This is a genomic window from Leptospira fainei serovar Hurstbridge str. BUT 6, assembly GCF_000306235.2.
Classification (GTDB): domain Bacteria; phylum Spirochaetota; class Leptospiria; order Leptospirales; family Leptospiraceae; genus Leptospira_B; species Leptospira_B fainei.
This window is the reverse complement of the sequence record NZ_AKWZ02000002.1, coordinates 115,343-172,132: the sequence shown is the minus strand read 5'-3', so window position 1 is coordinate 172,132 and position 56,790 is coordinate 115,343. Positions and strand designations below refer to the sequence as shown.

At 44.0% G+C, this 56,790-nt stretch carries 60 protein-coding genes and 1 tRNA gene (2 of these 61 only partly in view); 10 read left to right on the top strand and 51 right to left on the bottom strand.

The window, feature by feature from the left end:
• The 4 genes from xerA to LEP1GSC058_RS02185 all read right to left on the bottom strand — a co-directional run.
• Window positions 1-804, bottom strand: the 5' portion of a protein-coding gene (xerA, locus tag LEP1GSC058_RS02200; protein WP_016548165.1) for a site-specific tyrosine recombinase/integron integrase. It extends 147 nt beyond the left edge of the window; only the first 804 of its 951 coding nucleotides appear in the window; the start codon lies at window positions 802-804; the stop codon falls past the left edge of the window.
• Window positions 805-895: 91 nt separating this feature from the next.
• Window positions 896-1,465, bottom strand: coding sequence for an aminoacyl-tRNA hydrolase (gene pth / locus LEP1GSC058_RS02195; protein ID WP_016547895.1), 570 nt, complete (start codon window positions 1,463-1,465; stop codon window positions 896-898).
• Window positions 1,453-3,003 (bottom strand): (R)-citramalate synthase CimA, encoded by a 1,551-nt coding sequence (cimA, locus tag LEP1GSC058_RS02190; protein WP_016547841.1) that lies wholly within the window; start codon window positions 3,001-3,003, stop codon window positions 1,453-1,455. The genes pth and cimA overlap by 13 nt, the downstream gene beginning before the upstream one ends.
• Window positions 3,000-3,317, bottom strand: a complete 318-nt coding sequence (locus LEP1GSC058_RS02185; protein WP_016548251.1) for a Smr/MutS family protein — start codon at window positions 3,315-3,317, stop codon at window positions 3,000-3,002. The genes cimA and LEP1GSC058_RS02185 overlap by 4 nt, the downstream gene beginning before the upstream one ends.
• 123 nt (window positions 3,318-3,440) lie before the next feature.
• On the opposite strand from LEP1GSC058_RS02185, the gene LEP1GSC058_RS02180 reads away from it, so the two are divergent.
• Window positions 3,441-4,982, top strand: coding sequence for a phosphatase domain-containing protein (locus LEP1GSC058_RS02180; RefSeq protein ID WP_016548209.1), 1,542 nt, complete (start codon window positions 3,441-3,443; stop codon window positions 4,980-4,982).
• Here LEP1GSC058_RS02180 and LEP1GSC058_RS02175 read toward each other — a convergent pair whose 3' ends face one another.
• Complete coding sequence (locus LEP1GSC058_RS02175) at window positions 4,983-5,627, bottom strand: DedA family protein (protein ID WP_016548141.1); 645 nt, start codon at window positions 5,625-5,627, stop codon at window positions 4,983-4,985. It abuts the gene before it with no gap.
• 143 nt (window positions 5,628-5,770) lie between these two features.
• Between LEP1GSC058_RS02175 and LEP1GSC058_RS02170 the strand changes: the two genes are divergently transcribed.
• The 6 genes from LEP1GSC058_RS02170 to LEP1GSC058_RS02145 all read left to right on the top strand — a co-directional run bounded on the left by LEP1GSC058_RS02170 (window position 5,771) and on the right by LEP1GSC058_RS02145 (window position 9,842).
• Complete coding sequence (locus LEP1GSC058_RS02170; protein ID WP_016547805.1) at window positions 5,771-6,196, top strand: hypothetical protein; 426 nt, start codon at window positions 5,771-5,773, stop codon at window positions 6,194-6,196.
• Window positions 6,196-7,311, top strand: a complete 1,116-nt coding sequence (locus tag LEP1GSC058_RS02165) for an AI-2E family transporter (protein WP_016547996.1) — start codon at window positions 6,196-6,198, stop codon at window positions 7,309-7,311. The genes LEP1GSC058_RS02170 and LEP1GSC058_RS02165 overlap by 1 nt, the downstream gene beginning before the upstream one ends.
• Before the next feature lie 21 nt (window positions 7,312-7,332).
• Window positions 7,333-8,622, top strand: a complete 1,290-nt coding sequence (gene xseA / locus LEP1GSC058_RS02160) for an exodeoxyribonuclease VII large subunit (RefSeq protein WP_039947962.1) — start codon at window positions 7,333-7,335, stop codon at window positions 8,620-8,622.
• On the top strand, window positions 8,606-8,893 hold the full coding sequence (locus tag LEP1GSC058_RS02155; protein ID WP_016548092.1) for an exodeoxyribonuclease VII small subunit: 288 nt from the start codon (window positions 8,606-8,608) through the stop codon (window positions 8,891-8,893). Before xseA ends, LEP1GSC058_RS02155 begins: the two co-directional genes overlap by 17 nt.
• A gap of 150 nt (window positions 8,894-9,043) precedes the next feature.
• Complete coding sequence (locus LEP1GSC058_RS02150) at window positions 9,044-9,403, top strand: DUF5684 domain-containing protein (protein WP_016548009.1); 360 nt, start codon at window positions 9,044-9,046, stop codon at window positions 9,401-9,403.
• On the top strand, window positions 9,369-9,842 hold the full coding sequence (locus tag LEP1GSC058_RS02145) for a DUF2752 domain-containing protein (protein WP_016548140.1): 474 nt from the start codon (window positions 9,369-9,371) through the stop codon (window positions 9,840-9,842). Before LEP1GSC058_RS02150 ends, LEP1GSC058_RS02145 begins: the two co-directional genes overlap by 35 nt.
• A 10-nt stretch (window positions 9,843-9,852) precedes the next feature.
• On the opposite strand, the gene LEP1GSC058_RS02140 is transcribed toward LEP1GSC058_RS02145, so the two are convergent.
• Both LEP1GSC058_RS02140 and LEP1GSC058_RS02135 read right to left on the bottom strand, forming a co-directional pair.
• The gene (locus LEP1GSC058_RS02140) at window positions 9,853-10,338 is read right to left on the bottom strand and encodes a hypothetical protein (protein WP_016547915.1); all 486 of its coding nucleotides are present in this window, start codon (window positions 10,336-10,338) and stop codon (window positions 9,853-9,855) included.
• A gap of 329 nt (window positions 10,339-10,667) precedes the next feature.
• Window positions 10,668-10,740: transfer RNA gene (locus LEP1GSC058_RS02135), tRNA-Asn, on the bottom strand.
• A 219-nt stretch (window positions 10,741-10,959) separates the two neighbouring features.
• Between LEP1GSC058_RS02135 and LEP1GSC058_RS02130 the strand changes: the two genes are divergently transcribed.
• Complete coding sequence (locus LEP1GSC058_RS02130; protein ID WP_016548289.1) at window positions 10,960-14,544, top strand: vitamin B12-dependent ribonucleotide reductase; 3,585 nt, start codon at window positions 10,960-10,962, stop codon at window positions 14,542-14,544.
• A 341-nt stretch (window positions 14,545-14,885) separates the two neighbouring features.
• On the opposite strand, the gene gspN is transcribed toward LEP1GSC058_RS02130, so the two are convergent.
• From gspN to LEP1GSC058_RS02060, 14 genes are all read right to left on the bottom strand, one after another.
• Window positions 14,886-15,827, bottom strand: a complete 942-nt coding sequence (gene gspN / locus LEP1GSC058_RS02125) for a type II secretion system protein GspN (RefSeq protein WP_016548057.1) — start codon at window positions 15,825-15,827, stop codon at window positions 14,886-14,888.
• A gap of 5 nt (window positions 15,828-15,832) precedes the next feature.
• Window positions 15,833-16,357 carry a hypothetical protein gene (locus LEP1GSC058_RS02120; RefSeq protein WP_016547879.1) on the bottom strand — a complete coding sequence of 175 codons (525 nt, stop codon included), beginning with the start codon at window positions 16,355-16,357 and terminating at the stop codon, window positions 15,833-15,835.
• Window positions 16,358-16,372: 15 nt separating this feature from the next.
• On the bottom strand, window positions 16,373-17,992 hold the full coding sequence (gene pilM / locus LEP1GSC058_RS02115; RefSeq protein ID WP_016547844.1) for a pilus assembly protein PilM: 1,620 nt from the start codon (window positions 17,990-17,992) through the stop codon (window positions 16,373-16,375).
• Window positions 17,992-19,128: a type II secretion system minor pseudopilin gene (locus LEP1GSC058_RS02110; protein ID WP_016548017.1), complete on the bottom strand. Its 1,137-nt coding sequence runs from the start codon at window positions 19,126-19,128 to the stop codon at window positions 17,992-17,994. The genes pilM and LEP1GSC058_RS02110 overlap by 1 nt, the downstream gene beginning before the upstream one ends.
• Complete coding sequence (locus tag LEP1GSC058_RS02105; protein WP_039947921.1) at window positions 19,125-19,826, bottom strand: type II secretion system protein GspJ; 702 nt, start codon at window positions 19,824-19,826, stop codon at window positions 19,125-19,127. The genes LEP1GSC058_RS02110 and LEP1GSC058_RS02105 overlap by 4 nt, the downstream gene beginning before the upstream one ends.
• Window positions 19,826-20,386 (bottom strand): type IV pilus modification PilV family protein, encoded by a 561-nt coding sequence (locus tag LEP1GSC058_RS02100; protein ID WP_016548002.1) that lies wholly within the window; start codon window positions 20,384-20,386, stop codon window positions 19,826-19,828. Before LEP1GSC058_RS02100 ends, LEP1GSC058_RS02105 begins: the two co-directional genes overlap by 1 nt.
• Entirely contained in the window at window positions 20,358-20,924 is a 567-nt protein-coding gene (locus tag LEP1GSC058_RS02095) for a type II secretion system protein (RefSeq protein WP_016547784.1), read from the bottom strand. Before LEP1GSC058_RS02095 ends, LEP1GSC058_RS02100 begins: the two co-directional genes overlap by 29 nt.
• A gap of 5 nt (window positions 20,925-20,929) precedes the next feature.
• On the bottom strand, window positions 20,930-21,397 hold the full coding sequence (locus LEP1GSC058_RS02090; RefSeq protein ID WP_010419359.1) for a type II secretion system protein GspG: 468 nt from the start codon (window positions 21,395-21,397) through the stop codon (window positions 20,930-20,932).
• Between the two features lie 28 nt (window positions 21,398-21,425).
• Entirely contained in the window at window positions 21,426-22,652 is a 1,227-nt protein-coding gene (locus tag LEP1GSC058_RS02085; protein ID WP_016547989.1) for a type II secretion system F family protein, read from the bottom strand.
• Window positions 22,653-22,662: 10 nt separating this feature from the next.
• Window positions 22,663-24,336: a type II secretion system ATPase GspE gene (gene gspE, locus LEP1GSC058_RS02080; protein WP_016547947.1), complete on the bottom strand. Its 1,674-nt coding sequence runs from the start codon at window positions 24,334-24,336 to the stop codon at window positions 22,663-22,665.
• Window positions 24,337-24,340: 4 nt separating this feature from the next.
• A complete protein-coding gene (gene gspD / locus LEP1GSC058_RS02075; RefSeq protein ID WP_039947961.1) occupies window positions 24,341-26,131 on the bottom strand; it encodes a type II secretion system secretin GspD in 1,791 nt (596 codons plus the stop codon).
• 7 nt (window positions 26,132-26,138) lie between these two features.
• On the bottom strand, window positions 26,139-27,041 hold the full coding sequence (locus LEP1GSC058_RS02070; RefSeq protein ID WP_016548054.1) for a type IV pilus biogenesis: 903 nt from the start codon (window positions 27,039-27,041) through the stop codon (window positions 26,139-26,141).
• Window positions 27,042-27,140: 99 nt separating this feature from the next.
• Window positions 27,141-28,154, bottom strand: a complete 1,014-nt coding sequence (locus tag LEP1GSC058_RS02065; protein WP_084680328.1) for a M23 family metallopeptidase — start codon at window positions 28,152-28,154, stop codon at window positions 27,141-27,143.
• The gene (locus LEP1GSC058_RS02060; RefSeq protein WP_039947919.1) at window positions 28,123-28,488 is read right to left on the bottom strand and encodes a type II secretion system-associated lipoprotein; all 366 of its coding nucleotides are present in this window, start codon (window positions 28,486-28,488) and stop codon (window positions 28,123-28,125) included. Before LEP1GSC058_RS02060 ends, LEP1GSC058_RS02065 begins: the two co-directional genes overlap by 32 nt.
• A gap of 91 nt (window positions 28,489-28,579) precedes the next feature.
• Here LEP1GSC058_RS02060 and LEP1GSC058_RS02055 point away from each other — a divergent pair, with 91 nt between their 5' ends.
• Window positions 28,580-30,115 (top strand): YifB family Mg chelatase-like AAA ATPase, encoded by a 1,536-nt coding sequence (locus LEP1GSC058_RS02055; protein WP_016547850.1) that lies wholly within the window; start codon window positions 28,580-28,582, stop codon window positions 30,113-30,115.
• Window positions 30,116-30,144: 29 nt separating this feature from the next.
• Here the strand turns inward: LEP1GSC058_RS02055 and LEP1GSC058_RS02050 are convergent, their stop codons facing one another.
• The 28 genes from LEP1GSC058_RS02050 to rfaE1 all read right to left on the bottom strand — a co-directional run bounded on the left by LEP1GSC058_RS02050 (window position 30,145) and on the right by rfaE1 (window position 54,003).
• The gene (locus LEP1GSC058_RS02050; protein WP_010419372.1) at window positions 30,145-30,342 is read right to left on the bottom strand and encodes a hypothetical protein; all 198 of its coding nucleotides are present in this window, start codon (window positions 30,340-30,342) and stop codon (window positions 30,145-30,147) included.
• Window positions 30,343-30,437: 95 nt separating this feature from the next.
• Window positions 30,438-30,794 carry a YraN family protein gene (locus LEP1GSC058_RS02045; RefSeq protein ID WP_016548229.1) on the bottom strand — a complete coding sequence of 119 codons (357 nt, stop codon included), beginning with the start codon at window positions 30,792-30,794 and terminating at the stop codon, window positions 30,438-30,440.
• A 64-nt stretch (window positions 30,795-30,858) separates the two neighbouring features.
• Window positions 30,859-32,043 carry an HD-GYP domain-containing protein gene (locus LEP1GSC058_RS02040; RefSeq protein ID WP_016548039.1) on the bottom strand — a complete coding sequence of 395 codons (1,185 nt, stop codon included), beginning with the start codon at window positions 32,041-32,043 and terminating at the stop codon, window positions 30,859-30,861.
• 15 nt (window positions 32,044-32,058) lie between these two features.
• Window positions 32,059-32,316 (bottom strand): EscU/YscU/HrcU family type III secretion system export apparatus switch protein, encoded by a 258-nt coding sequence (locus tag LEP1GSC058_RS02035; protein ID WP_016548254.1) that lies wholly within the window; start codon window positions 32,314-32,316, stop codon window positions 32,059-32,061.
• A complete protein-coding gene (locus LEP1GSC058_RS02030) occupies window positions 32,313-33,122 on the bottom strand; it encodes a hypothetical protein (protein WP_016548260.1) in 810 nt (269 codons plus the stop codon). The genes LEP1GSC058_RS02035 and LEP1GSC058_RS02030 overlap by 4 nt, the downstream gene beginning before the upstream one ends.
• Complete coding sequence (locus LEP1GSC058_RS02025) at window positions 33,119-33,784, bottom strand: ribonuclease HII (RefSeq protein WP_016547791.1); 666 nt, start codon at window positions 33,782-33,784, stop codon at window positions 33,119-33,121. The genes LEP1GSC058_RS02030 and LEP1GSC058_RS02025 overlap by 4 nt, the downstream gene beginning before the upstream one ends.
• Window positions 33,785-33,790: 6 nt before the next feature.
• Window positions 33,791-34,219, bottom strand: a complete 429-nt coding sequence (gene rplS, locus LEP1GSC058_RS02020; RefSeq protein ID WP_016547792.1) for a 50S ribosomal protein L19 — start codon at window positions 34,217-34,219, stop codon at window positions 33,791-33,793.
• The gene (gene trmD, locus LEP1GSC058_RS02015; RefSeq protein ID WP_016547958.1) at window positions 34,216-34,884 is read right to left on the bottom strand and encodes a tRNA (guanosine(37)-N1)-methyltransferase TrmD; all 669 of its coding nucleotides are present in this window, start codon (window positions 34,882-34,884) and stop codon (window positions 34,216-34,218) included. The genes rplS and trmD overlap by 4 nt, the downstream gene beginning before the upstream one ends.
• Window positions 34,874-35,392, bottom strand: coding sequence for a ribosome maturation factor RimM (gene rimM / locus LEP1GSC058_RS02010; RefSeq protein WP_016548027.1), 519 nt, complete (start codon window positions 35,390-35,392; stop codon window positions 34,874-34,876). Before rimM ends, trmD begins: the two co-directional genes overlap by 11 nt.
• A complete protein-coding gene (locus LEP1GSC058_RS02005; protein WP_016547940.1) occupies window positions 35,385-35,615 on the bottom strand; it encodes a KH domain-containing protein in 231 nt (76 codons plus the stop codon). Before LEP1GSC058_RS02005 ends, rimM begins: the two co-directional genes overlap by 8 nt.
• Window positions 35,615-35,881: a 30S ribosomal protein S16 gene (gene rpsP, locus LEP1GSC058_RS02000; RefSeq protein ID WP_010569700.1), complete on the bottom strand. Its 267-nt coding sequence runs from the start codon at window positions 35,879-35,881 to the stop codon at window positions 35,615-35,617. The genes LEP1GSC058_RS02005 and rpsP overlap by 1 nt, the downstream gene beginning before the upstream one ends.
• A gap of 163 nt (window positions 35,882-36,044) precedes the next feature.
• The gene (rpe, locus tag LEP1GSC058_RS01995; protein ID WP_016547828.1) at window positions 36,045-36,695 is read right to left on the bottom strand and encodes a ribulose-phosphate 3-epimerase; all 651 of its coding nucleotides are present in this window, start codon (window positions 36,693-36,695) and stop codon (window positions 36,045-36,047) included.
• A complete protein-coding gene (locus LEP1GSC058_RS01990; protein ID WP_016548276.1) occupies window positions 36,692-37,693 on the bottom strand; it encodes a PASTA domain-containing protein in 1,002 nt (333 codons plus the stop codon). Before LEP1GSC058_RS01990 ends, rpe begins: the two co-directional genes overlap by 4 nt.
• Entirely contained in the window at window positions 37,690-38,634 is a 945-nt protein-coding gene (gene fmt / locus LEP1GSC058_RS01985; RefSeq protein WP_016548067.1) for a methionyl-tRNA formyltransferase, read from the bottom strand. The genes LEP1GSC058_RS01990 and fmt overlap by 4 nt, the downstream gene beginning before the upstream one ends.
• A complete protein-coding gene (gene priA / locus LEP1GSC058_RS01980; RefSeq protein WP_016547898.1) occupies window positions 38,634-40,577 on the bottom strand; it encodes a replication restart helicase PriA in 1,944 nt (647 codons plus the stop codon). Before priA ends, fmt begins: the two co-directional genes overlap by 1 nt.
• Window positions 40,574-41,422: a hypothetical protein gene (locus tag LEP1GSC058_RS01975; RefSeq protein WP_016548207.1), complete on the bottom strand. Its 849-nt coding sequence runs from the start codon at window positions 41,420-41,422 to the stop codon at window positions 40,574-40,576. Before LEP1GSC058_RS01975 ends, priA begins: the two co-directional genes overlap by 4 nt.
• Complete coding sequence (locus LEP1GSC058_RS01970) at window positions 41,415-42,758, bottom strand: sigma-54-dependent transcriptional regulator (RefSeq protein ID WP_016548022.1); 1,344 nt, start codon at window positions 42,756-42,758, stop codon at window positions 41,415-41,417. The genes LEP1GSC058_RS01975 and LEP1GSC058_RS01970 overlap by 8 nt, the downstream gene beginning before the upstream one ends.
• 6 nt (window positions 42,759-42,764) lie before the next feature.
• Window positions 42,765-44,558: an LIC_11548 family sensor histidine kinase gene (locus LEP1GSC058_RS01965; RefSeq protein WP_016547845.1), complete on the bottom strand. Its 1,794-nt coding sequence runs from the start codon at window positions 44,556-44,558 to the stop codon at window positions 42,765-42,767.
• Complete coding sequence (locus tag LEP1GSC058_RS01960; protein ID WP_198014372.1) at window positions 44,555-44,821, bottom strand: HPr family phosphocarrier protein; 267 nt, start codon at window positions 44,819-44,821, stop codon at window positions 44,555-44,557. Before LEP1GSC058_RS01960 ends, LEP1GSC058_RS01965 begins: the two co-directional genes overlap by 4 nt.
• Window positions 44,796-45,758, bottom strand: coding sequence for an HPr(Ser) kinase/phosphatase (hprK, locus tag LEP1GSC058_RS01955; protein WP_016547959.1), 963 nt, complete (start codon window positions 45,756-45,758; stop codon window positions 44,796-44,798). The genes LEP1GSC058_RS01960 and hprK overlap by 26 nt, the downstream gene beginning before the upstream one ends.
• A gap of 4 nt (window positions 45,759-45,762) precedes the next feature.
• Window positions 45,763-47,193, bottom strand: a complete 1,431-nt coding sequence (gene rpoN / locus LEP1GSC058_RS01950; RefSeq protein ID WP_016547926.1) for an RNA polymerase factor sigma-54 — start codon at window positions 47,191-47,193, stop codon at window positions 45,763-45,765.
• Entirely contained in the window at window positions 47,190-47,915 is a 726-nt protein-coding gene (gene lptB / locus LEP1GSC058_RS01945) for an LPS export ABC transporter ATP-binding protein (protein WP_016547887.1), read from the bottom strand. The genes rpoN and lptB overlap by 4 nt, the downstream gene beginning before the upstream one ends.
• A gap of 7 nt (window positions 47,916-47,922) precedes the next feature.
• A complete protein-coding gene (locus tag LEP1GSC058_RS01940; RefSeq protein ID WP_016548019.1) occupies window positions 47,923-49,260 on the bottom strand; it encodes an LptA/OstA family protein in 1,338 nt (445 codons plus the stop codon).
• A gap of 6 nt (window positions 49,261-49,266) precedes the next feature.
• Entirely contained in the window at window positions 49,267-49,827 is a 561-nt protein-coding gene (lptC, locus tag LEP1GSC058_RS01935; protein WP_039947960.1) for an LPS export ABC transporter periplasmic protein LptC, read from the bottom strand.
• Between the two features lie 86 nt (window positions 49,828-49,913).
• Window positions 49,914-50,768, bottom strand: a complete 855-nt coding sequence (kdsA, locus tag LEP1GSC058_RS01930) for a 3-deoxy-8-phosphooctulonate synthase (RefSeq protein WP_016548137.1) — start codon at window positions 50,766-50,768, stop codon at window positions 49,914-49,916.
• Window positions 50,765-52,384, bottom strand: a complete 1,620-nt coding sequence (locus LEP1GSC058_RS01925; protein ID WP_016548212.1) for a CTP synthase — start codon at window positions 52,382-52,384, stop codon at window positions 50,765-50,767. The genes kdsA and LEP1GSC058_RS01925 overlap by 4 nt, the downstream gene beginning before the upstream one ends.
• Window positions 52,385-52,507: 123 nt before the next feature.
• A complete protein-coding gene (gene rfaE2 / locus LEP1GSC058_RS01920) occupies window positions 52,508-52,996 on the bottom strand; it encodes a D-glycero-beta-D-manno-heptose 1-phosphate adenylyltransferase (protein WP_156860631.1) in 489 nt (162 codons plus the stop codon).
• Window positions 52,993-54,003, bottom strand: coding sequence for a D-glycero-beta-D-manno-heptose-7-phosphate kinase (rfaE1, locus tag LEP1GSC058_RS01915; protein WP_016548249.1), 1,011 nt, complete (start codon window positions 54,001-54,003; stop codon window positions 52,993-52,995). The genes rfaE2 and rfaE1 overlap by 4 nt, the downstream gene beginning before the upstream one ends.
• A gap of 54 nt (window positions 54,004-54,057) precedes the next feature.
• On the opposite strand from rfaE1, the gene LEP1GSC058_RS01910 reads away from it, so the two are divergent.
• On the top strand, window positions 54,058-54,681 hold the full coding sequence (locus LEP1GSC058_RS01910) for an LON peptidase substrate-binding domain-containing protein (protein WP_198014375.1): 624 nt from the start codon (window positions 54,058-54,060) through the stop codon (window positions 54,679-54,681).
• Window positions 54,682-54,733: 52 nt separating this feature from the next.
• Here the strand turns inward: LEP1GSC058_RS01910 and LEP1GSC058_RS01905 are convergent, their stop codons facing one another.
• Both LEP1GSC058_RS01905 and LEP1GSC058_RS01900 read right to left on the bottom strand, forming a co-directional pair.
• On the bottom strand, window positions 54,734-55,987 hold the full coding sequence (locus LEP1GSC058_RS01905) for a C40 family peptidase (protein ID WP_016547948.1): 1,254 nt from the start codon (window positions 55,985-55,987) through the stop codon (window positions 54,734-54,736).
• Window positions 55,984-56,790, bottom strand: partial view of a peptide MFS transporter gene (locus LEP1GSC058_RS01900; RefSeq protein ID WP_016548117.1) — the 3' portion only. The gene runs 510 nt beyond the window's last position; only the last 807 of its 1,317 coding nucleotides appear in the window; the start codon falls outside the window, past its right edge — the gene reads right to left on this strand; its stop codon occupies window positions 55,984-55,986. The genes LEP1GSC058_RS01905 and LEP1GSC058_RS01900 overlap by 4 nt, the downstream gene beginning before the upstream one ends.

The following is a 56,790-nucleotide window of genomic DNA, read 5'->3' as shown; positions in this document are numbered from 1 at the left end:
CGCATCAAGCAAGTCCGTAGCAAAGGTGTGTCGGAATTTGTGGGGGGTGATGGGTTTGTCCCATCCCATCCGTTTCCTTCTTTCGTTCAGAATATAACGGACCCCCCTGGTCGTCAGTTTCTTTCCCTTTTGGTTTAGAAAAATTTCATCGCACTGGGGACGAAATCTCGGTCGGACTTCCAAGTATGCGGTAAGACTTTCGATTGCTTCTTTTCCGAGATACGCATATCTTTCTTTGCGTCGCTTTCCCAACACTTTTAAAATCGCGTTATCTCTCGAAAGCTGGGTTAAAGAAGCATCGACAAGCTCGAAAACCCGGAGTCCCGTCGAATATAAAACTTCTATTATAGCCTTATCCCGCAAGTTCAAAATTTCGGAAGCTTTTCCGTCCTCGTATTCGAGGATTTCTTCGGTCTCTTCGATTCTGAAATTTTTAGGAACTTGTTTTCGAGTCTTTGGAAAATGAACGGAAAGAATCGGATTGCCCGGAACTAGGTCGTCTTTTTGTAATACTTTGTAAAATGTGCGAAGACTAGAAAGCTTTCTACTTTGCGTCTTTCTATCTAAGCCTTGATTTTTGGAAAGATAGGCAAAATAAGATCGAACGTCGACCGCTTCGAGTTGGTAGATATCGATCTGTTCACGCTCGGTAAATTCGAAGAATGATTTTAGATCCAGAAGATATGCATTCAAGGTATTTTGGGAATAATTCTTTTCGACACGGAGATATTCATGAAATCGTCGAGCGGCTTGGTTCAGGGTTTCTGAAGAAAACTCGGGCACTTTAATAGTGTATTCGCTCACATGGATCTCCGTTGGATTGTTCGCGCTCTCGAACGGTTGCCTCTTCGGTGGATTAAGTCCTTTCCGAAGAGGATTTGTTCGCAGCGCTAATCTATTTATCGGTGACTTTGCGAAAAAGAGTCTCTCTTTCCCGGATCCAGTCCGTGATTTTTTGTTTGGATTGCTGGAAAAGATTCGGAAGTTGATCCAGTTCTTCCTTGTTAAAATTCGAAAGAACGTGGTCTGCCGTTAAAGAGCTGTCTCCCGGTTTGCCCACTCCGAATCGGAGTCGGAAGAAATCGGACGAACCTAGTTTCTCGATAACGTCACGAAGACCGTTATGGCCACCGTGTCCTCCTCCTTGTTTGAATTTGATTTTTGAAAACGGGAAATCGACTTCGTCATGGAGGATCAAAATATTCTCGGCAGAAATCCCGTTTTTTCGGGCCAAGTCTGCAATAGCTCTCCCGGAAAGATTCATAAACTCCAAAGGTTTTAGAAGAAAGAAGGCGATCCCGTTTCGATCGATTTTGGCCTTCTCCTCTTTATTGGATTTTTGGAAATCGACTCCCCATTCTTCCGCGAGATCGTTTATCAGCAGAAATCCAATATTATGCCGGTTTCGTTCGTATTTAGCGCCGGGATTTCCCAGTCCTACGATTAAAAGTTTTAACTGTGCCATGCTTGAAGGATTAGGTTCAGCATTTTTTCCGTTGCAAGTACGGCGGCGATCGTTTGATCGCAATGAACTCCGATCGTTTTGAAATTATCTTCCTCGTGATTTTCAGGGGCTCGATTCCAAGTGATCATCGTTTCAACTAGCGCGTCCGTTTTCCCTCCGGGAGGAATTCGAACTTCATAATCGACGAGTCTTGGCATCGTTACTCCGGCCTTGTTCAGGATTCCGGTGAGAGCCGTCATAAACGCGTCATAACCTCCATCGCCTTCTCCCGCGCCCGAAAATTTCTTTCCATTTAATTCCAAATCCACTTGTGCAGTCGGTCTAGTCCCCAAGCCGGAATTGAGTTTACAGCCTGTAATTTTCAGAGCCTGGTTACTGGTACTTCCTGATACGTCGGCTATTAAGAACGGTAAATCTTCCGGGGTGACAGTCTTATTTTGATCTCCCAATTCGATTACCTTTTCCAAAACTTTACGTTCGATGTCTGGAGAAAGCACCATTCCTAACTGTTTTAAATTTTCCGAGATACTTGCCTTTCCCGCCAACTTGCCCAAGGCATAACTGCGTTTTCTGCCAAACCGTTCCGGAAGGATCGGATTCGCATAAAGATTTCCTTTTTTATCCCCGTCCGCGTGAACGCCGGCTGTTTGCGTAAACACATCCTCTCCTACGACGGGTCGATTAGCGGAAATGCGTTTTCCGCTGAACGTTTCCACAAGACGGCTTGCCTCGGTAATCGACTTTTCATCGATTCCGGTCGTAACTCGCCCTTTGTCGTGCAACGCCGTGATTACGGCTTCTAACGGAGAATTCCCGGCTCGTTCTCCTAATCCGTTCACGCTTACATGAACTCCCTTCACTCCGGCTTTAACGGCAAAGAGACAATTCGCAACGGATAAATCGTAATCATTGTGTCCGTGGAATTCGAAATGCAGATGCGGATACGATCGTACTAATGCATCGACTCCGTCGAAGGTTTCGTCCGGTGAAAGCACCCCCAGGGTATCAGGGAGAAAGATTTTTCCGATCGGTTCCTGAGAAAGATGCTTTATGAAATCCAATACATATTGAGGACTACTTAAGTAACCGTTCGACCAATCTTCTAGATAGATATTAGCTGCAAGACCGTTATTCACGGCATATCGTATCGTTTCCGAGACTTCTGAGAAATGTTCTTTCGGAGTTTTCTTTAATTGTCCTTCCAGATGTTTCAGAGATCCTTTAGTAAGCAGATTTAACGTTTTCGCGCCGGCGGCTAAAATCCAATCGACGCTTTGATGGGCGTCAACGAATCCCAAAATCTCGATCCGATTTTCAAGACCTTCGGAATTCGCCCAGCGCATAATTCCGCGGACGCTTTCCAACTCACCTTGAGAAACTCTTGCGGAAGCGATTTCCACTCGATCTACCTTGAGATTTTGGAGCAAAAATTTGGCTATATTCAGTTTTTCTGATGCTGAAAAACTGACGCCTCTTGTTTGCTCTCCGTCCCTGAGAGTGACGTCGAGTATTTGGATTTTCGATTTCGAAACTGTCATCTTACGTATTTCTTTAGATCCTGCGCGGAAGGGCCCATAATTTCAATCAAAGTGGAGCCGGGATTTCCGATAAAAAGTCCCCCGTCTTCCAAAACTTTTAAAAAATCGTGGTTTCGGATATAATCCTCGGTCATTCTTTTCAAAACCCCTTCGCCTATTCCGTGTACTACTTCTACCAGAGTTTCCCCTTTTAAGAATGCGTCTTGAATGCCCGTATCCAAAAGGCGATAAGCTTCTTCGAACCGGAGTTTTCGGATATAAATTACCTTCGGTCCTTTTTCTCTACCGTTGCCTGGATGTTTCGACTTGGGCATCCTAGGACCATACTAGCAGTTTGTTTCGGGACGAAAACAAAGAAATTGGATTTTCTGCTTTCCCTTTGAGGACCTCATGATACAGTTTCCTTTCTCTAAAACTGTCTAAGGAATCCGCAGCACGTGACAGAGGAACCGGAACGTAAACTCCCCCGATATACTGATAAAAGAAGGGCCGCCATTTGCGGTGGAACTCTCGGAAGAGAGAATCGCTATTATATTCGCGGGCAGGTTTTAGACCTGAATATTACGGAAGAAATGAAAGATTCGTCCCGTTGGAATCTTTTGACAGGTCTATTCGAGGGTCAGGAAAAGGAAATTACTCCGTTTCTGGATTATGGGTTAGAGTCCGTAAGAAAACCGATTCTATTAGCCGAGATTGTGGACGAATCCGGGAACATCGTGCATCGATCCCCGGAAATTCGCGGGGATGAAAGCGGGTTTTTCTTTCACGAATTTACCTTTCCCTTACTCCCGGGAAATTACGTATTCCACATTCACTTCTTAAAGCCGGATTCGTACCGCCAGTTTGGGAAGGATCTAGCCTATTTAAATATTCCCGGAAAGCATGAGATTGTTGCTCAAAGCCTGATCGGCAAAGGCGCATTGAGAATTTTACCGGAAGACTATTCGGGCTTGGTAACGACTTCTGATATCGATCAAACCTACCTTGCAACGGATATCCATTCCAATAAGGGCAAAATTTCTACGTTATTCGAAACCCCGGAACAAAAATTACCGTTACCGGGTATGCCGACATTCTTAAATGAGTTAAGGGAGAATACTAACGATACGCCTCTTTGTTTTATCTCGGCGAGTCCTCATTTTTTTAGACGAACCCTGTTACAAACGTTTCGTTCCCAGGGAATCAAAACCGAATCCCTTCATTTAAAATATCTGGAAGGAACCATTAAAGGAATGGTGGATAAATTTTGGGATTCCCTTTCTCATCCGACTCGGTTTTTGACGGATGGAGTTTGGGGCGCTTTGGAACGAGTTCGTAAGTTCGCGGGGTCTTCCTTCCAAAGTCTCTTCGATCAACTCGCGTATAAGCTTACTATTTTACTTCGGGATAGAATCTATCTGCCAAAGGACGCGAGGGAACTATTATTAGGAGATAATACCGAAAGCGATTATTTAATTTTTACACTGTACCAGATGATTCTTTCCGGAGTCCTGGAAGGAAAAGACCTGGAAGATTTCTTATATCGATTGAATTTTTTGGGGCGGGATGCGATCACAAGAGATAATGCCAAATTGATCCGAGAGTTGGCCGAGGAAAACAGAAGAATTCACGGAGATATAAATCCTGTGGAGCTTGTCTTAATTAACAAAACCGAATTGGGTCCCCCATCCGAAGAAATGCGTTGGAATGTACAAAGCGCATTACCGACCGGTATCGATCCTTGGAAAATGAAAGGCATTAAACCGTACATTCCTACCGACGGCGCGTTAGGCTTTTCTTTGATATTAGTTTATTACGGAATTCTTGATCTCTCCTCGGTAGTAAAAATAGCCGGCGAGATGGCCGGAGAATGGTTCGAAGATAAAGTCATCGATTCGAAGGCTTTGCTGGAACTTGCGCAAAAAATCGAATTACCGGAAGAAGTCAAAGAGCTTCATCAAAGATTCTTGGAAACTTTAAAACTGGCCTTAGGCGCCTGATTAAGGGGCCTTCGTTTTTTTCGATCTGTTTTTGTGGCGATAGATTAAAAACCCTATACCTGCTGATACCAGTATTATGGAGATAATCTCGTTGTATACTGCTAGGAATTCGATGACGACTTCCCAATGACTTCCTAGATAATGGCCGGCATAAATGAGAATTCCGCACCAAATTAAAACGGATAGAGAAAAGCAGGAGAAGAATAGGATCGGATGCATCTCTACCATTCCTGCTACGATCGAAACGAAGAAGCGGATTCCCGCGGAAAACCGGGAGAAAATGACTACTATCACGCTATTTCTGGAAAACCAATTCAAAGTCTTTTCAATAGCTTCTTCATCATAAAGCTCGGCTTTAAACGGAAAGTTTCTATGTTTTAGCCAGGCCAGAACATGATGCCCGAAGGAATACATAAGCCAGGCCCCGAGCAGATTCCCTACTAATGTACTCGTGATTAACGACCAAAAACCGATCTTTCCTCGCGCGAGTAAAAATCCTCCGAAAGCCGTTACCGTATCCCCCGGCCAAGGGGGGAAAACATTTTCCGTCAAATTGGACGCGGCAAAGAATAGCCAAACTAAAATAGGAGGTAGATTGGCTACCCAATCGAGAAGATATTCTAAGGTTGATTCGAATCCGGCCATTGGGCTTAAGAAAAGGATTGTCAAGGGGGGCGTGTTCGATTCAACTAAAATTCGTGAATCTCATTTGTTTCCGCAGCGCGAAAATTGTTTTCTTTCTTTTAATATTCTCTTTTACCTCCCTTTCTTTTGCACAAGAGGAAACCTTGCCTAATTTTACGGAACAGGACCCTCTTCCTCAACGAGTTGCAAAGGAAAAATCTAGGATTTTCCGGCACAATCGGCTAACTTACCAGGAAAATCCGTTCAAAGCGCCTTCTTCGATTCCTTCCGATTTCGTGCCGAGAGAATCTAAATTGTTATTTTCCACCGAATTGAAGTCCGAAAGAATTTTTGAAACGAGAGAATCGGCGATAATCTTAAATCATCCTTTGTCGAAGGAGCGATTGGAGATTTATTACGAAACGGTTTTTACGTACCTGAATTTTAAAGTATTACAAAATCAGAAATCGACTGAAAAAAGCGTTTATTTGGTGGAAGGCATGAATCGGAAAACGGTAGCGGTTTCGATTTCTCCGAACGGAACCGGTTCTTTGGTAAAATTATTTTACAGAAAATCAGGAGGATTTTGATGGTCGGCCGCAACGGAACCGATGATCCGAATAGAACCGCCTTTAATATACTTCTAGCGATATTATTCTTAGGAGCAGGGGCGCTGCTATTTTTCGTTCTGCGTCCTTATTTTTACTCTTCGTTAGTTGCATTAATTTTGTATCTGGCAACGAGAAAACAGTATAAGCAGTTGCGCAAATTGATCGGACTAAAGCTCGATTTTCTAGCGCCTTGGATTATGATCGGTTTCGTATGCATGATCGTTTTATTGCCTTCCTACTTTGTTATACGAACTCTCATAGACGAATCGCTATCCATCTTATTTAAGATACGAATTTCCCTTTCTGAAGACAAGATTATCGAAACCCTAATGAGCCTGAATATGCTCACCGATTTAGTCACAGATAATCCTTTTTTTTGGGTGAAATTACCCGAAATTTACGGGGACTTTGCTCGTAACTATATCGATATTCTAAACTTGGATAGTTTGTATGCTGTTCTTAGCAATGCATCCTCGTTAATATTAGGATCCATCGATTTGCCGGCCGGCATTATTATGAATCTGTTCTTTTCTCTCCTTCTTCTGTTTTTTCTTTATCAGGACGGTAAAAAGGTGGAGAGATTCATTTTGGATAATCTTCCCTTCTCCCGCGAATTGGAAGAACAAGTCGGTCGAAAAATCGCGTCCGCAGTTCAAACGGTATTTCGAGGAAATCTGATCGTTTCCATTATGCAAGGGGCGGCGATTTATGCGTTGCTGGTATTTGCACGTATTTCCAACCCTTTCTTATATGCTAGTTTGGCTGCCTTCTTTTCAATTATACCCGTGATCGGAACGTCGGTAGTTTGGTTGCCGATCGGTTTGTACATCATGTTTATCGAGAATAACATCGTAGGCGCGAGCTTATTTATGATTGCCGGACTTACCTTTTACATGGTGTTGGAAAACGTGGTCAAGCCTAAGATGTTGGATAAAAAACTAAGAATCCATCCGCTACTCGTTTTTCTCTCTCTAATCGGAGGGATCCAGCAATTCGGAATTATGGGACTCGTATTGGGACCGGTGGCAGTCACTCTAATCGTGATACTATGGGATTTCTGGAAGTTGTATCGGAAAGATTTTTTTGTACGATGAGGAATGGCTGACGGAATTATCGTGGAAGATTCAAAACCGCTTTCCGTATCGGAAGTAAACTCGATCGTCAAACAACTTTTAACCGGACCGGATCTGCTCCGAAACGTTTGGGTTCAGGGAGAAGTCTCCAATCTGTCTCGATCCCATCAAGGCCATATATATTTTAATTTAAAAGATCCGAAATCGTTATTGGCATGTACTTTCTTTTCGTACAGTAACGGAAGATACAAAGGGCGACCTTTGGAAAATGGAATGGAGGTTCGCGCTTATGGAAGCGTATCCGTATACGAGCCTCGGGGGCAATATAACTTAAACGTAGCCAAAGTCGAGGAAGTCGGTCAAGGGGATCTTCTCCTTAAAATCGAAGCTTTAAAGCGCAAACTCGCGGCTCAAGGCGTTTTCGATCCTGAACGAAAGAAAGAATTACCTCCCTTTCCCTGGACCATCGGCGTAGCCACCTCGCCTACCGGCGCAGCAATCGAAGATATTATTCGAATCGCTAAGCAGCGTTTTCCTAAGATTAATATCCTAATTTCACCTTGTCTCGTACAAGGAGACGGTGCGCCGGATTCGATCGTAAATGCCATTCGAGAATTGAACGACACTGCTTGGAACGTTGATGTCATCATTGCAGGAAGAGGCGGAGGAAGTTTCGAGGATTTGATCGCATTCAACGATGAAAAAGTTGTTTTAGCTTTCGCAGAATCTAGGGTTCCGATCGTTTCGGCTGTAGGGCACCAAATCGATTCGGTGCTTTCAGACCTTGCGGCGGACGTATTTGCGCCGACCCCAACAGCTGCTGCCGAAGTCGTGGTTCCGGAAATGGAGGTCGTGGAATCCGAATTGATGGAATTTGAAGCCCGTTTAGAAACGGCATTAAAAAACCAGATGAGATACCTGGCGGAGCGGTTGAGAATTTTAACCAATAAAATGGCTTTCACCGATCCGAAGTCCATGCTGAATGACAGAATCCTTCGCTTGGATGAAACTAGTTCCAGAATTCAATTATTAAGTAAGAATTTTCTAATGCAAGCGGGCAATCGTTTACTCCCCTATTCCACCGGGTTGCCTATGACGTTCCGAGCCCTTTTGGAAAGAAAAAGGAAAGAATTCCAACTATTGGCGGGTAAAGTAGAGGGATTTTCCCCGTTAGGAACGTTGAAACGCGGTTATTCCGTTGTTAGAACGAAAGGAAAAAAAGTCGTTACTTCTTCCACTCAGGTGAAAATTGAGGAAGAACTCGAAGTAATCCTTTCAGAGGGAAGATTAAGTGTCATAAATCGAGGTGAATTACGTGGCAAAGAGAACTGATATCAGCTTCGAGCAGGCATTATCCGAGCTGGAGCAAATCGCGGAGAAATTGGAAAGAGGCCAATTAACCTTGGAAGAATCCATTAAAGCATACGAGCGAGGAATGGAGCTTCGCAGTCTGTGCCAGGGGATTTTGGCGGAAGCAGAGGGTAAAATCGAATACTTATCGAAGTCCGCTTCCGGAGAAACCCAAAAGAAAACCGCTTCTCCAAAAAGCGAAGGGTCGACCCGGACCGCAAATCCTCCGGCCGAAGACGACGAGTTATTTTAGGTTTTTCAATCACGTAAATTCGTAATTTCGCTTTATTAAGCGACTTCTCGAGTCGACCGAATCTCCTGAAATTTAGTCATTTTTTTCTTGATTTATTTTCAGAAAATGTAATTTTTCCGAAATTCTTTAATAATTTTGGAGCATAAATATATGGAAGGGAATTCCGGAGTCGGAATCGTTGGGATCTTAATATACGCGGTCATTATCGTCGCTTTTCTGGCCGCGAACTGGAAGATCTATGAAAAAGCTGGAAAGCCCGGCTGGTCGGCAATTATCCCCATTTACAACCTTGTGGTTCTGATGGAAATCGTGGGAAAACCGGCTTGGTGGGTAATTCTATTCTTTGTACCCTGCGTTAACTTAGTCGTCTTCATATTGGTGGCGATAGAGCTTGCAAAAGCGTTTGGGAAATCGGCAGGATTTGCCGTATTGTTCTTCGTACTTGGAATTGGCTATTTTATCCTTGGATTCTCGGATGCAAAATACCAAGGCCCTGCGAAAGCAGCCTAATCAACTGATTTCGATAGAAAACCGACTTCAATTTGGAGTCGGTTTTTCTTTCTTTTCGAGATTCGCTAGATCTAGACCGGTTCTAACTTTTTTCCTAGCCATAGCCGCCGCAGTATCGTTATCATTTTATCTTTCCTTAGACACCGAATCGGAGCATTGGTTTACTCTTTGCTGGTGGAAACAATTGACCGGCTCGGATTGCCCCGGTTGCGGAATCGGCAGATCTTTGGTTTGCTTTTTCAGAGGAGAAATTTCCGCATCTTGGAAATACCATCCTTTCGGGATTCCCCTCGGGAGTTCATTCATTCTGTTCTTTGCGATGTTTTGTAAAATGACCGCCGAACAATGGGATGCGTTTCTTTCGGGAAAAATTTTCAACTTATATGCATTCAGTTTCGGCGGTTCCCTTTTTATTTGGTTCTTATTGATAAAGTCTTAAGTATCTTCGCTTATTGAATTGTAAGCGTAAAGCCGCCGCCTGTGCTGACCGGGACGACAACACAACGAATCGCTAAATTAGTCGTAGATACGTTCGAAATCGTATCGTTTCCGATATTTTCGCTTCTAAGCTCGACTTTACTGAAGTCCGAGGGAGTTAGCGTGTATCCTTCCGCACCGATCCAAAGATCCGCTTCTCCAGAACTGACCGAGACCGTAAACGTCTCGGTAGAAGTGCTATCACCCACGAATTTATAAAAATAATACGTAAAGTTTTGGCTCGTAACTGCGGTGCTACTTCCTCGAACAACCGTCGTAATGGAAGAATCGGCACATCCTAACGTCGGGACAGGAGTAAAGCTGGCACCGTAGGCCGAATATAATAACGCCGCCGCCGAATCGTTCGAGCTGGTGGAATTACTGCTTTTGGTGTGGCAAGTCCATAGAACTGCCGGGAATAAATATACGAGGATAAAAGGGACTTTGTTGATTCGCACTATGCGTTCTCCCGAATCAATGGCTCTGTATAGTTAAGAACCCGCTTAGGGCCTTTCGGCTCCCTAAAAAGAAAAATGGTTTGGAAATTGTGCAGGGAAATATGCGAACGCTCGAATCTAAGATTGGAATCATTTTGAGCTGAGCCTTCTAATCGGGATCGTTTAGAAATAATGGAAATTCTGCTTTATGCTCGGATAGAAAACGAGAATATTCTCAAAATTACCTAAACAAATGATGGCGTTTTTAGTCTAAAATAAAAGCGTTAGGACGGTCAGTAAGGTTGCAAATGACCGGATTTTAGAAGAAGTAGACGGGATTTGCCCGAGTGCTCCCCCTGCTGGGCTCGAACCAGCGACCCAATGATTAACAGTCATTTGCTCTACCGACTGAGCTAAAGGGGAGTTTCCTCGGTACGACGCCTATTTTTTCGAATTGGGGTAGGTTGGCAATGAAATTTCTTTGAGACATAGCCATTTTTCCAACCAGAATGAACCGAGAAAATTCAGTCAAAACGAGAACTGTTTGTAAAAAATGCTTTGGTAGATTTGGAAAGTCGAGATAGCGTGACATAATCCAAAAACGCAATATATCCGACCGGAGTTTCATATGAGGAGCATGCTATGAAGCTAAATAGACATTTCACTAAGCCAACTGAAGGCTTTTCCGCAGAACTTAACTGGGCCAAACGAAATTCTAGGATTTCAAACCCGGACGGTTCCGTTGTATTTGAAGCAAAAGACATTCTTGTCCCGGAACAATGGTCGCAAGTTGCCGTAGACATCCTCGCGCAGAAGTATTTTCGACGAAAAGGCATTCCTAAATACTTAAAACGAGTGGAAGAAAAGGGAATTCCGCATTGGCTGCAACGCTCCGAACCGGATATGGAAAAATTAGAATCCTTGAAGCCGGAAGATCGCTTTGGCGGAGAGACTTCAGCTTTGCAAGTGTTCGAACGTTTGGCGGGTTGTTGGACCTACTGGGGTTATAAATACGGATACTTTACGGATGAAGATAGTGCCAAAGTCTTCTTTGACGAAGTTGTTTTCATGCTCGCTTCTCAAATGGCTGCTCCTAATTCCCCTCAATGGTTTAATACTGGTCTTCATTGGGCTTATGGAATCGACGGAAAATCTCAAGGGCATTTTTACGTCGATCCGAAAACTGGAAAACTGGTTAAATCGGCCTCCGCCTACGAACACCCGCAACCGCATGCTTGCTTTATTCAGAGTGTAGACGATGATCTCGTAAATGAAGGCGGGATCATGGATCTTTGGGTCCGCGAGGCTCGCCTATTCAAATACGGTTCCGGAACCGGAACCAATTTCTCTAATCTTCGCGCGGAAAACGAATCCCTGTCAGGCGGTGGAAAAAGCTCCGGTTTGATGAGTTTCTTAAAAATCGGCGATAGAGCCGCAGGAGCGATTAAGTCCGGAGGCACCACTCGGCGAGCCGCGAAAATGGTTTGTTTGGACGTGGATCATCCGGATATCGATCGTTTCGTAGATTGGAAAGTTGAAGAAGAAAAGAAAGTCGCCTCTCTCGTTACCGGATCGATACTAAATAACCGCCATCTGAATGCGATTATGAAAACCTGCTACGAGGTTGAGGGTCCGGATCGCTTTGATCCGAAGAAAAACGCGGCCTTAAAAAAGGCCATTGTTGAGGCAAAGAAAGTCTTAATTCCGGATAATTATATCAAGCGAGTGATCGATCTCGCTAAACAAGGATATAAAGAAATCTTATTTGAGGAGTTGACTACCGATTGGCAATCGGAAGCGTACAATACCGTTTCAGGTCAGAACAGTAATAACTCAGTTCGCTTACCGAATGAGTTTATGACTGCCGTAGAGCAAGACCAAGCTTGGCATCTTTATAATCGCACGGAAAAAGAAAAGGCGCTGAAGGAGAAACGTTCTCCGAAGCCGTCAAAAACGATTCGTGCCCGCGAACTTTGGGACCGAATTTCCTATGCAGCCTGGTCTTCCGCAGATCCGGGAACTCAGTATCATACGACGATCAACGAATGGCATACATGTCCGGAAGACGGGGATATCCATGCATCCAATCCGTGTTCAGAGTATATGTTCTTGGACAATACTGCTTGTAATTTGGCTTCCGCGAATCTTCAGAAGTTCATCAATCCGGAAACTCTCATTTTCGATGTGGAAGGGTTTCGATATCTTTGCAGCCTTTGGACGATTATTTTAGAAATCTCAGTTACTATGGCGCAATTTCCTTCGAAGGAGATCGCTGAACTATCATATAAGTTCCGGACTCTCGGTTTAGGGTATGCAAACCTAGGCTCCGCGTTGATGATTATGGGAATTCCATATGATTCTAAGGAAGCCATGGCAATCACCGGTGCAATCACTAGCGTTATGCATATGACCGCCTACTCTACTTCCGCGCAAATTGCCAAGGAATTAGGTCCGTTTGCCGGATACGAAAAGAACAAGAAGCATATGCTCCGTGTAATACGAAATCACCGCAGAGCCGCGTATAATGCTCCTTCTCAGGACTATGAAGGACTCACTATTAAACCGGTTGGAATCGATCCGGCCTTCTGTCCTTCGTACTTACTAAAAGCCGCTCAAGAGGATTCCGATAAGGCCCAAGAGTTGGGAGAAAAATACGGATATCGCAATGCGCAGGTCACCGTAATCGCGCCTACCGGGACTATAGGCTTGGTTATGGATTGCGATACTACAGGTATCGAACCCGATTTTGCATTGGTAAAATTCAAAAAATTAGCAGGCGGCGGTTACTTCAAAATCATCAATCAATCCGTTCCCCTCGCTCTTAAAAAGCTAGGCTATTCTCCCGCAGAGATTGAATCGATTATCAACTACTGCAAAGGTCACGCCACATTAAATGGGGCTCCCGTAGTGAATACGCAAAGCTTGAAGGAAAAAGGCTTTACCAACGAAATTTTGGAAAAGGTGGAAGCGTCTCTGCCTTTGGCGTTCGATATTAATTTTGCCTTCAATAAGTTCAATCTTGGAGAGGACTTTCTACATAAGAATCTCGGCGTACCGAAAGAAACATACGATTCCTTTGGGTTTAATCTTTTGGAATACTTGGGTTTTTCGAAAGATGATATAAATAAGGCTAACGACTATGTTTGCGGAACGATGACTATCGAGAACGCACCGTATTTGAAAGAGAAAGATTATCCTGTATTTGATTGCGCGAATAAATGCGGAAAATACGGGAAGCGTTACTTATCCTACGAATCGCATATTCGAATCATGGCGGCAGCTCAGCCGTTTATCAGCGGAGCGATCTCGAAAACAATCAATCTTCCGGAAGATGCGACAGTCGAAGATATTAAAAACGCATATTATCTTTCTTGGAAAGCGATGGTTAAAGCTAATGCTCTTTATCGTGACGGTTCTAAACTTTCACAACCTTTAAATTCCGTTCTCGAGCTATTGAACGGAATCGAATTGGAGGATCAGGAAGAAATCGCCGAAGCAACGGTATCGAAAGATCCGATGCAATTTGCGGAAAAGATCGTTTATAAATATATTTCTCATCGCCGTAAATTACCGAACCGTAGAGCGGGCTATACTCAAAAAGCTGTCGTCGGTGGGCACAAAGTATATCTTCGAACCGGAGAATACGAGGACGGCCAGATCGGAGAAATCTTTGTCGATATGCACAAGGAAGGTGCCGCGTTCCGTAGTTTGATGAATGCATTTGCGATTTCGGTTTCTTTAGGACTTCAGCATGGAGTGCCTTTAGAGGAGTTTGTAGATGCTTTTACGTTCTTCAAATTTGAACCGAATGGAATCGTTACCGGAAATAAACATATTAAGATGAGTACTTCCGTAATTGATTTTATTTTTAGAGAACTTGCGATTACTTATTTGGGCAGATATGACTTAGGTCAAGTTGCGCCAGAAGATCTTCGCGGCGACGAAATCGGATCTAGAAAATCCTCCGAATCGATTCGTCAGACCGATACCTCGACCCAATCTTCGTTCTCTGATACTCCTCGTTCCGAGCCGGAAACTATCTCTTATTCTCAGATGATTGCTAAGGAGAAACCTTCTTCAGGAATCGCTTTAATGGAAGAAATTAAGATGGCTAAGATCAAGGGATACACCGGCGATTCTTGTACGGAATGCGGATCATTCGAAATGGTTCGGAACGGATCCTGCTTAAAATGCATGTCTTGCGGTGCGACCACGGGCTGCTCTTAACCTATAAGTAAAGGAACGGGAAATTTAAGAAATAAGAGTACCGTTTGTTTCGATGCAATGATAAAAGCCCTTGGTGATTCACCACGGGCTTTTATTTTATATAAGATCGAGTAAAATTCGTCCTATTTGTTCTACTATTTACGAGTTAGCTTTCACGTTTACAGCCAGTTTTACTGACAGATAAATTTGCCTTACGCGAAAAAAAGCACATTCATATTATTGAATATTGAAGTAGAGACTTGAAAAGCTATTTACTTGAAAATTTTCGTATTCTCAATTCGACTCTGTTTACTCGAGAAGAACCGACTTTGATTAAGCGAATTAAATGAATTATAAAAGTATTATGGGGTCGGGCCGATCGGCGGCGCTCCAGGAGGTCCTCCGTTTAAACCCGGGATTTTAACTTCTGGCTTTTGCAAAATTCCCGTAATCGGGAGACATTTTCCCCCTCCGCTTTTTTCTAAAAGTGCAAGCATTCCGACTATATCTTCCCGTTCTAAGGCGAAGTTACGTTCCAATTCTAGGCATACTTTCAGATTTAATTGGGAAAAGCCGAGAGAATCGGAAAGTCGAATATTTCCGGTTATGTCGAAGCGTGCAATGGACGTATCCAAAACAAATTCGTCGATATCCAAATTCCCTTGGTTAAGTCTAGATTTAAGCGATAATTTATTGATTCTAAAATTCTCGAGTTTATCCAGGACTGGAAGTTCAGGTAAGCCGGGAAGAAATCCCCTGCTTCCGGAAGGCATCCCTATTTGAAAAGACCCGCTTTGACGGCTTGCGGGTAAAGCGATAGAATCTAATTTTAAAAAACCTTTTAAGGAATCGATCGTGCCTAGCGGATTCCCGTCGTAATCAAGTTTGATTCCAGAAATCCGAAATTCGCCGTTGATTTTCTTGCGAAGCAAAGATATAAGACCGGCTTGTATGCTTGCTTCGTTGGCCTTTGCGCGAACGCTAGGGCCGTTAATTTCCAGGGATTTTGCCGAGATTTCCCCAAATATGATGGAAACTTTAAGTTCCCTAAAAGATAAACTGGAAGGACCTCCCGGGCCGGAGTTGATAGCGCTTCGAACTATATTTTCGTAGGGGAATAATAGGAAAGAAAAGAAAAGAAAGAAAAAAACTCCCAATCCGACTAAGATCAATTTTTGCTTTAAGCTGAAACGCGGAGAAATATCCTCCTCTACTTCTTCGGGAAGTTCTTCCAGTTCCATAGTGAGGAATTCTTCTTCCTCATTTGAAATAGCTTCTTCTTCTCTCAGTTTTTCTCGCGGCATCTTTTTTACCTGGCCTTTCCACTGTATGCGGCGATCTTCATGTTTACGTCGTAAGTACTGCGGTCTTGATACGGCTTGCTAACTTGAAAGAACTCCACTTTCGCATTGACACGCTTATTTTTATCGATATCGTAAACGACCTTCATCATCGATTCCAAAGTGACGCCTCGAAAATTCACGTCGAAAATCAAGACCTGATATTTTCCTTTATCGATGTCCTTTGCCGGAATCGGTTTCATGGTCGAAATTCTATCTTTCACCCCGTGATCTAAAAATATTTTTTCTAGCTTACCGGAGAATTCGCTCGGATCTCTCTCTCCACCGGTCGTGTCTAACGTGCTAAAATATAAGTATTCACCGATGATTTTATCCAGTTTGGCAAGTTGGCCAGGGGTATCATTTACGGTATCGGATAAATCAGTCCTGAGTCTGTAAATTTTCCTGCCTGCGACAAAAAGCAAGGCTAGAATCACCATCCCACCCGCGATTAAAAGAAGGAGGCGTTCTCGTGGTTCTAGTTTCTGCCACATAAAACCTGCATCGGCTTAAAGTTCGGACTCGCCGACCTTAGAAGCCACCTCCATCTTGATTGTGAAACTGACTTTATACGTTTTGAGTCCCGGGTTAATCCTATTATCTTCGATCGTGATTTTTTTGAACATCTGGGAATTTTCCAGCGATCTTTGAATGATTCCGATTTCAGAATATTCATTTACCCTTCCTTGGATCGATACATGTCCGTTGTCGTAGGTAAGACTATGAAATTGAAAAGCCTGTAGCCCGGGATCGGGAAACTTCGTAGAAATTTCGTAAAACACGTCTAGGATACTCGGTTTTGAAAGGTATTTACGGTAAAGTTCCGTTCGACCTTTTGCCTCATCCTTTAACTTTCTTGCATATTCCAACGGGTCGGCGTCCGCTGGGACGGTCGTGCCGATGCTTGCCTTTACTTTTTCAGCCAGTATTTTATTAGCGGCGGCAAGCTTGCGCTTATCGGAAATTATGCCTAGAAAGAAGACGCTCAAAAACAGAGCTATCGATATTCCTGCTAAAATTAAATGAGGATGGAACGCGGATAAATCGAAGAGGTTTTTGTTTAAGCGTTTTACATAAGGTGTTTCTAAAAAATCTACTTTCGACTTCTTTGGAAGGGTAAGCTGGTAAGCCATCCCGTAGCAAGTTGCGTAAAGATCCGGGTTAACCGACAGAAAATCGTATCTCCGAGTTTGAAGGGATAATTTCTCTCCCAAAAACGAATCTAGATCTCGAATTTTACTCCCTTCCCCAGAAATATAGATCGCTTCCGGTCTTTCGGTTTCTCCGACTGAAAGAAAGCTTCTTCGCGCCTCTTCTGCGACCCGATCGAAGAATTCCTGCACTACCGAAAATGCTTTTTTTACATCTGCGATTTTCAGTCTGTATTCTTTCGCGAATAAATTCAATCCGTCTTCCGGAGGATGGAACGGCTCGAATTGTAGACTAGTCTTGAGTGCATTGGCTTTCTCTAAGTCGATCTTCAGCGCCTTGGCAATCTCTTCGGTCAGGGTATCGCCGCCAAGAGAAAGGAATCTCGTATGGACTATTTTCCCGTCTTTCGTAATATTAAGAAGACTTGTTTTTCCCCCGATATCGATTTGCGCAACATTCGAAAAAGGAATTTCTTTTCCGATATGTTTCGCGATTAAGGAACCCAGACAAATGGAATCCACAAAAATCCCGCGAAAAACCGTTGAACCTTCCCTGAACGGATCTGCTAAGGTATCGAATTCCGCGTGATGTGCCGTATAAGTAATAACGTCAGATTTTTCTTGATCGATTCGCCAGATTGAACCTAGTACCTCTACCGTTTCCATAGGAAACGGTACTCTACTTTCAACCTCATACGGTATTACTTCTCTAACTGCTTTTTCAGTAGTAAGAGGGATTGAAATTTCCCGTATAAAAAGTTTGTCCAACGATAATGCTAAGACTAAGGAGGATTCTCCGGGAAAATAAGTGTTTAAAAACCTTTGTATATTGGTCTCATATTCCTTTTCTTCCATCCGCGAAATGGGCATCGATTCCGCTTTCAATAAAGTAAGATTCCCCATAACTCTTTGGAAGAGAGCCCCTTTAATTGAGCAGGTACCGTAATCGATGGTGAGGAATTTTTCGTAGAGGAACATCAATCCTCCCTATAATAAAGCATCATATTGTTTGTTAGATCAAAAATTCCCGTAATCCTACGAACGGCGATTTTACTCGAGGTTTCACCCTCCGATTGCTTCCCCGAATCTAAGGGGACTTCTCCGACGGCGGTGATCCTGAAGATCTCTCCCTTTGTTTTGATCCTTCCACCGGATACATCCGTTCCCTCCCCGGCCAATTCTTTATAAAGTGTAATTCCTCCTACGGAGGGAACCTGAAATTCCGGGAGATTTTCTACGTCTTTTGTATCTTTGATATAGCCGCCCTTCTGAATCTTCAATTTTAGAATTTTCATCGCCGCCTGTCGGGTCATAAAATCGGATAGGGACATTAATACGAAGTACGGTGCGGCATTCAAGTTGATTCTGTCATCGTAATTCCTCTGGAAAGGGACAAAGGCGGTCATATTGTTCGCCAGTACAAAGTCCGCTTCTCCTAATAAGACTTTTTCCTCTTCTGACATGAAATCTTTGGAATTTTTTTGGTCGTAGTCCGGAGGCTTTTGGGAACCGTAAACGATTCTCGGGTCGAATCCTTTTACTGAAGTGAGTTCCGAAAGGGAATAGAGATATGAGTTCTTTATTTTTCTAGGAGGGATTAGTTTTTCATAGTAAGGAGCTTCGCTGCTCCCTTGAGAATCGTCGTCGATCCAGTCGATTAAAGGCGTTAATAGCCCTCTCTTCAAACCCAAACGCTCTAAAAGACGTTGGGCCATTTCCTGGTTTCGCAAGTTGATATCTTTCGTATCAGCGTTATAAATGGAATTTAGATTTATTTTTCCGTCTTCTCCCTGAATTTTATAGTAGATGAAGCCTCCACCTAAAGGAACCGGCGGAGGGCTTAGGCCGATTCCGGATTTATATAGCTGCTCTTCCGGGATTTTCCGTAATGCTCCGAGTCCGCCTTGAAAGCCGGCCTTCGCAAGGAGCAACGCGCGAAAGCCCGACATTTCCCCTTTCGATATTTTGTATTCGCTCAAACTACGGTCCGCGAAATCGAGCGTGGTCGTAACCGCTGCCATCCCGATTCCCGCGACAAGTAGAATCACAATGGCGCCTCGCCTTCTTGAAAAACGAAGGCCTTTGTATCGTAAACCGTAACTGCCGAGATTCATTTGTATAAAATCCCCGGAAATGCGAGCGTCTCGAATCTCCTCTCTTCGGTTCCGATTTTCGCGATTAATTCTATACGTATCAGTCGAGGAATATTCTTTGCTTCTCGAGAATCCCATTCTTCTTCCCACTTGGAACCGGTACGGGAAAATTTAAACGCAAGACTTTTGACCCCGTTAAGCAGGACATATTCTTGACCTCCCGCAAACGGGAATTTATCCACGATTTGATCTTCGCGTCTGATTAGGAGATATCCGGGTGCATCCTCGTCTTTTTTTAGGAAATATTCCACTTCTCTTACTTCGGGCAACCCGGTCTCTTCCGAGTTGGGATGAGTGGCGGCAAATACGATAAAATAATCGTTACTACTCTCTCTCGGGTGCTTATTACCGTCTTCCGATTTGCGGCCTCGTCTACTCACGAATACGAGTCTCTTTTCTGTGGCAAAGAAAAAAGTCATCGCGAGCGTGCTTCTTATGTTTTCCAAGGCCAACATTGCTTGTTGCTTATCGGAGCCTTCTGCGCTGGAATTATCCCTAGAAACTCTCAGCAGGGAAGTATATGTACCGAAGATCATTACTAAAAGTCCGCCGAGTAACATAGCAACAATCGATAATTCTAATAACGTAAATCCTCGGCGGTATCTCCGCTTCGTCGGGAAGAAAAATCGAGGACATCCAAAATTCCTTGTACGAAGCATTAGTTCATCGACGCCTTAAAAGTTTCGACGGTATACTTTTCTTTTTTAATGTCCCCTTGGCTGTTTCTTTCTCCGGTGGGATATTCGATGGTGACGTATATATGAAAAACTTTGATCAAACCTCCAGTGGCCGAACCTTGATTATTTCCGGTCCTCTGGCTTATCAGTTTGTTCATTTCGGAATTACTCCCGCCGAGCAAATCTTCGGGTTTTTTTCCGCCTTTTCCAGATAGCTTCAGCAAATCAAGATCTTCTTCGTTTATTATCGTGCTATAACGGAATCCGCGATATCCCGGAATATCTCCGGAAGAAACATCTTTTTGTAATATACTTGCGGAATCGATTTGGGCCATTTTGATTTTGGCTAAATGGACCGCTTCGGTCTGAAGCGTAGCTAATCGCTTTAAGCGAATTCCGTCGCCAACCGTTCTCAATACGAAGGCTATCCAACCGGCTGCGATCAGGAGAGCTATAGTGATTTCTATTAAGGTAAAGCCCGCCCTTTTTCTTTTCCGTCGCTTATCGCGCTTTTTAGAACTGGCTGGTACCGTTATTCTCATTTTGTTTATACCAATCTAGTTCGTCTTGAGGAATTAAAGCCTCGCCGTCCCTAATTTCGGATTTTCCGCCGTATCTCCTAACTATCAACGTCCGCTTGATTTCCGGGTCGGGTCCCAGATGTATATAAAAATCTTCGGCTATCGAAAGGGGAGAAAAAGGAATTCGAACCTTACCCTTTACGTAACGATATCCCCGCGCATCCATTATATCTACTATCGAGGAGGAAGACGGCAACTCCCGCTCTTGAAAGATCGGTTTTTCCTTCATCCCTTCTTCTCCTCTCTCGACTTCGATGACGGTATATTTCTCTTCGTCTATGTTTAACTCCAAGAAAATCGTTCTCTGATTCAGCTTTGCTCGACGATAGCAGAATGCGACCACATCATGTAAAAGCGTAGCCTCTTCCTGAGCCCCGGGGGTAAACATTTTTGCAACGGAAGGAAGAACTAAAATCATGATTGCCCCGATTATAAAAACCACGATCGCAATTTCGATTAAAGTAAAACCGGCACGGCTTGTCCGCCTCCTTCCCCGCATTTAATTTACTTTTTCTTAAACTGAGCCGGATAATCTTCCTCTTTCAATATATTAAAATCGGCATTTGCACCTTCTCCGCCTTCTTGTTTATCTTTACCAAGCGTGATGATTTGCATTTCACCGTATTCGTCGAATTTGAGTTTATAGATTCCGCCCCAAGGGTCTTTGATGATGTCCTTATTGCTAGCCATCGGACGCCAATCTTCAGGCACGTCTCCGGTGGTAGGCTTTTCCACTAAAGCTTCCAATCCCTGCTCTTCGCTGGGATAATTTCCGTATTTTTGCGCATAACGCTCTAAGTGCATTTGAATTTCGCGGCCTTCTTTCCGGAGTTCCATAGATGCCGTATCGTCCTTAATGTCTCCAACGTTAATGCTGGAGATTATAATCGCCATGATCGCGCCCAAGATTGCTACGACGATAGCTAACTCTATCAATGTGAATCCCTTTCTGCGTTTGTTTCCCGTTTTCAAGTCGGTTCTCCTATTTATCTTAATTTTATTATATGCCCTTCAAATTCTGGGTCAAGCTGAACATTGGCACTATAATCGAAGCCATAATAATACCGATCGCGAAACCCATGAATACCAGCATCAACGGCTCGATTGCCTGAGTCATAGCTTTCAAAGAATTATCCACTTCCGAATCGTATATTTCCGCCAACTTATTCATCATTTCTGGTACTCTATCGGAAACTTCTCCGGCAGACATCATTCCCAGTACCATCTGAGGAAGAATTTCCGAACTTAAAAATGAGGAGGAAAGTTTTTCTCCTTCCCGAATTCGGGACGCCGCGTTTCGAATTTCTTCTCCGAAAATAGTATGGTCCACGATTTGTTCTACGATTTGCAGGGAAATTATTAACGGGACTCTATTGGTCAGCAGGATTCCTAAATTTCTTGCGAAGTTTGAAATCAATACTTTCTTTGAAAGGCCGCTGATGATGGGAATTTTGAGAATAAATCTTTCCCATGCCAATTTCCCTTCCGCAGTGCTTTTATAATATAAAAATCCCGAAATGGAAATGATTAGCAAAGGAAAGAGTAAAAACCACCAATCCGTTACGATTCTCGAACTTCCGATTACGATCTTAGTGATCAACGGCAATGGAGCGTCGAATTGGATGAATAATTGTTCGATTTGTGGAACGACCGTGGTTAAAAGAAAGATAACGACCCCAAATAGCAAAACAAAAATGATGATCGGATAAACCAATGAAGTCGTAACTTTTGATTTTAACTCTTGGTTTTTTTCCTCCATTTCCGCCAACCGAATTAGAGCCGTTTCGTAATCTCCGGTCCGCTCACCTACCGAAACCAACGAAGGATATTGATTCGGAAATATCTGCGGATGTTTTTTCATCGCGTCGGACAGAGAGCTTCCTTCAGTGATATCCGCCTGCATCGCTACAACGACTTTCCGAAAGACATCATGATCCGTCTGTTCCACGATATTCGCCAAGGATTTATCCAAGGGAATTCCCGCGCCGACTAATGTTCCCAATTGGCGGCAAAACATTCCGATTACTTTTCTCGGAACCCGATATAGTAGGTTCGCTAAAAAAGGAAAAAGTTCCCGATCTTTTCGCTCGGTATCTTCCGAAATAAGTCGAACATAAAGTCCTTTCGATTTTAATTTGGTTCTAGCGGATTGAATATTAGGAGCATCGATGATTCCTTTTTCTTCCTTCCCTTTTCGGTTGAAGGCTATGTATGTGTATAGAGCCATGTGAATAAAATCAGGTTACTCGGAGCACTTCATCCGGAGTTGTCACTCCGTCTAAAACCTTGCGAATTCCGTACTCTCTCATCGTAAAGAAACCGTTTTGGATCGCTATGTCGTTAATTTTCGTGGTATCGAGTCCGGCTAAAATTGCGTCTTTAATCGTATTACTAATCACTAAAAATTCGTAAATGCCGGTTCTTCCCTTGAAGCCGGTTCCCATACAGTTGTGACAGCCTTCTCCTTTATGAAGGTGTCCGTTCTTCAGCGCTTTTCTCGCAATCCCGAGAGCTTCAAGTTCCACCGGAGTCGGTTTATAAGTAGTTTTACATTTCGGACAAATCGTTCTAACGAGTCGTTGAGCTAAAAATCCCAATACAGTCGAGGTAATTAAATACGGTTCTATTCCCATATCCACTAGACGCGTAGCAGCCGATGCAGCGTCGTTCGTATGCAGAGTAGAGAACACTAAGTGACCGGTTAAAGACGCTTGGATTGCGATTCTGGCGGTTTCTTCGTCCCGGATCTCTCCCACCATGATTACGTCAGGGTCTTGTCGTAGGATCGCCCTTAGGCCGGTCGCAAAAGTCAGACCGATTTTATCCTGCATTTGCATTTGAGAAACTCCCTCGATCTGATATTCGACTGGGTCCTCGCAGGTGATAATATTTCTCTCTTCCGTATTTAATTCAGTCAATGCGGAATAGAGTGTCGTGGATTTACCGGAACCGGTAGGTCCGGTTACTAGTATAATTCCGTGAGGTTGGTATATAAGCTTCCGGAGTTCCTTTAATAAATCCGGATAAAATCCCATGGTCTCCAAGGAATATTTTTGATCTGTCTTGTTTAAGAGACGCATTACGATTCGCTCTCCGAATTGACACGGAATGGTTGAAACCCGGATATCTACGTCCTTTCCCGCCAATCTAAGCTTGATCCTACCGTCCTGCGGAAGACGGTTCTCCGCAATATTCAAATTGGACATGATCTTGATACGAGAGGTGATCCCGGCATGATAGGACTTCGGAGGAGTTAGCACGTTATGCAAAATACCGTCGATTCGGTATCTTACTACTAAGCTTTTTTCGTAAGGTTCAATGTGAATGTCCGATGCTCTTTCGTTCACTGCTTGCGAAAGGATGACGTTGACCATCTTGATGATCGGCGCATCGTCGGATAAGTCGATTGTTTCGTTATCAAATCCTTCCGCGAGTTCGGAAAAACTTCCTTCCATTTCATTGAGAAGGTCTTTTGCCGCTGCCGAAGTCGTATCGAATTGAGAATGAATGATTCTCATAATCTCCGGTTCCGGTGCGAGTATGAACTCTACTTTATAGTCTCTAAGACTAAAGCGAACATCGTCCATCGGATGCAAGTCGCTAGGATCGGAGATTGCCACTTTTACGGTCTTTTTGGAAACCTCGAAAGGCACTAAGCGGCTTTTTTGGATTAGCTTAAGAGGAATTCTCTGATAGATTTCCTCCATGCCCTTAAATTCCAATTTTTCTTGGAATTCCATTCTATACAGGCGGGCCATCGCACGCAGTACGTCCACTTCTCCCGCAATCCCTTTCTTTTGAAGGATATGCCCTAACGGGAGATTGTTTTTTTTCTGGAGTTTAAGGGAATCCTCCAGGTCTTTCGAGGAGATGATTCCCTCTTCGACGAGTATATCGCCTAGAGTTTTCACGTTTTTATTCCCCTCTTTCTTTGATCGTAGTTTCCTTATTTAGGATCCTTTCTCTTTCCAATTCGTATCTTTCTTGCTGGAGTTTTTTCTTGGCGGTCATTTTATCAGCTAGCTCGCGATTATCCAGAATATGCGGAGTGATAAATACCATAAGGTTCGTTTTCTTATTCGACTCGGTGGTCCGTCGGAAAATCCAACCGAGATACGGGATATCCCCTAAAAGCGGGATCTTAATGAGTCGCTTCTCCTTATCGCTAGAAATTAGACCTCCGATAACGATCGTTTGCTTATTTTCCAACGTAATAGTAGTTTTTACTTCTCGTCTGTTGAACGTGGGGTTTCCTCCGGTCAGAGCGATGGAGGCGATATTTTTGATTTCCTGAAGCAAATCCAGCGTGATCTTGTTATTCTTGTTTACATGCGGCGTAAACTTCAGCTTGATCCCTGTCGGTCTATATTCATAGTTATCGACGGTAACCGCGTTGGTTCCCCCCATTCCGGCATTCCGACTTTGGGTTCTCACCGGGACGTCCTGGCCCACGTTGATTTCCGCTTCTTGATTATCGAGGGTCAAAACTTGCGGCGCCGATAAAACGTTGAAGTTTTCGTTTCCTTGATTCGCACTCAAAATTCCCAGAATCTGCTGGGATCCTGCTTGCACGAATCCTAATGAAAATCCGGACAAAGTGTTTACGTTCGGATTCATCCGTCCGCTGGAATTAATGATATTTCCTTCTTTCGCTAAGCCGGAGTTAAATTGGCTATACGGACCCTGATTCAAATATCTCCAATCGATCCCGAAATCGTTTTGGTCGGTTGAAGAAAGCTCTACGATAAGTACTTCTAAGAGAACTTGTTTTCGTGATGAATCTAGGATCCGGATAATTTTACGGATTTCGTTCCATTCCGCTTCGGTAGCGGTTACAATAACCGAGTTGGATTCCTTGTGAGAAACGGCTTTAATTTTTTCGACTTTAGCGGGCGGCGGAACCGGTGCGCCCGGCTGTCCCGGAACCGGCGTAGGCTGATCTCCGACAACCGGGTTATCCAGCTTAATTAAAGTAGCCGCTATTTTCTCCGATTCACTATGTTCCAAGGTATAGATATGAATATCGCCTGCTGAAGAAATGGAACCCGGCGTCGTTTCTCCCGGCTTAGCATCCAGCTCGTTGATAAGCACCATTAACTTGTTAATATCCGCCGTGGAACCGGAAAGGACGATTGTATTAGTATTACGATAAACGATGATATCCGTATTAGGAGAAGTTAACCTTTTTAAAATCGGTTCCAGCTCTTCCGGCTTTACGTTCTCGATCGGAATAATCTGGGTGATGATTCGATTATCGCTAGCTTCGGATTCCGTAATCGGTTCTTTACCGACTCTGATAAAGGAAGATCTCGCTAATGCATCTTTGAGTTTAACGATCGTTATTAAATCCGTCTCTTCGACGATTGCGAAGCCCATCGATTCCAAGACCGCTTTCATGAATGCGAACGCGTTTTTGACCGGGATTTCTTTCTGTGAAATGATGGTGATTTTCTTTCCCTTTAAACTTTCGTCCAAAAGAATATTCTTCTTAAGGATCGCGCTCATACCTTTAAGAAAATCGTTCAATTCGGTATCTCGCCAATTAGCGAAGAAGGTTCTTTCTCTCGCATCTTCCGTCGGCGTTGACGAACGTTTGGATCCTTTCTTTGCGGATTGGGAAAAGATCGTTTCAGTGGAAGTCAAAAACAGTAATAGTGTGATTGTGGCTGTTTTAAGGTACTTGACTTTTGGTTCTAAACTTCGCATGCAACCTTCAATTTCGAATGATAAATTCATAGGAGAGGACCTTGCCTCCTCGTTCCACGTCTACGGAAACTTTTTCCGCAGTTTTAATGGAATTCCAGATTTCGAGCATCTTTTCGGTCTCATTCAAAGGCATACCATTTACTCTTCGAATTACATCTCCGCTTCTCGCTCCCAATGCATAGAAAATATGGTCGTTTCCGATACTATAAATCTTATAGCCGGTAATCGCGTTATTCTCCATGTAAGGTCCAAATCTGGCGTTTTTGTAGATACCTGTCGGGTCTTTTAACTTCTTGTTAACGTCTTGTCTGGATAGAATTTTGCGGATCGAGTCCCCGGTCGCCGTATTCTTTTGGCCTGCATCTGCCGTTGCCGGTCCCGCACCCAATTTGGCTCTGGCTTCTCCCGGAGTCTGCCCGATTTCCACTTTTAGAGAACCGCCTCCTTTTTCCAGTACAACATGAGTCAGATTGATCGCCTTAATTTTATAGCCGCCTACCATTTCTCCGGTAGCAAACTCTTCCGCGGCCTGTTTTCCTTTTTCGAGAATCGTAACTCGAGCAAAACTCCAGTGACCGCTGAGCGTTCCGGTGATTCTCATTTCTTCGCCTTCTCCAGTATCCGGTGGGAGTCCCGATTCGGCACCTGCACCCGCTTCACCCGGCAATGGAGCTAGACTTCCCCGGAATAAATTTCCTGTAACCATTTCTTCGTAGGAGGTCATCGCAATGTTGATCGGAGGGGCGATTCTACGGATGGACGCATTCGATGAGCCGGTCTGGATATCGGGTGTCAGAAATAGCAAGAGTACTCCCCTAAATAAATACGCTAAGGAAAGGGAAAACAAAATAACGATCGGAATAAGGGCGTAAAAAGTATTCTTCCGTAATTCGATAAAAAACGCGTTCATTAGTATCCTTAGCCTTCCTCAGAACCAGCACCCGATATAGGAATCTCCTTCTGCTAAAGGGGAACCGGGGTCCGATGGGCAAAGATTTCTATGGGGTAGTTAAAGTCTCGCCACCTTTCCTGTTTCCAGGTTAGTGACAATTTTTAAAGTTTTCCTAAGTGCGATTTCCGGGTTGATCCTAGTACCATTTAGAAACACTTCAAAATGAAGGTGAGAACCGGTGGCAGAACCGGTGCGACCTACTCCACCTATGACCGTTCCGGCTCTAACTTTGGTTCCCTGCTCGACAGTTATTTTCGCACAATGTGCATACATTGTTTTGTAACCGTTTCCGTGGTCGACAATTACCGTATTTCCGTAACCGCCGTTAACCCCGGCAAAGGAAATTGTTCCCTCTGCGGATGCTAAAATCGGGGCTCCCTGCGGACCCGCTAGGTCGATTCCAGTGTGATAGCCTCCGCTCCCTGTATGGAACGGGTCCTTTCGGCGACCATATCGCGAAGTGATTCTGGAATTTACGACAGGCGTTAAAAAAACTCTTCGATGTTCGATTTTTTGTCGGGTAGCATTTGCCACCTTTATCGGTACGCTCAAGCTTTGGCCCACCTTTAAAACGGAGCCTTTCTGAAGGCCGTTAGCCTCGGTGATGCGTGCAGCCGTTGTTTTCAAAGTTTTGGCGATTCTAAATAGCGTATCTTTCGGTTTTACGATATAACTCTTGATGATTATGCCGCTTTGGTGAACGATCTTAGAGGAAATGATCGGATTAATATTAATGAATGCGGGCAATTCGATATTCGACTTGTCCTTATGATAGCTAACTGCCGAATACTTGTCCGCTTCCCATTCATCCGGAGATTGTGAAAATAATTGCTTTATCTTTCGCTCTTCGCGATCGGTGAAGAACGAAGAATCTTTGCTGGTATAATCGTTAATAGCCGAATCGTAATTTTTAAGAGGATCGGCAGATAGCGACGAGGCGACGAGCGCCGAAATTATCGGAAGGTAAAGAATCGTCCGGTTCACGTATTTAATATCGGTCCGCCGTACTTCGGTTCTTGAACCGGTCAGACAGGGCCGCTTATTTTTTCTTTTTATATTCCGTGAGCTCATTATCGATCAGTCTATCCAAGTCTTCAATCTTAATGGATTTTTTCTCGAAATCGTCGTTCACCTGGTAAGCCAAAAGTCTCCCGATCGCATGTTCTCGCTTTTGATCGGCTGGGAAGCATTTGATTTTCACAAGTGAAGGGGTCGATTCTATATATATCCGAACTAGCATTCCTTTCTTAAAGGTCTCAGTCGGGGACACTTTCGTATCCTTCTTGAGCGCATACACCTTATCTTGGTAATACGTATTGATATCGGATAATCTATCCTGCTTAATCAACCTGGATCCGCAGTGCAATAGCAGTAGGGCCAAGAGAAAAGCGGGTATTCGCACCATTTCAGGCAAAGGTTATTCGGGGACCGGAAGGGATAAACTAGTTTTTCGAAAAAAAGCGTTTAGGTGAACTTTTCTCGCACCTGTTTTCCGTATGGAAGATGTCCGACTGATTCGATTAAAAGGGGCTTCTCTGGAAGGTTTGCAGGCATTTCCTGTTCAAGTTGAAGTCAATTTGAAACGTGGAATACCTCGCTTCACAATTACCGGATTAGCTGCCACTGCCATAAAAGAATCCGCCGATCGGATTAGAATAGCGATCGAAAATAGCGGCTTTGATTACCCTCTTTCAAACGTTCTTGTTCACTTAGGACCGGCTGGGAGAAAAAAAGAAGGTACTTATCTCGATCTGCCGATTGCCGCCGGACTTCTCACGCTCACTGGACAATGGGATCGAACAAATCTGTTAGAAGATTTATTGCTGTTAGGAGAATTGGGATTAGACGGAAGTCTTCGTCCGGTGAGAGGTATCCTACCGATTCTTCAACAAACCGTAAAAGATACCTGTACGGGAGTTGTCGTTCCTTTCGAAAATCGCCAGGAAGCGGCCTTACAGAGTAAGTTTCCTATTTATTCGATTCGGCATTTGCGGGATTTGGAAGCCCTACTTTCAGGAAGAGTAACTCCGGAAAAAAAGGAATCTTTGAAAATTAAGAATGAATCTTTTCGCGAAAGAATCGAGATCTATCAGGATCAGATGCCTGGATTACGAGCGATTCAAATAGCCGCCGCAGGTTGGCATCATTGTCTCTTATCAGGCCCCCCGGGTGCCGGAAAGAGTCTTCTCGCGAGACTTGCTTTCACTCTTTTGCCTCCGATACGGGAATCGGAGGCGCTTGATCTCCTGTCTCTCCGTTCCCTTCGTGAATTGGTATTCGATTTGGAGGTTGCTCGTCCATTTAGAAGTCCCCATCACACGACGTCGGATATTGCTCTCGTCGGAGGTTCCCGGGCTTTGAATATGGGCGAAGTCACTTTGGCGAGTCACGGAATTCTTTTCCTAGACGAACTGGCAGAGTTTAGACCTGGGACCCTGCAGGCATTACGAGAGCCGATGGAAGAAGGTCTTATTACCGTTTCACGAATATCCGGTTCGATCACCTACCCCTGCCCTTTCCTACTTATCGGCGCGATGAATCCATGTCCATGCGGTTACTTTCAGGCTTATGATCGACCTTGTTTTTGCAAATTTCAAAGAGTGCAAGCCTATCAATCATCGGTGACAGGACCGTTTATGGATCGTATCGAAATATTTTTTCATTTAAAGACCGGAAGCAAGCCGAATCGAGAACGGGTAACGATCGACCTAGGACTTCTGCGCGGATCGGCCGCTAGAGCCGCAAGAATGCAGGAAGCCAGGTTATATCAAAAAACAGGAAAATTATATAACGGTGCACTGCGAGGAGAAGAAATATTAGAAACGATTCACCTTTCGATAAAATGCAGGGAGTTGGTTGCAAAGGCGGTTCAGAAACGAGGGCTTAGCATTCGAAAGGCGCTTCAATTGAGAAAAGTGGGAAGGACAATCGCCGATTTGGAAGAAAGCCAAGAAGTTGAGGAGAGACATTTGGAGGAGGCCCTTGTTTTCCTAAATTCCGGATGGTTTCCGGAAAACAGGGCCGCTGCCTAAGTAGGTTCTTTCGACGTTTTTATTTGTGGTTACTTTGACAGGAAATGCGAGAGCTCCATTGCGATCTTATCGATCGCGAAGTCGATATAACTTTCGTCTTCGATCTTCTTCTTGTAGTCCTCGAATTTCCGCTTTTTGATTGGAATTCCTCGTTTTCTCAGTATCACCGGGTCGGGACCGAATTGCTCGGTCTCGGCCAGGTTGCCGAGAATTTGGATGCTTTTCATAGTTACTTCCTTGTAACGATTTAAGGTCCTCATCCTTGAGAACCCGCAGACAATTCGAAAATCGACCTGAATTCAAGATCGCTTAACGAAGGTTTTCAAAATAGGTTACGATAAAAAACTAGTTCCCTTTTTTCGTTCAAAAAGGCCAAACAGAAAGAGACAAAACATCGTTTTAAAGAAACGTGTCTGGATAAATAAATTTCTGCCGCCAATTTCATCTTCGTTTCCTTCTTTTTATTGAAGGTTTCTAAAGGATGTGCAAATAAACTGCTGTTCCAATGCTTCACTTCCGTAAAAAATACCAGGTTTTCCCGCAGGCTGATTATGTCGATTTCCGCGAATTGTAAGCGGTAATTTCTCTCTAAAATCGTATGCCCGCCTCGAATAAGAAAGTTTACGGCTGCATCCTCTCCGAGTTTTCCCTTTTTCTGCTTTCCGCGTAAGTCGGGCATACATAAGGATCGGTTTCGAAATCCTTGTTATCGGTGAACTCTTTTAGGCTCTTAGATTTTTTCGTTAATGCGCATTGGTAGCTTCTTGTAAATCCAAAGCCTTTACTATAAACAAATGATTTTCTTTCACTAAATCGACTAGAATTAAATTTCGAACGAACGTGCCATACTCGTCTTTTACAATCCGAATGCTTGGCCTAAGAGGCTTATCCGGATTGGAGCTTAAAACGATTCCGACTCTCTTATCCGAAAGTTCAACGCAAGATCCGACCGGATAGAGAGAAACATGATTTAAGAACGTGCGGACGATTTTTAGGTCAAATTTACCGACATCCATGCTGATCATCGATTTAATCGCTTCGTGAGGTAAAATTCGTTTTCGATGTGGACGATTCGTAATCAATGCAGAAAAATTGTCCGCAATTGCATAAATACGGGCTGCCTCTTCGATCGCGCCGGCTGCCAATTTTTGAGGGTATCCTTTACCGTCATATCGCTCATGGTGCTGTAACGCGACAACTGCAAGGCTATTCTTCATTTTTATTCTTTGGGTTAAGATTTGGTAGCCAATGATTGTGTGTTTTAAAATGGATTTATATTCTTCGTCGTTTAGTTGATCCGTCTTTTCGGATACCGTTGCCGGAACCTTTGTCATACCGACATCGGCAACCAAGCAAGAGATAGCCAAGTCCACCATTTTGGGGCGCGAGTAATCCAATAGTTTCCCGATGATTAACGCGTATAGAGTGGAATTCGTGATTTGGTTATAAAGATAATAGCCCGGATTATTCATCCCTAAAATTAAGTATGAAAGATTACTATGAGCACGGACGAAATCCGATAGACTTTCCGCTTGGTCCCGAATCGGGCCGAAATCAAAACTTTTATCCTCTGCCGCCTTTCGATAAACGTCCTGAACGACGTTAAACGTGGATTTGTACAAGCTGGAAAATTGGATTTTAATTCGATTTAAATTATCGTAAATCCCTTTTAACGGAAGTAGATCCTCATCGACTATCGTACTTACAATGATGTCTTCGATCTGCGTTTCTAGAAAATCGGGATCGGTGATCAACTGCAATGGATCTCCGTGAGTCAGGACCTCGGTAATTCCAAAACGTTTTAGACGTTCTAGGTCGGAGTCCGTGATAGGTGTATTGGAAGTGATAAAGAGGTTTTCTTTATCCAGATAAACTGGCTTAGAAAACCGCATTCCCGGTTTAAGTTCCGCCACACTTACTTTTTTCATCTTTTCAAATCCTTATTACATTTCACTTGGCACGTTTTCTCCTAACAAGTATGCGAAAACCGCTGCAACTGCCCGATATAAATTCTCCGGAATTTCCTCTCCTACAGGTAACGGGGATAAAGCCTCGGCCAATGGAGCGTTCGCTACGATTGGAATCTTATGATTCTCGGCCACTAGGCGAATTCGATCGGCTAAAATACCTTCTCCGGTTGCTATGACTTTAGGAGCCGATTCGCGATCTGGCACGAACTTAAGAGCAATTCCTAATTTCATGCGTTCCATTCCCTCCTCTGGTAGGAAGGTTTGTACGAAATTCTGACTTCTTGGAATCGTACACCGTATTCTTCCAGAAATTGCATGAATTTTTTCCGATTTTCTCCCATATGCAAGTACATTTTAAAGCTACTATAAGTGGCTCCTAGAATCAAGTCGGAAGCATCCCTTGCCTTCCATTGAAGGCGATATAAACTCGGTTCCCGGGTTTTGCTTTCAATGCGCAAAATAAAAACTTTGCCCTGAGCATCCTCTCCCAGATATCCTTCCGCCTGTCCTTCCTTTGGAAGTTCCCAGGAAAAAACCGGGGTATCCGATTTCCAATTTAGAAATGGAAAATACGTTTTCAGGAACGAAAGAATTCCTTCCTGGGACTGTGGACCATCCTCATGTTTCAGAATTTTTTCCAGAGTTTCAAATAACCCCGTTTTTGGAGGAGAAAGAACTTCGTTTGATTCCGGCTTCTCCGTTAGTCGTCTTTCCCGAATTCGCCATTTGGATCCTTGGCTAGTCAGGAAACGTTCTAATTTTAACTCTTCTCCCTCAAGCAAGGGAGTTTCAGTGCGAACTTCGTGCGTCTCGCCTTCCCAGAATAGTTTCGCTTTTCCTTCCCTACTTCCTTCTCTAACCCAGACTCTAAAAAAAGGAGCTTCCTTGGATTCGCCGTCAAACGTTTCCGGCGGCGAAATGAGATGGATGAACCCGATCGAGTCTACGCTTCGGACTGGCTCCGCGTTAGGATTTCGGACCTGCGGTACCTTAGGAACTTCTCGTGGATTGAATGGAATAGGAGGGATTGGACTCATTGGAATTTCTTTGTAAAGGAGCGTCGGTGAATTTTGCAGAGACCTAAGGTTCGAATCGATTCCTCATGTTTTGCGCTACCATATCCCTTATGAGATTCGAATCCGTAACCGGGAAATTTAACGGCAATTCCCGTCATCCAACGATCCCGGGTTACTTTTGCGATGATGGAAGCCGCCGAAATGCTTACAATACGGGAATCCCCCTTCGTATAATAGTGAGACTTAGACGAAATGAGCTTGGATTCGGGATATTTAGAAAAATTATAATTTCCATCGATCAGGAGAGTCAGTGAACCGCCTACTTTCGCTATCGGTGCCCGAAGCGCCATTCTGTAACACTTCTGAATGCCTTCAAGAACGGCACGATTGATCCCGTTGCGATCGATGAAGGAGTGGGATACGAAGGTGTGACAGCAAATACTGGCAATGGCACGTATTTGGGAATAGAGTCTTTCTCTCTTGGATTCGGAAAGTTTCTTGGAATCGTTCAATCCAGGCAAGCATTCACCGGCCAAGATAGATTCTAAAATTTCCGGAGAAAATGCGACGAGTGCGAGCGATAAGGGACCTGCGTAAGGTCCCCGACCCGCTTCATCAATTCCACAGGGGATCCCGTGGGGGAAAAAACGGGATTCTTCCGGTTCGAAGTTTCCCGTCGACAAAGGTTCTTATTCCGAAGCCGGAACTCCGGAAGTGGTCGCCGCAGCATCGGCAGCCGCTTGGCGTTTTTTATCTTCGGCTACTAAGGTTTTTCCACCTTTCAATTCGCGTATACGAGCCGATTTGCCGGAACGTTCGCGGAGGAAGAAGAGCTTAGAACGACGAACTCGTCCCTTACGGATTAGTTCGATCTTTGCGATTCGAGGTGAATACAGCGGAAATACTCGTTCAACACCCACATCATAAGAAATGCGTCGTACGGTGAAAGACTTTCCGTTACCGCCGTTGGCGATAGAAATCACTACCCCTTCATATACCTGAATGCGCTCTTTTCCGGATTCTTGGATTTTATAATGTACTTTAACGGTATCCCCGACATTGAAATTCAGGGTACGGTTAGGGTCAGTGGGCAATCCGCCCTTAAGAAGTTCTTTCATAGATTCCTCGTTTTATCGGGGTTGATTCTCTTTCTGTTACTCTCGCGCCAAGATTCAATTGCAGCGTGGTTTCCGCTAAGTAGAACCTCGGGAACTTGCCACCCGTTATATTCGGAAGGCTTCGTATATTGGGGATACTCTAGTACGTCCCGATCATTATGCGACTCGTCTTCCAGACTTTCTTGGTCGCCCATAAATCCCGGCAAAAGCCTGGACACTGCATCTACTATACAAAGGCTGGCCAAATCTCCGGCTGAGATTACATAATTTCCAAGGGACAGTTCTATGTCAACAAGATGTTCGGTAACTCGATGGTCCACGCCTTCGTAGTAACCGGATATGAGAGTGATTGGGCCCTCTTTCTTTGCAAGCTTAACTGCTATTTCCTGAGTGAATGGAATTCCGGAAGGAGTCGTCATGATCACGAGTCCTTTCTCTTCTCTCAACGATTGGAGTGCGAGATGAACTGGCTCGACTTTCAATAGCATTCCCGGACCGCCGCCATAAGGAGTATCATCCACTTTAAAATGCTTATTGTTGGAATAGTCACGGAGATGTACTACATTGATCGAGAAGACTCCGTTTCGAATCGCCTTTTCTTGAAGCCCTTCGGCAAAGTAGGATTGGATTTTAGAAGGAAAAAGAGTGATAAAGTTAAACTTCATCCCAAATCTCCGGGTTCTTAAGAAAGATTTTCCCGTCGGCCAGAATTACCTTCCCGACAAACTGATCGATAAAAGGGACTAGAATCTCTTTCTCCCCTTCTCGAAACAATAAAATCGGATGCGCAGGATTTTCCATGATATCCTCCAAGATCCAATTCAAATCCTCGCCGGATTCTGCGATTCCGCGAAGACCCTTGAGTTCGAAAAGATAGTATTCATCACCTTGACTCGGCGGAAAGACTGAGCGATCCACAAAAACGCTCGCCCCGGTCAACTTTGTCGAGTCTTCCGGACTGCTATAATCCTGGAAACGAAGGTGAATTCTACCAGAATGAATCTTAGTTTCCAATAAAATTAGGGAAAGGTCAGGTTTACCCGGAAAGCGAAGAGTGACGGACAAGGGATGTTTGAGAGTAGGAAGGGAACTATCTTGGGCAACAAGCCGGATGAAACCCTTTAATCCAAAGGGTTTCCCTAGCTTACCGGCAAGGATTAGATTCTCAGTCAATAATTTCCAGGGAGATATTTTTGCCCGCTTTAATGGAAGCAGCAGTTAGAATTGCGCGTAGAGATTTTGCAATCCTGCCGTTTTTACCGATCACTTTCCCTACGTCTTTCGGAGAAACCCTCAGTTCTAAAACCGTTTGCTCCTCGCCTTCTATTTCCGTTACGGAAATCTCCTCCGGATAATCTACCAGGGAAGTTACGATGTAGCGGATTAGTTCTTCCATTACTTCTTAGCGGCTTGTTTGTATTCCGCCCAGATTCCCTCATTTTTAATGAGGTTCAGTACGGTTCCCGTAGGTTGAGCACCCTTTTTTAGCCAATCCAAAACTTTCGTTTTGTCTAAAACGGTTTGTCCTTTGATTTCCGCCGGGTGATAATGCCCTAGAATATCAATAAACTTTCCGTCGCGAGGAGAGCGGCTATCCGCTGCTACGACCCGATAGTGCGGGTTGTTTTTGGCTCCAGTTCTCTGTAATCTGATCTTAACCAAAGTAAAAATCCTTCGTTGGATACGATGGCAAACTGAAGCACAGTTTGCCTTAATAAGCCATTTTTTAGAGCCGTTACCGACTGTCAAGGTTTTACGGCATTATGTGCCTTGTTTCCCTTTCATCTTCATTTTAAGTAGATGCTAGGAAAGGAATCCTTAGTTCTCAGGTTCCGGATGCGAGTTTCTTCAGGTTTTTTCCGTTATCGTTAGGATGTCCTGACTTGAATAGACCTGCGCCGACTACGCAAATATCCACGCCAGCTTTTGCTAAGTCTAGAATATTAGAGTCATTAACGCCGCCGTCTACCTCAAGTTCGATTGGATAAGATGCGATTAAAGATTTTACTTTCCTAATCTTTTCCATTCCGCCCTCGACGAACTTTTGGCCGTAGAAACCGGGCTCAACCGTCATGATCAGCACTAAATCGATATAAGGAAGTAGGGTTTCTAATGCGGAAACTGGCGTACCCGGGTTTAGAGAAACGCCTACTTTCGGTCCGTTCTTCTTAATTTCTTGGGCCAAACGGATCGGGAATCTCGTCGTCTCCGCATGAAACGTAATGCAATAAGGATTCAGTTCGTAATACTTAGGAACATGATTTTCAGGCCTCTCTACCATTAGATGTACATCCAACGGGATGGAGGTCATACCCTTTACTTCTTTAGTGATCGCCTCTCCAAAGCTGATTTGTGGCACGAAATTTCCGTCCATCACATCCATATGAATCAAATCGATGTTTTCTAATTGGAAGGAAGGAATCTGAGAAGAAAGCGAAGTTAGTTGGGTTGCTAAGATGGAGGCGGAGATTTTCAAAATTCGTTCTCGTAGTCTTTGGATTTTACTTTCGAACCGGATTGATCCAATAGGACCAAAGTGACATCGCCTGCCCGATAAAATACTGTTTGGATTTTTTCCCCTTCTTGGTATGGGGTTGCCGCGGATAATTCGATTTGCTTAGATTCGTCTTTCTGATCTTTCAGAACTAATTTATAATTTCCGTTGTCTCGGATCTTATATTCGAAGCTTTCATAGCCGCTTTCTACTCTGTCTTCCGGTTCGAAATAAAATACTTTGAACCGATATTCGGATCCGATCTTTTGTACCGATTCGATTTTTCCGCTTTCAGGGCGAAATTTCGTTTCGACTACTTCGGCTTTTGAGGGAATTCCTGCGCGAGCTAACGTTCTTTGTGCAAATACGAAAGAATCGCCTGGTTTAAAATCCAGAGTCTGCGGCTCACTATCTTTCTTTTTTACCGAAGCTTTCGTAACTAAGAGAAAGACTTTCTCTCTTGCCGTCGTATTTTTTCCCGCTTCAGGGATTTGATCTACGACCGTATCGGGAAGCTCGCCTTCCTTAGGTTCCACGTACGTTACCCCGCCTAGTTGTAGAGATACGTATGTTTCTCCCGATAGGACTTTTTCAAGGGCGTTCTTAGCGGACGCAAGCGTCTGACCTTTCAATTCGGGCATGATGAGTCGATCCAATCCGATATTCACCGTTAGAGACACTTTCGATCCTGCCTCAATTTCTCGACCCGGACGAATGGATTGATAAATAATGATTCCATCCGTCTTATCCGGATATCGTTTGGATTCGAGTCGAATCTTCAGCTGAAGGCGGCTCAATTCATTATGCACTTCATTATAGGACTTCCCTACAACGTCGGGCATGACCACCAAGGTAGAACTTTTGGTGCGAACAAAAACCACTAGAAAGGCCGCGATAAAAAAAACGACCAAAGCGAATGCGATAAAAAATAGATAACCCCCGATGGGGAGGTATTTGGAACGGAGTTCTTCCTGAGTCACTGGAACCGGTCCTCTTCTGTGATGCGGAAGCCGTTCAGGAAATCCGCCGCACTCATGCGGTTCTTATTCTCCGGTTGAAGAGAGATGACTTCCAAGAATCGACCATCTCCACACTGAAAAAGAAGGCCTTTTCTGTCCATTCGTTTCAATCTTCCAGGTAAAGTCGGCTCTTCCAAGATATCGGTCCAAATCGTTTTTCGCAGAACCAGGCGTTTATCTCGAAAACTGCAAACCGCACCGGGATCGGGAGCTAAGGCTCGAATTCGATTATGTACGTCGATTGCAGGAAGAGTAAAATCCAAAATTCGATCCTCCGATTTCAGTTTCGTACAATAGGTTGCTTTAGAATGGTCTTGTCCGATCGCCGGAAAGAATTCCGTTCTACTTCCTTTGAGTAGCTGCCTAAGGCATTCGATCCCGGCCTGGGTAATTTTATCCATCAGTGTGCCCGTGTCATCTTCCATCGAAATCGAAATTTCTTTTTCTTGAATGATGTCCCCTTCGTCCATGCCCTCCCCGATATATTGAATACTGATACCTGTCTTAGAGTATCCTTTCCAAAGAGCAGTTTGCACCGGCGAGGCGCCTCGCAAATCGGGTAGAAGCGATCCGTGTAAGTTAATCGAGCCGAATTTAGGAAATTGAAAGACTTCTTTTGGCAGGATCGACCCATAGGCGAAGACTACGTATAACTCGGCAGGAAATTTGGAAAATTCTTGCACGGCTTTTTCCCTTTCCCTTTTAATCGATTCGAATTGAAATACGGGTATTCCGGCATTTTGTGCAATTTCTTTTACCGGACTAGGGCTCGGGGTTTTACTGCGCCCTTTTGGACGATCCGGATTAGTGACTACGAATAGGATTTCGATATCTTTCTCTTCTAAGAGAGAAGAAAGAAGTTTAGCCGAATGTTCCGGCGTCCCAAAGAATGCGATTTTCATCAGACGAGGTCCACTGGATCAAAATCCAATTCTAAGTAAACGTTTTTAGGAATTTTTATCTTTCTTACTTCCTCCCGCAATACTTCTCTCCATTTATTCTGAGCAGTGGTTTTGATAAGTAAATGATTCCTAAAGTTTTTATCTATCTTATAAAAAGGACAAGGCGCAGGGCCGAGAAGGATCGTATTAGGATCCGGTAGATGACGTTTAAGGATCGTAGAGACTGCATCGATCGTTTTTAGAGACGCTTGTTCATCCGGCGATCTGGAGAGGATTCGGATCAATCTTGAATATGGAGGATAGAACAGTTCTCTTCGAATCGGCAGTTCCGATTCGTAAAATTTTACGTAATTCTGATCGATGGCCATTCGAATGATCGGGTGGTCCGGCGTATGAGTTTCGATAATGACTTCACCGAGTAAATCTGCTCTTCCTGCTCGCCCGGCAACTTGTGTCAGCAGGGAAAAAACTCGTTCTCCGGCTCTAAAATCAGGAAGCCCTAAACCGATTCCTGCATTTAAAACTCCGACCAAAGTAACTCTTCCCGCGTCTAATCCTTTGGAAATCATTTGAGTTCCCGTCAGAATATCGATTTCTCCATGAACGAGTCGACCTATCACTTCCGTTAACAAGGACCGATCTTGGATCGAATCTTGGTCAAGACGTTCGATCTTCGAGCCTGGGAATGCTTCTAATAAATGTTCTTCCAATTTTTGAGTGCCGGTCCCCAGCAATACTAACTTTTCTCCTCGGATCGCTTCTATATGTGCTAAAGAATCCGTATAACCGCAAAGATGGCAAACGACGGATCCTTTTTTATGAAAGCAAAGATGGGACGTGCAGTTGGGACAGGGAACGTAAGACTTTTCATTTTCGGAATATAATAAAGGGCTGTAACCGCGTCTGTTTAAGAGAAGAATGACCTGTTCTTTTCGATCTAGGCGTTGTTTTATGGCAAAGCTTAGATCAGAACTTATAAGTCGGGAATCCTTTCTATTTTCCACAATCCTCACAAGAGGCGGTTTTGCTTTTCCGGGGCGCTTACTTAGGATTTGTAAACCGATTTTACCTGTGACGGCCAAATGATAGACTTCCAACGCGGGAGTTGCCGAGCCCAAAACTAAGACGGCTTTACTCTCTCTACACCGTTGGAGCGCCACCTGGCGGGCGTGGTATCTAGGCGACGAATGTTCCTTGAAAGAACCGTCGTGTTCCTCGTCTATGATGATTAGGCCGAGTTTTGGAACCGGCGCGAAAACCGCCGATCGTGTTCCTACTGCGATTCTCTTCTTGCCATGCAATAAATCCATGTACGCTTTAAATCGTTCCGAAACTTTCAATGCGGAATGCAATAGCGCGATTTGTCCCGGAAACACTGCTTCGAGTTTTCGAATAATATGGTACGTTAATCCGATTTCCGGTACCAAAAGCAAGACGCCTTTATCACTTTTTCTTAATAAATCTCCGATTAAATGTAGATAAATCTCCGTTTTTCCGCTTCCCGTAATTCCGAAAAGTAGATGGACTGCGTCTTTACCAAAATCGCTTTTGATATTCTCATACGCTTTTTTTTGCTCGTCGTTTAACGGTAATGGCTGAGATTCGGCTTCTTCTCGATCGAAGACGGCCTTAGAATGCCTTCTTCCTTTGGGAATCATCTTATGAATGCATTCACCCAAAGAGGAAAGATACTGCTCCTTCATCCAATATGCGAGCTTTATCTGTTCGTCCGTGATGATCGGAATCTTATCTATAATTTTTTCAACCGGAAGAACCTTGTAACTCGGTTCGTTCGAGTGAACGGACATCACGATGCCTTCTTCTTTGCGGCCTCTCAATCGCGCTCTTACGCGGACTCCGATAGGTGTTTCCGGCGGAACTTCGTAAGTGAAGGTGTCTTCTTGAATCGGAAGGTCAAAAGCGATTTCGGCGTAACGAATCAAATCCGATCTTTAACCTCTTGGTGAAACCGATTCAATTGGGAAAGAACACTTTCCTTGACTTCGATTTCCTTTTTCTTTGCCTCTTGAAACTCGACGGTTTCCGGTAAGGCTTCTTTTCTTTTGTGCTCCGACGCGAGAATTGCTTCAGGAGAACGTAATATAACCATTGGAATGCCCGGTTCGAACTCTACCGTCTTCCCTAGTAACTTAGCTGCCTCTTCTTTTCCGAATGCCAGCGTTGCCGCTGCCCCGAGCAATATAATGCCTTTGATTCCTTCTTTTAGGACGGTTTCTTTTACGTGAAGTTGGCAATTTTCAACCCTTCGTTTCCAGTCGAGTTCGCTGGAACGATCCTGAGAAAAAAGGCAGGCCGGATATTCTTGATAATAAAATTCCCGCATTGAAAATCCGAATTCCTTTTGAATCATCCGGTCGAATAAATTCTCCGCTTCCGGAGTTCTAAAGATTCTTTGAGGCGAAGTCTTAGCATAGGAGGGTTTATTCGGCTGAAATTCGCCCGTATAGTGAAGAACCAAAACTTTCTTTCTTCCGCGAACGATAAAGTGACGCACAGCACTTAAGCGCTCCGGACAGAGTTTGCAGGAAAAATTTCTATCTTGTTCCTTCGGAGGTATTCTTACCTGAACTCCACGGACTTGCGTTGCGGTTCCTGGTTCGGCAAATGACGATTCAAAATTCCAATTTTCTTTCCAGACCATTTCCATAGTTTGAGGATCCGGCTCTCCCTGTTTCCGAAGAATTGGAAAATCTTCCTTCTTAATTAGGAATCTAAGGTCCTGTAGAATGCCCTTCAATTCACGGAGAAAAGTCGGAGCGTCAGTCATGGATATCCTCCGCTTGGATCGCGAGAGATTTCATTTTGCGGTAAAGATGCGATCGTTCTATACCGAGGGCTTTGGACGTTTTCGAGACGTTGCCTTCGTTCATCTGCAAAGTTTTAACTATGTACTGCCTTTCAAATTCCTCTTTGGCTCGTTTAAAATCGCCTTTTTCGACTAGATCGTTCGCTTTTAAGAAACCTGTCAGCGAATCTTTGACGTCTTGAGATCGAATCGTATCGCCCACGGTCATAATGCAAAGACGCTCGATGACGTTTTTCAGTTCTCTAATGTTACCCGGCCAAAAATGATTCTCAAGAATCGAAATTGCCTCGTTCTCTATTTTTTTAGGGGGTAAATTATTTTCAGCTAAAGTGAGTGCGACGTAGTGGTCGACCAGTAACGGGATATCGGATTTACGATCTCGCAGAGGAGGAATTACTATAGGGATTACGTTCAATCGATAGTAAAGATCTTCCCGAAATTTGCCTTCCTTGATCGCTTCTTCGACAGGTATATTCGTCGCGGCAATAATTCGAACGTCTACTGAAATTGTCTCGATACTTCCCAATTTTTCGAATCGCTGCTCTTGGAGAATTCTAAGTACTTTTGCTTGGGTGGATAAGGACATATCACAGATTTCGTCTAAGAATAAAGTTCCTCCGTTTGCGGCTTCAAATTTCCCGATTCTTGATTCTGTTGCTCCGGTAAAGGCTCCCTTCACATACCCGAACAATTCCGATTCGATTAGCTCTTCGGGAATTGCGGCGCAATTTACTTCAACGTAAGCTTGATCTCTTCGTTTCGAGTTTTTGAATATAGTTCTCGCGACCAATTCTTTACCTGTTCCGTTTTCTCCGTAGATGAAAACGCGCGCGTTCGTTGCTGCGGCTTGGGCGATTGCAAACTTGACCTTTTGTATCGGGGGCGAGCTTCCTAAAATTTCATCGTATTCCAGTTTTACTTCCGGAATTTCAGCCTTCCCTTGGCCGACAATAGCTCCTTCCACCGCTTCTAACACCTTATTAATCGATAGCGGTTTTTCGAGGAAATCAACCGCACCTTTCTTAGTCGCCTGCACGGCTAATTCGATCGTTCCATGACCCGAAATCATTAGAACGGGTAATGTCGGGTAAATTTTCTTGCATTCATCCAAAAGCGTAAGCCCGTCTTCTTTTCCCAACCAAACGTCTAAAAGTACGAGAGCGGGTCGTTCCGACTTAAGTTGTTTCAGAAAAGATCTGCCGTTCGAGAAATGCTCAACTTCGTAATGTTCATCCTCCAAGATATCCTTGAGGGATTTTCTGATTTCGAGCTCGTCGTCTACGATGAAAATTTTCATATTCGGTTAGGCAACAGGCAGTTCGATTCGAAATTTGCAACCGCCCAGCTCGGATAAATCTACGGAGATATGACCGCTATGGTCAATCACTGTTTTTTGAACTATCGCAAGTCCGATCCCGGAGGTATGTTCTTCCTTTGTAGAGTAATACGGTTCGAAAACTTTAGCTCGGTATTCGACGGGTATTCCGGTGCCGTTATCCTCCATCGTTAATACGACCGACTTTCGCATGATTCTTCTTTCGAGTCTGGTTGATACGCGAATTCTTCCCGCGTTTGCTCCTAATTCCCCTTTAGCTTTTTTTCTCTCGATTGCCTCTACGGCATTCTTAAATAGATTATTCATTACTCCTAAGAATAATTTTTTATCCAAAAATATTTCAGGTAAATTCTTAGATAGATTCAATTCGATTTGAATTCCCGGAGTGTGTTCGTAAAGTTTCTCACTTTCCAGTATAATCGGTTCCAAATTCTGGTTGATCAACCTCGGCGCAGGCATCCTGGCGAATTCCGAGAATTCGTTTACCAAATGCTCCAATATTTTTACTTGGCCGACGATTGTCTCCGTTCCTTTTTTTACGATTTCGTGAAACGGTAATGGAACACTGGAATCCAATTTTCTCCGGATTCGTTCTGCTGAGAGTTGGATGGGGGTCAACGGGTTCTTAATTTCGTGCGCCATTCTTTGCGCGACTTCCTTCCAGGCGGCTACGCGTTGGATATGCATCAATTCGCGATTTTTGGACTTTAAATCCTTAACCATTTGATTGAAGGATTCCACTAAAGCTCCGATCTCTCCTCCTTCCGTTAAAGGAAGATTGATATCGGTATCGCCCAAGGAAACTTTCTGGGTAGCGTTCGCTAAATCGATAATCGGACGAGAAATTTTTCGGGCAAAGACCAAAGAAAAGAAAATCGAAAGTAGAAAAACGATGATAATCATAAGACTAATGGTGATTCTGAGTTCATAAGGAAGTTTTTCTTTAGCAAGATCGGCTTTATGATAATTCTTTCTAGTGTTTAAAATCGAATATGCTTTCTCCTCATCCCCGACAAAGATTCTTTTTCCGATAAGTAGATATTTGGTCGGATCGTAGGACGGAACTTTCAGAAAGTAATAGGAATGCGCGGGATTTACGGAGAGATTTTCTAGAATAGTTTCTCCGTTCAGAGGAACAAATCCGGAGCGGTCAGGAGGAAGTCGTAACGAGTGATTTTCTATAACGGGAGTCTCTCGCTCGTACCATCCTATATAATATCCCGGGTTTGAAATCAGATTCAATTCATGTGCGCGCAAAGTAAGAAGATTGGTATTCGTATTTTCCTTTTTTACGAGATTTTGAAGTAGATGTGCCTTTATCAGTAGATCCTTGCGATCTTCCTGAACCTCCTTCGCAATGAAGTATTCGCCGGCATCCAAAGCTTGACCGATATCGAGCCCGTAAAAGCCTTCGAATAAACGACTCGTTACGTTCGAGGAAAGAAAGAATACCGGAATCGACGGAAGCATTGCCACAAATAGGAAAGCTAAAGACAGTCGATATCGAATCGAACTTCTCAATCTCCCGGTCTCTAAATTTCTCTTATTCCTATATAAATAGGAAATTGCGAGAGCGAGAGCGAATAAAGGGATCGTATAATAGATATATACTAGGACTCGATCCACGAAGGTAGATTCATCGGATCGCCGAAAGTGAAGCAGTTCCGCTGAAATTATCGCGACAACGATGACGCCGAAAAGGATAAGGAGATCGCGTAGATAATAGCGATTTTCCTCATTCCTAAAAGGAAAAAGATTCATATCGCAAAATCGTCGACGACAAGCCTGGATAAAGCGTCTATCGCCTCCCCTTCCATTTCCCCCGTAGCTTTGATGGAAAATTCTTGTCCGGGTGCTAACGCCAACATCATCAATCCCATAATACTCTTTCCGTTGACTTCTACGCCTTCCTTAGAAACCAAAACTTCGCAGGGAAATTTTGACGCACAATTTACGAAGACCGAAGCGGGGCGCGCATGCATACCCGTACTATTTTCATTAATTTTGAGGTGGATTTCTCTCAACTTTACCTTGCTGCAAATAAATATTTAATTTTTGACTGAATTCTGCCGCGGCATTTTTACCTAATTTTTTTAAGCGCTGATTCATTGCCGCAGTTTCGACGATGATCGGAATATTCCGGCCCGGACGAACCGGCAGTCTAATCAAAGGAATTAAAACACCCAAAACTTCCTCCGTGCGGTTCTCTAACCCGGTCCTATCGAACTCTTTATCGTCCGACCATTCTTCCAGGTGAATGATTAGCTCGATTAACTTATGGTCGCGGACGGATCCTATTCCGAATATATCTTTAATATTTAATATTCCGAGTCCTCTGATTTCCATGTGGTGACGAAGTAAATCCGAACAAGTTCCGATTAAGTAACTTTCGGAAAGTCGACGAATTTCCACCATGTCGTCCGCAACGAGTCTATGGCCGCGTTCGATTAATTCGAGAGCGGTTTCACTCTTTCCTACTCCGCTTTTACCGGAAAGAAGGATTCCGATTCCGAAAACTTCTATTAAAACCCCGTGCCTCATCGTTCTAGGAGCCAAACTTCTATCTAGAATCTGTGAAATTAAGGTGATAAATTTATGCGTAGAAACGTCGGAAATCAGCAAAGGAATATTGAGACGATTGCAATATTCGATAAAGATCGGGGGAGCCGAATTCCCGTGAGTAAAGATAATACAGTTTAAATGAAAATGAAAGAATTCCGTTGCAATCCTGGAAAGGCCTTCCCCTTCCTTGGAGATTAAATACGCCCATTCGCCTTTTCCGAAAATTTGAATGCGATCGTGAGCGAAGCTTTCGTAAAATCCCGTGAGAGAAAGCCCGGGTCGGTTTATTTCAGAACTATGAATTCGGTTCTGCAGGCCTGCTTCCCCGGCTATCAATTTTAACCCGAGTTCGGGATGATCTTTGAGTATGTTAGCGACGTTAATTCCCGGGACGGACATCGACCTATCTTGCCTCCAAAGATTTAACTTTCTTTCTTTGGTTCGATGGAAGTATTCTTAAAATTTTGCGGTATTTTGCAACCGTTCGTCTTGCGATTTCGATCCCTTTTTTCTCGATATGCTCCACAATTTCCTGATCGGATAACGGATTTTCAGGATCTTCTTCCTTTACTAAATTTCGAATCATATCGTGGATCGTTTTGGAAGATTCCATTCCACCTTCGGAGCTTTTGGATTTAAGCCCGGAAGAGAAAAACCATTTTAACTCTAGAATTCCCCAAGAAGTCTGAACATATTTATTCGAAGTGATTCTAGATACGGTGGATTCGTGTAATTCCAGTCTTTCCGCGATATCCTTTAGAGTAAGCGGCCTTAGAAAGCGAACTCCTTTCCGAAAGAATTCGGTTTGGAGTTCTATGATTGCCGATACGACCCTGTATAAAGTTTGCCGGCGCTGATTGACGGAACGAATCAACCATTCGGCGGAACTTAACTTAGTGGAAATATATTCTCGATCCGAATCTTTTGCGCCTTTCTTTAAGAAACCCTTATATTCTTTATTAATTTTCAGTTTCGGAAGCCATTCGTCGTTTAGCAGAATATTAAACTCGCCGCCGATCTCCCTTACGATAACGTCCGGAAGTATATAATCCGGTTTTTTAGGGGTGTACAAAGTGGCTGGAAAAGGCTCTAATTTCTTAATTTCTGCAGCCATCGCTTCGACATTTTCCACGGGAATTCCCATCTTCTTCGAAATTCCTTTGTAATCCAGTTTTTCCAGATCTTTCAAATGATTCTCGATTAAGTCGTGGAGTTTAACGTCTTCCGGTTTTAAAATTCTAGCTTGTACTAACAACGTCTGTTGGATATCGCTTGCACCGATTCCAAGAGGATCCAACTGGTGAATCTGATCCAAAACCTTTCGAATCGTCTTGACGCTCACTCCGATCTCTGCGGCCAGTTTTTCGTGAGTTTGGGGAATGAATCCTCGGTCGTCCAGCATCGAAATAAGCATTTCGGCGATTTCCATTTCCTTTCCTTTTAACGAGGAAATGCGCAATTGCCAAAGAAGATGTTCCGACAGTGATTGAGTATTGGGCGAGGATTCTATATATTTTTGATTTCGATCGGAAGCATCCGAGCCGCGAGTTTGCGGTCTATCTATGCTGAACGATTCTTGCCAGCCGACATCCGAGTTTTTTAAGAAATCGTTCTTTTCTTTTCTTCGAAGATCGTCTACCGAATATAATTCCGGGTTTTTGCTTCTTTCGGAAGAGGCTTCCTCCTCCAACATAGGATTTTCCACCAACTCGGCGCTGATTCTATCCGCAAGTTCGACCGTTGAAAGCGGCAATAGCTCGATGGACTGGCGAAGGTCCTGAGTCATTACCAGTTTCTGAGTTTGCTTTTGGACGAGTTGGTGATTTAAATTCACAGTTTAAAATCCTCGCCCAAATACATTCGCTTCGCTTCTTTATCGTTCACAAGTTCCTTCGGTGTTCCGGCGATCAAAATTTTCCCGCTATGCATTATATAAGCTCGATCCGTTATTTTTAACGTCTCTCGCACATTATGGTCGGTGATAAGTATTCCTAATCCTTTTTCCTTTAGGCTATTTATTACCGTTTGAATATCCTTAACGGCTATAGGATCCACCCCTGCAAAAGGTTCGTCAAGAAGGATAAAGTCGGGATTCGTAACAAGTGAGCGGGCGATTTCGCATCTTCTTCGCTCTCCGCCCGAAAGCGTATACCCTTTTTGATTGGCAACGCGCATAATTTGAAGCTCTAACAGCAATTCGTCTCTTCTTCTAATGATTTCGCTTCTAGGAATTTTTAACGTTTCTAGGATGGCTTCCAAATTCTCAGCGACAGTGAGCTTACGAAAAATAGAAGCTTCTTGAGCCAAATATCCGACTCCTAACTTCGCGCGTGTATGCATCGGAAACTCTGTTACGTCTTGGTCGTCTATGAATACATGACCCGAATCGGGTTGCACGAAGCCTACAGACATATAAAAGGAAGTAGTCTTGCCTGCCCCGTTGGGGCCTAATAATCCTACGACTTCTCCTTTCCGAATATCGAAGGTGACCCCGTCAACGACCTTGCGTTTATTATATATCTTTACGAGGTTCTGGCAACGGATTGTCTTACCCATGCGTCTCCTAATTTCCTAGATGGACTCCTTCCGTCAGAATCGCCCGGCCTTCCCTAGGATAAAAGAGGATTTTTCCCGCCCGTAAAATCTTGCCGGCCCGATCCACACGAGGATTTCCTTCCAAATAGATCGTCTCATCTTTTTCATAATAAGTGGCATATTCGCCCATCGCTTGCGAACCTTTTGCCTTTATATACACATTCCCGCGTATCACGGTTTCGTCCTTATCTAGAAATCGCTCGAACTCTTGGGCAGTCATCGTGGTCGTCACCGCTCCGGATTTCGAATCCAAGAATTCCATCTTACCGTCGTCGGTCACATGCATGTATTCTTCTTTTCGAAAGTAATCCAATACGTTTCCGGAAAGAATTAGATAATTTTCTCTGTCATGGATTCGAACGTTTTTTCTCCCGCGAATCGTACGCGAATCTGTCCCTAATGATTCCAACGTCTCTGCTGTGATTTTTACGTTCTTTCTGAATATAGTGGAGTTTCCCTTTAAGCTAATCACTCTTTCCTTATTTTCATCGTTGCTACTCTCCAATCGATCGCCCTTTAGGATGGTAATGATCTTTTCGGTTGTTTCCTTGCCGTCTTCAGTTTGTCGCTTCTCGTACGAAGTTTGGAAAAGAACGGTATTTTGCTCCAGTAGAATTCGGTTTTCGCTAGTATAGAACGAAAGCTTAACGCCGGTTAGATATCGGTCTTTGGAGAGCAAAAAAGGGTTTGGATCCGTTGTAATTACGTTTTCGGATTCTTTAAATAATGCTTCTTTGCATAAAATAGTCACGTCCGGGTGAGTGATGACGACTCCGCCGACCAGCTTCGTGATTTTAGTGCTAAGTTGCCTTTCGATCGTCTGGGCGGAAATTACGGTCGTTTTGCCGGTTTTATCCTTAAAGAATAACCTAGGTCTATCTTTTATAATGACAGTTTCAGCATATTTATCGTATTCACCGGTGCCGGCCTTAAGTGTGGTTCCGTTTTCCTGATCGTCGACTTCGACGCCGTATTTTAAGAATGCTTTATATGCTTCCTTTCCTATCACTTCAATCCTGTTGGCGGAAAGCTTTACTTTTTTATGTTGGATCCAAGCCCCCCCCTCCAGAGTAAACGTCGTGACTTTCAATCCTTGGATCTGTTTATCCTCTTGGGTAAGGGTGCTTCCCCCCCAATATGTGGGAAAACTTTCCTTTTTTGCAGGATCCGGTTCACCGATTCCTTGTATAGGTTTCCGTTCCAACGATTCCGGAGAGAATAATAAAGGAGGGCGAACATGAGAAAAAAGGCCGTCTACGAATAGAAGCGTCAAAATAGAGAGAAACGAGCCGAGACGATTTTTCATCGGTTCTTACTCCGGCGCGGAAGACAGAGGATTAGATCCTCCCTGCGTAATTGCGGTCGGATGCAGGATGGTGAACTTGTTTAGATCTTTATCCGCTCTTAGGCCGATTCCTCTGATTTTGGTACCGTCCGCCTCCACCACTACCTCTTCGTTCGAGGAAAGTTTTTTCGATTCGGTATTGTATTCCAACGACTTAGCTAAAAGTGTTCTGCCTTCGTCGGTACGAAGATGGATATTGCCGTTCAAAACCATTAGCTTCGAAGTATGATTGATCTCGCCTTTATCGCCGGTGAGCTTCGATTTGAACTTGCCGTTTTCGTATTGATCGAAGTCGACCGCGTAAAAAACGGTTCTACCTTCCCCTACAAATACGTAAGATTCGTCGGCTTTAAGTTTCCAAATTAAAATTCCGTTTTCATCATACTGATCGCGCTCGAAATTCTTAAACGATATTGTCGCTCCGCTTTCTTTTTCGTTTTCGACTCGAGTGTATTTCGCCTCTTTCTTACCCGCGACTAGGAAGAAAATTATGATTAATGCGATTCCGGCCAATATACCGGCAAACATCCGATATTTCTGGATTGTTTCCGCGTCTAGATTTTTTAGAAAGGCGAGTTGAAATTTCAAAGTTCCGCCTGATTGGCCGAGACCGGTCAATCTTTATTGAGAATTTCCCGTTTTACGTATTGATCCAGCCCGATCAGTTCTTTTAAAAGAGCTTTGATTTTGGAAATCGGATATTGTGTAGTCGCATCCGAAAGCGCTTTTTCGGGATCAGGATGTACTTCCATAAAGATACCTTCGATACCGAGAGCTACCGCGCTTCGCACCATGCTTGGAATAAACTCCCTTTGTCCTCCGGTAATATTTCCGGCTGCACCGGGAAGTTGTGCGGAATGAGTCGCATCGAAGACGACCGGTATATCGTATCCGTGTAGTATCGGAACGGTTCGACCGTCGAAAACTAGATTTCCGTAACCGAAGGTGGTTCCGCGCTCCGTTACCAGATATTTTTCCGATCCGGATTCTTGGATCTTAGTTTTAATATGTCTGCAATCTTGAGGAGCTAAGAATTGTCCTTTTTTGACGTTCACCCATTTACCGGTTTTTGCCGACTCCGAAATTAAATCGGTCTGTCTGCACAGGAATGCGGGAATTTGATAGATATCTAAAATGTCTTTTAACGGAATAATATGCGAAGTCTCATGAATGTCCGTTAGCACAGGCACGTTGTATTTTTTCTTAATGAATTCTAAATGTTTGATTCCTTCGGTAAGACCCGGTCCTCTATACGAATTCACCGAAGACCGATTCGCTTTATCAAAGCTGCTCTTAAAGATATAAGGAATTCCCAACTCTCCGCAAATTTCCACCATCTCCCCGCACACAAAATCGAGAAGCTCGCGATTTTCCATTACGCATGGACCGGCGATTAAGAAGAACGGATGGTCTCCGCCGATTTTCGTTCCGTTTAGGAACTCCCTTGTGCTTGCGGTTCGATCGCTCATGAGGCCTTCCTTGTTAGTTTGACGGCAGCGCGAATGAATCCGGCAAATAGGGGGTGAGGTTTGGTCGGTTTGCCGGTAAATTCCGGATGAAATTGGACGCCGATAAACCAGGGATGATCCGGAATTTCCACGATTTCGATCAGATTTTCGTCGGGAGAAATTCCTGAGAAAACCATGCCTTTTTCTTCGAATGGTTCCTTATACCGATTCGTGAATTCGAAACGATGTCTATGACGCTCGTAGATTAATTCCTGTTTGTACTCGCCAAACGCGAGAGTATTTTTACGAATTCTACAAGGATAAGATCCGAGACGCATAGTGCCGCCCATTTGATCGATATCCATCTGCTCTTCGATCAATGAAATAACCGGATCCGAAGAATCGGGTCTGAATTCCGTTGAATTTGCATCCTTCAGACCTAAAACATTCCGAGCATATTCAATGACTGCGCATTGCATTCCCAAGCAGATTCCGAAGAATGGAATACCTTTGGTTCTCGCATACTGGATAGCTAGAATTTTTCCTTCGATTCCTCGATCACCGAAACCGCCCGGGACCAAAATTCCATGAACGCCCTTAAGGACTTCTTTTACGTTTGCCTTATCCACTTTTTCAGGATCGACCTTTACGAATTCGACGTTCGCTTCGTTAGCGATTCCACCGTGAGAAAGACTTTCATAAACGGAACGATACGCATCGTGAAGAGAAATATATTTTCCGACAACCGCGATCTGGACGGTATGCTTTGCGGATTGAAGACTTTTGATGATCTTTTCCCATTCGGAGAAATTGGATTTTCCGAGTTCCATACCTAACGTTTTCAAAACGACCTGGTCCAATTTCTCTTCCTTGTACATTTTAGGAATTTCATAAATGGAAGTACTAATGTCGGAAGCTGAGATTACGTTTTCTTCTTTTACGTTGCAGAACAGAGAAATCTTACCCTTCATATCCTTGCTCATGGGTTGATTGACTCTACAAATCAGAATATCAGGTTGAATTCCGAGAGCCAGAAGTTCCTTCACGGAGTGTTGAGTCGGTTTAGTCTTAGCTTCGCCCGCAACGGTAATCGTAGGAACCAATGTCACATGTATGAATAAAACATGCGTCGGCCCGTGCTCGTATCTCATTTGTCGAATGGCTTCCAAAAAAGGAATGGATTCGATATCCCCGACCGTGCCGCCGATCTCGACGATCACAAAATCGGTGGCATTTTCTCTCGCGAGTGTATAAACTCGATTTCTAATTTCGTTAGTGATATGAGGAACGACTTGAACGGTTCTTCCTAGGTAGTCTCCTTTCCGTTCTCTTTGGATGACAGTATTATAAATTTGGCCGGTAGATACGGAATTTTTTCGAGTGAACTTGGATTTCGTAAAGCGTTCATAGTATCCTAGGTCCAAATCGGTTTCCGCACCGTCTTCCGTAACATAAACCTCTCCGTGTTGGTAGGGGCTCATCGTTCCGGGATCTATATTGATGTATGGATCCATTTTTTGAAGAGAAACGGTATATCCCCTGCTTTCAAGCAGGCAACCTAGGGCTGCGGCGGAAACCCCTTTTCCTAAGGAGGAGCAAACCCCTCCGGTAACGAAAATAAATCTGGTCTTGGACAATTCCGTCTCCTTCCTTGCTGAACAGGGTTTTTCTCGGTTCGTGAAAAACCAACTACGAAATTCAAAGAATTTCCGGGAAAGGACAATGATTGGAATTGGAGCGGGGAAATCCCGCCCTTTTTATTAGACTCCCCTAATCTTGCGGATGATTTCGGTGCTGGAAAAACCTTCAACAAAGGGAAGAATTTGGACCTCTCCTCCAAGACTTCGGACCAGTGGAGTTTCCGGTAAGGCCTCTCGATCGTAATCCCCTCCTTTCGTATGTACATCGGGACGAATCCTTGCAATCAGTTCTATGGGAGTTTCTTCTATGAATACGGTTACCGCACTCACGAAAGAAAGACATGCGAGAAGAAGAGCTCGATCTTCTTCCGAATTAATCGGCCTTTCCGGGCCTTTGATTTTTTTCACTGAGGAATCGGAATTAAGACCGACCCAAAGAAAATTGCCGAGTTCCGACGCTTGGGCCAGGTACGTTAAATGTCCTTTGTGCATCAAATCGAAGACACCGTTCGTAAACACGATTTTATGACTTTTGCGAACGCGATTTGCAACCGTCAAAGCTTCTGAAAACGGAATAATTTTATCCAAGCACGATCGAATTATGCTCAACGGAATAAACCTCTTTTTTCCAGGGCTAATTGCAGTTCTTCTACGGAAACGGTTTCGGCTCCTAGTTTACCTACGACGACTCCGGCGGCCACGTTTGCAACTAATGCCGATTCCAGTTCCGTTAAACCGGCCGCTCGGTAGGCAGTATATGCGGATATTACGGTATCGCCGGCGCCTGTAACATCGAAGACTTCCTTGGCAACTGTAGGGATATGATGAGTTTTTCTTTCATTAGCCAGATAGAGACTCATTCCCTTTTCTCCGCGAGTGATCATCATGGACGGAGACCCGAGACGTTCTGCGATTTCCTTAGCGGCAATCTCGACTTCTTGATCCGATTCCAATTTCCTTCCTAAAGCACGCCCAGCTTCATGATGATTCGGAGTCATTATGCTTGCATTTTTGTATTGAAAAAAATGGGAAACCTGAGGATCGACAGTGACGATTTTCCCTTTCTTTATCGCTAATGAAATGACTTCGTGAATTAATTTAGGAGTTAGAGTTCCTTTATCATAATCGGATAATACAACCCCGTCCACTTGGTCGATCCGCTCGGAGAATGCCCGAATTAATTCGGATTCTTCCGCTTGCGTTAAAGGAAGAGTTTCTTCTCGATCGATTCTACAAACTTGCTGGTGACCCGCTATCACTCTTGTTTTCAGTATCGTCGGCACTCTCTCGGAACGAATCACTTTGTTTTCATTTTCGTTCGTTTTTTCGATCGTCAACAAGCTGCTCAATGTTTTCGCAGTCTCGTCGTTTCCGGATCGTCCCAGAACGATGGACTGCACTCCGAATCTGGACAAATTTTTGATCACGTTTCCTGCGCCGCCAAGGGTCGTTTTTTCTTTTCGAATCCAGACGACCGGAACAGGAGCTTCAGGAGAAATTCGATTCACTTCGCCGAACAGATACTCGTCCAGAATGAGATCTCCTAATACGATAATCTTTGTTTTGGAGAGCCGAGAGGAAGCGGCGGCATATTTATGTTTTTCTATAGAGTACAATTTCAGACCGAGATTGGCAAATTCGTTTGCGTTTTCTCTTCAAAAGGTTAGGATATTCCTTCGGTGTCAACAACTACAATCCCTATCTTTCCCCTTCCCGGGATCATCCTATTTCCGGGAACGTTTCTTCCGTTACATATTTTCGAACCCAGGTATCGAATGATGTTGGATTATTGTTCGGAGTCGGGCGAAGAAATGGCGGTAGCACCGATTCGCGTCGATTCTCTTAAAAAACAAGATCTTCATCCGGAGATCGAATCCGTTTTTGGTTGGGGGACGATTATCCGACGAGATTCCCTTCCGGACGGAAGATCCAATATTCTTTTAGAGGGAAAAGGAATCGCTCGGCTGAGCGGTTACGAGACTTTGGATCCTTTTCGGATCGGAATTATAGAGAAAATTCCCGCAGAGACGACGTACACGAAAGAAGATAGTTTTCGAGATGTATTCGATAAGATTCTTTCCTTAACGAAACGGATTCTCTTAGCGGAAGGAGCGCAGGAAGATTTGATTTTACGAATGAACGAACTCTGGAATCATCCTTTTCCGATCGATTTCATTTCTTCGATTTTAAATTTCGAATTCCAAAAAAAGCAAGAGATCCTATCTCATCCGGATCCGATCGCGAAGGCGAAAGTTCTACTTTGGATCGTGGAGGAAATGAATTTGGGAGAATGAACCCGAATCCTTCGTGTTTTCGCTATCGTTCTCTTGCAAAACTACTATAAATTTAATCGACCACTTTCCGAAATAATCGTCTTGAGAGCACGAAACGATCCAACCACCACTTCGAATTGACCTTATCGAAAATTACTCCGCGAGAAGAGGAAGCGTGTGCAAACTCAGTTTCCGAAAGCACTAATCCGACATGAGTTACTTTCTCTTGGTTAGGTGACGCCGAAAAGAAAATTAGATCACCGGCCCGCATTTCATTATGAGTGACAGGGGTTCCAAGTTTCGTTTGAGCGCTAGATGCGCGAGACATTCTATTTTCCGGAACTCCGATTCTGCCGTCCGTCAATGCTCTATACGTAAATCCGGAGCAGTCCGTACCTGTCTTTGCGGCTGCCGCCCATTTATAAGGAGTTCCTACCCATTCCCCGGCCACTTTGCGTAACATAGACGAGGATAATGTTTCCCAATTCTGTTTTGGAATGCTCGGTTCCGGATACGGTTCGTTGGGTTCGGGTAGATTCGGCACTAAAGGCGGTTCTCTAACCGGCTCGAACTTCGGGCGGTCACCGATTACAATTTGGCCGATTTCGTTTAACGAATTTTCAATCGCTCTTGCTTTCCCTAATGCGAATCCGTTCGAGCTCGACCCTTGGTTATAAACCGTTTTCAGATTCGAAAGAAGGATATAAGATCCGCCTTCCAACTTATCGTCCAATACTGATTTGAAATCTTTTTCCCAACGGACGAAAGTTTCCCTTTTTCCCCGTGGACTGAATTGTTTTAGAATTCTGGTGGCGAGTCTATTTTGCGGAAAATCGACCAACTTACCCGCCGATAAGGCGCGTCCTCCCGCGAGGACGGAAAACCCGGACCATTGTTTTTCTAACGCAGCTTCCAGGAAACGATTTCGGACTTCCTCTCGAATGCCGGCTAATTTTGTTTCTTTTAAATACAAAGCGATATACGGAAAATCTTCATCGCTAAGATCTCGAGTGGCGGACGGAGGAATTGCGTCTTCCGCCTCTTCGAAACTAAGTCCTGCGGTTTGTGCGATATCGATTTTTAAAATTAGATCCGCTACTTTCTCCGGCTGTAAACCTTCCAAAATTGCCCAAGGGACGATTTTCTTCGTGATCGCAAGGACATCTTTGTCGCCGGATCTCTTTCCGATTTTTTGGAACACCGTATTCTTAATCAGTAGGGTCTGTCCCCTAGAGAAATCATCCTTTAGTAGGTCTTGAAACGGATCCGCAACCAAGGGCAGTTGAAACATGCAAAGCAGAATGAAGATTGAAATTATCGATTTCATCTTACCCCATGCATCCAATATTCTAATTTTTTTCGAAATAGGAATAAGACGACTCCTACGATTCCGGGAAAGATAACGAAGATTAGAAAGAATACGGGCAGGTTTTCACGTCCACCCATAAGGCCTGCCAATTCACCCGCAATCAAGTGCCCGAAGAAGCTGGAAAGAAAAAAGATTCCCATCATCATGGATGCCATTCTAGTGGGAGCCAGCTTTGTGATTAAAGATAAGCCCACAGGGGAAATTAAAAGCTCGCCGATCGTATGGAATAAAATCGCTAGAACGATCCACCCGGAAGAGAATTTACCGTCCGATACTGAAGTTACGACGGAGAGAACCAAAAAACCGCAGGCTAAGGTTATCAGCGCCGTACAAAATTTAGTGACGCTTGAAACATGAATTCCCGAAGTCTCTAATTTTCTCCATGCCCATGAGATCGCCAACGAAAATAAAATGACAAAAATAGGATTTAAGGATTGGTAATTTGCCGCGGGAATTTCCCAACCGTAGAAATTACGATCCACGTATCGATCGATGATTAGGTTCAAGGAAGATCCCATCTGCTCGAACGAAGCCCAAAATACGATCGTCACGCTCGAAAAAACCAGAATTGCGCGTATTCTTCCTGCATCCACAAAGCCGATCGATGAACTGTTTTCGCTCTCCGAATTTTTCGACTCGATCTTTGGGCTTTTATTTTTATCCGGGAAGAAGGCTTCTCCAGCGATCTTTCTTCCAAGAAAAGCGAAAATAAGTAATCCGGTAAACATTCCGACGGCTGCGACTCCGAATCCATAATGCCA

What these genes read in the sequence shown, in the direction of transcription:
- pth (WP_016547895.1), bottom strand. Translation starts at nt 1,465, where the DNA reads ATGGCACAGTTAAAACTTTTAATCGTAGGACTGGGAAATCCCGGCGCT.
- cimA (WP_016547841.1), bottom strand. Translation starts at nt 3,003, where the DNA reads ATGACAGTTTCGAAATCGAAAATCCAAATACTCGACGTCACTCTCAGG.
- LEP1GSC058_RS02185 (WP_016548251.1), bottom strand. Translation starts at nt 3,317, where the DNA reads ATGCCCAAGTCGAAACATCCAGGCAACGGTAGAGAAAAAGGACCGAAG.
- LEP1GSC058_RS02175 (WP_016548141.1), bottom strand. Translation starts at nt 5,627, where the DNA reads ATGGCCGGATTCGAATCAACCTTAGAATATCTTCTCGATTGGGTAGCC.
- LEP1GSC058_RS02165 (WP_016547996.1), top strand. Translation starts at nt 6,196, where the DNA reads ATGGTCGGCCGCAACGGAACCGATGATCCGAATAGAACCGCCTTTAAT.
- LEP1GSC058_RS02150 (WP_016548009.1), top strand. Translation starts at nt 9,044, where the DNA reads ATGGAAGGGAATTCCGGAGTCGGAATCGTTGGGATCTTAATATACGCG.
- LEP1GSC058_RS02145 (WP_016548140.1), top strand. Translation starts at nt 9,369, where the DNA reads ATGCAAAATACCAAGGCCCTGCGAAAGCAGCCTAATCAACTGATTTCG.
- LEP1GSC058_RS02130 (WP_016548289.1), top strand. Translation starts at nt 10,960, where the DNA reads ATGAAGCTAAATAGACATTTCACTAAGCCAACTGAAGGCTTTTCCGCA.
- gspN (WP_016548057.1), bottom strand. Translation starts at nt 15,827, where the DNA reads ATGCCGCGAGAAAAACTGAGAGAAGAAGAAGCTATTTCAAATGAGGAA.
- LEP1GSC058_RS02120 (WP_016547879.1), bottom strand. Translation starts at nt 16,357, where the DNA reads ATGTGGCAGAAACTAGAACCACGAGAACGCCTCCTTCTTTTAATCGCG.
- pilM (WP_016547844.1), bottom strand. Translation starts at nt 17,992, where the DNA reads ATGTTCCTCTACGAAAAATTCCTCACCATCGATTACGGTACCTGCTCA.
- LEP1GSC058_RS02110 (WP_016548017.1), bottom strand. Translation starts at nt 19,128, where the DNA reads ATGAATCTCGGCAGTTACGGTTTACGATACAAAGGCCTTCGTTTTTCA.
- LEP1GSC058_RS02105 (WP_039947921.1), bottom strand. Translation starts at nt 19,826, where the DNA reads ATGCTTCGTACAAGGAATTTTGGATGTCCTCGATTTTTCTTCCCGACG.
- LEP1GSC058_RS02100 (WP_016548002.1), bottom strand. Translation starts at nt 20,386, where the DNA reads ATGAGAATAACGGTACCAGCCAGTTCTAAAAAGCGCGATAAGCGACGG.
- LEP1GSC058_RS02095 (WP_016547784.1), bottom strand. Translation starts at nt 20,924, where the DNA reads ATGCGGGGAAGGAGGCGGACAAGCCGTGCCGGTTTTACTTTAATCGAA.
- LEP1GSC058_RS02085 (WP_016547989.1), bottom strand. Translation starts at nt 22,652, where the DNA reads ATGGCTCTATACACATACATAGCCTTCAACCGAAAAGGGAAGGAAGAA.
- gspD (WP_039947961.1), bottom strand. Translation starts at nt 26,131, where the DNA reads ATGCGAAGTTTAGAACCAAAAGTCAAGTACCTTAAAACAGCCACAATC.
- LEP1GSC058_RS02070 (WP_016548054.1), bottom strand. Translation starts at nt 27,041, where the DNA reads ATGAACGCGTTTTTTATCGAATTACGGAAGAATACTTTTTACGCCCTT.
- LEP1GSC058_RS02065 (WP_084680328.1), bottom strand. Translation starts at nt 28,154, where the DNA reads ATGAGCTCACGGAATATAAAAAGAAAAAATAAGCGGCCCTGTCTGACC.
- LEP1GSC058_RS02060 (WP_039947919.1), bottom strand. Translation starts at nt 28,488, where the DNA reads ATGGTGCGAATACCCGCTTTTCTCTTGGCCCTACTGCTATTGCACTGC.
- LEP1GSC058_RS02055 (WP_016547850.1), top strand. Translation starts at nt 28,580, where the DNA reads ATGGAAGATGTCCGACTGATTCGATTAAAAGGGGCTTCTCTGGAAGGT.
- LEP1GSC058_RS02050 (WP_010419372.1), bottom strand. Translation starts at nt 30,342, where the DNA reads ATGAAAAGCATCCAAATTCTCGGCAACCTGGCCGAGACCGAGCAATTC.
- LEP1GSC058_RS02045 (WP_016548229.1), bottom strand. Translation starts at nt 30,794, where the DNA reads ATGCCCGACTTACGCGGAAAGCAGAAAAAGGGAAAACTCGGAGAGGAT.
- LEP1GSC058_RS02040 (WP_016548039.1), bottom strand. Translation starts at nt 32,043, where the DNA reads ATGAAAAAAGTAAGTGTGGCGGAACTTAAACCGGGAATGCGGTTTTCT.
- LEP1GSC058_RS02035 (WP_016548254.1), bottom strand. Translation starts at nt 32,316, where the DNA reads ATGAAATTAGGAATTGCTCTTAAGTTCGTGCCAGATCGCGAATCGGCT.
- LEP1GSC058_RS02030 (WP_016548260.1), bottom strand. Translation starts at nt 33,122, where the DNA reads ATGAGTCCAATCCCTCCTATTCCATTCAATCCACGAGAAGTTCCTAAG.
- rplS (WP_016547792.1), bottom strand. Translation starts at nt 34,219, where the DNA reads ATGAAAGAACTTCTTAAGGGCGGATTGCCCACTGACCCTAACCGTACC.
- trmD (WP_016547958.1), bottom strand. Translation starts at nt 34,884, where the DNA reads ATGAAGTTTAACTTTATCACTCTTTTTCCTTCTAAAATCCAATCCTAC.
- LEP1GSC058_RS02005 (WP_016547940.1), bottom strand. Translation starts at nt 35,615, where the DNA reads ATGGAAGAACTAATCCGCTACATCGTAACTTCCCTGGTAGATTATCCG.
- fmt (WP_016548067.1), bottom strand. Translation starts at nt 38,634, where the DNA reads ATGAAAATCGCATTCTTTGGGACGCCGGAACATTCGGCTAAACTTCTT.
- LEP1GSC058_RS01975 (WP_016548207.1), bottom strand. Translation starts at nt 41,422, where the DNA reads ATGACTGACGCTCCGACTTTTCTCCGTGAATTGAAGGGCATTCTACAG.
- LEP1GSC058_RS01970 (WP_016548022.1), bottom strand. Translation starts at nt 42,758, where the DNA reads ATGAAAATTTTCATCGTAGACGACGAGCTCGAAATCAGAAAATCCCTC.
- LEP1GSC058_RS01965 (WP_016547845.1), bottom strand. Translation starts at nt 44,558, where the DNA reads ATGAATCTTTTTCCTTTTAGGAATGAGGAAAATCGCTATTATCTACGC.
- hprK (WP_016547959.1), bottom strand. Translation starts at nt 45,758, where the DNA reads ATGTCCGTCCCGGGAATTAACGTCGCTAACATACTCAAAGATCATCCC.
- lptB (WP_016547887.1), bottom strand. Translation starts at nt 47,915, where the DNA reads ATGGGTAAGACAATCCGTTGCCAGAACCTCGTAAAGATATATAATAAA.
- LEP1GSC058_RS01940 (WP_016548019.1), bottom strand. Translation starts at nt 49,260, where the DNA reads ATGAAAAATCGTCTCGGCTCGTTTCTCTCTATTTTGACGCTTCTATTC.
- lptC (WP_039947960.1), bottom strand. Translation starts at nt 49,827, where the DNA reads ATGTTTGCCGGTATATTGGCCGGAATCGCATTAATCATAATTTTCTTC.
- kdsA (WP_016548137.1), bottom strand. Translation starts at nt 50,768, where the DNA reads ATGAGCGATCGAACCGCAAGCACAAGGGAGTTCCTAAACGGAACGAAA.
- LEP1GSC058_RS01905 (WP_016547948.1), bottom strand. Translation starts at nt 55,987, where the DNA reads ATGAAATCGATAATTTCAATCTTCATTCTGCTTTGCATGTTTCAACTG.